The organism is Synechococcus sp. Tobar12-5m-g, from assembly GCF_024345415.1.
GTDB lineage: Bacteria > Cyanobacteriota > Cyanobacteriia > PCC-6307 > Cyanobiaceae > Regnicoccus.
On the sequence record NZ_JAGQBB010000016.1, the window covers coordinates 1 to 54,710 of the forward strand.

59 protein-coding genes and 2 pseudogenes (1 of these 61 running past the window's edge) are annotated in these 54,710 nt (G+C 65.6%); 27 read left to right on the forward strand and 34 right to left on the reverse strand.

What is annotated here, in order from left to right; translation table 11 throughout:
- Together KBY66_RS10595 and KBY66_RS10600 are read left to right on the forward strand one after the other, a co-directional pair.
- The coding region (locus KBY66_RS10595) for a glycogen debranching protein (RefSeq protein ID WP_255089400.1) at positions 1-1,577 on the forward strand (1,577 nt) is incomplete at its 5' end.
- An 85-nt stretch (positions 1,578-1,662) separates the two neighbouring features.
- Entirely contained in the window at positions 1,663-3,588 is a 1,926-nt protein-coding gene (locus tag KBY66_RS10600; protein WP_255089402.1) for a pyruvate kinase, read from the forward strand.
- Here KBY66_RS10600 and KBY66_RS10605 read toward each other — a convergent pair.
- Complete coding sequence (locus KBY66_RS10605) at positions 3,585-6,146, reverse strand: glycogen/starch/alpha-glucan phosphorylase (protein ID WP_255089404.1); 2,562 nt, start codon at positions 6,144-6,146, stop codon at positions 3,585-3,587. The genes KBY66_RS10600 and KBY66_RS10605 overlap by 4 nt on opposite strands.
- 755 nt (positions 6,147-6,901) lie before the next feature.
- Here KBY66_RS10605 and KBY66_RS10610 point away from each other — a divergent pair.
- Positions 6,902-7,585, forward strand: coding sequence for an HD domain-containing protein (locus tag KBY66_RS10610; protein WP_255089405.1), 684 nt, complete (start codon positions 6,902-6,904; stop codon positions 7,583-7,585).
- Between the two features lie 944 nt (positions 7,586-8,529).
- Here the strand turns inward: KBY66_RS10610 and KBY66_RS10615 are convergent.
- From KBY66_RS10615 to KBY66_RS10625, 3 genes are all read right to left on the reverse strand, one after another.
- The gene (locus KBY66_RS10615; protein WP_255089406.1) at positions 8,530-8,706 is read right to left on the reverse strand and encodes a type I restriction-modification system subunit M N-terminal domain-containing protein; all 177 of its coding nucleotides are present in this window, start codon (positions 8,704-8,706) and stop codon (positions 8,530-8,532) included.
- A 243-nt stretch (positions 8,707-8,949) separates the two neighbouring features.
- Positions 8,950-9,330: a hypothetical protein gene (locus tag KBY66_RS10620; RefSeq protein WP_255089408.1), complete on the reverse strand. Its 381-nt coding sequence runs from the start codon at positions 9,328-9,330 to the stop codon at positions 8,950-8,952.
- On the reverse strand, positions 9,327-9,785 hold the full coding sequence (locus KBY66_RS10625; protein WP_255089410.1) for a hypothetical protein: 459 nt from the start codon (positions 9,783-9,785) through the stop codon (positions 9,327-9,329). Before KBY66_RS10625 ends, KBY66_RS10620 begins: the two co-directional genes overlap by 4 nt.
- A gap of 50 nt (positions 9,786-9,835) precedes the next feature.
- On the opposite strand from KBY66_RS10625, the gene KBY66_RS10630 reads away from it, so the two are divergent.
- The 4 genes from KBY66_RS10630 to gap all read left to right on the forward strand — a co-directional run bounded on the left by KBY66_RS10630 (position 9,836) and on the right by gap (position 12,661).
- Positions 9,836-9,970, forward strand: a complete 135-nt coding sequence (locus tag KBY66_RS10630; RefSeq protein WP_255089411.1) for a hypothetical protein — start codon at positions 9,836-9,838, stop codon at positions 9,968-9,970.
- A gap of 49 nt (positions 9,971-10,019) precedes the next feature.
- Positions 10,020-10,169, forward strand: coding sequence for a hypothetical protein (locus tag KBY66_RS10635; RefSeq protein ID WP_255089413.1), 150 nt, complete (start codon positions 10,020-10,022; stop codon positions 10,167-10,169).
- Between the two features lie 238 nt (positions 10,170-10,407).
- Positions 10,408-11,601 carry a sodium/glutamate symporter gene (gene gltS, locus KBY66_RS10640; protein WP_255089414.1) on the forward strand — a complete coding sequence of 398 codons (1,194 nt, stop codon included), beginning with the start codon at positions 10,408-10,410 and terminating at the stop codon, positions 11,599-11,601.
- Positions 11,602-11,662: 61 nt separating this feature from the next.
- On the forward strand, positions 11,663-12,661 hold the full coding sequence (gap, locus tag KBY66_RS10645) for a type I glyceraldehyde-3-phosphate dehydrogenase (RefSeq protein WP_255089416.1): 999 nt from the start codon (positions 11,663-11,665) through the stop codon (positions 12,659-12,661).
- A gap of 17 nt (positions 12,662-12,678) precedes the next feature.
- On the opposite strand, the gene KBY66_RS10650 is transcribed toward gap, so the two are convergent.
- Positions 12,679-12,924, reverse strand: coding sequence for a hypothetical protein (locus tag KBY66_RS10650; protein ID WP_255089417.1), 246 nt, complete (start codon positions 12,922-12,924; stop codon positions 12,679-12,681).
- Positions 12,925-13,087: 163 nt separating this feature from the next.
- Here KBY66_RS10650 and KBY66_RS10655 point away from each other — a divergent pair, with 163 nt between their 5' ends.
- Positions 13,088-13,282 (forward strand): hypothetical protein, encoded by a 195-nt coding sequence (locus KBY66_RS10655; RefSeq protein WP_255089419.1) that lies wholly within the window; start codon positions 13,088-13,090, stop codon positions 13,280-13,282.
- A gap of 139 nt (positions 13,283-13,421) precedes the next feature.
- Here the strand turns inward: KBY66_RS10655 and KBY66_RS10660 are convergent, their stop codons facing one another.
- The 13 genes and pseudogenes from KBY66_RS10660 to lysA all read right to left on the reverse strand — a co-directional run bounded on the left by KBY66_RS10660 (position 13,422) and on the right by lysA (position 24,119).
- Positions 13,422-13,769, reverse strand: a complete 348-nt coding sequence (locus tag KBY66_RS10660; RefSeq protein WP_255089420.1) for an efflux RND transporter permease subunit — start codon at positions 13,767-13,769, stop codon at positions 13,422-13,424.
- A pseudogene (locus KBY66_RS10665) lies at positions 13,726-14,304 on the reverse strand (efflux RND transporter permease subunit); the annotation flags it as partial. The gene KBY66_RS10660 and the pseudogene KBY66_RS10665, both read right to left, overlap by 44 nt.
- Before the next feature lie 185 nt (positions 14,305-14,489).
- Complete coding sequence (locus KBY66_RS10670; RefSeq protein WP_255089422.1) at positions 14,490-14,687, reverse strand: hypothetical protein; 198 nt, start codon at positions 14,685-14,687, stop codon at positions 14,490-14,492.
- A 101-nt stretch (positions 14,688-14,788) separates the two neighbouring features.
- On the reverse strand, positions 14,789-15,310 hold the full coding sequence (locus KBY66_RS10675) for a hypothetical protein (protein ID WP_255089424.1): 522 nt from the start codon (positions 15,308-15,310) through the stop codon (positions 14,789-14,791).
- 11 nt (positions 15,311-15,321) lie between these two features.
- Positions 15,322-16,302, reverse strand: coding sequence for a DUF952 domain-containing protein (locus KBY66_RS10680; RefSeq protein ID WP_255089425.1), 981 nt, complete (start codon positions 16,300-16,302; stop codon positions 15,322-15,324).
- Positions 16,299-16,526: a hypothetical protein gene (locus KBY66_RS10685; RefSeq protein WP_255089427.1), complete on the reverse strand. Its 228-nt coding sequence runs from the start codon at positions 16,524-16,526 to the stop codon at positions 16,299-16,301. The genes KBY66_RS10680 and KBY66_RS10685 overlap by 4 nt, the downstream gene beginning before the upstream one ends.
- Positions 16,527-16,575: 49 nt before the next feature.
- Positions 16,576-18,204, reverse strand: coding sequence for a serine hydrolase (locus tag KBY66_RS10690; protein WP_255089429.1), 1,629 nt, complete (start codon positions 18,202-18,204; stop codon positions 16,576-16,578).
- 76 nt (positions 18,205-18,280) lie between these two features.
- Positions 18,281-19,048 carry a class I SAM-dependent methyltransferase gene (locus tag KBY66_RS10695; protein WP_255089431.1) on the reverse strand — a complete coding sequence of 256 codons (768 nt, stop codon included), beginning with the start codon at positions 19,046-19,048 and terminating at the stop codon, positions 18,281-18,283.
- On the reverse strand, positions 19,045-19,989 hold the full coding sequence (locus KBY66_RS10700) for a rhodanese-related sulfurtransferase (RefSeq protein WP_255089432.1): 945 nt from the start codon (positions 19,987-19,989) through the stop codon (positions 19,045-19,047). The genes KBY66_RS10695 and KBY66_RS10700 overlap by 4 nt, the downstream gene beginning before the upstream one ends.
- Positions 19,979-20,944 (reverse strand): biotin synthase BioB, encoded by a 966-nt coding sequence (gene bioB, locus KBY66_RS10705; protein ID WP_255089504.1) that lies wholly within the window; start codon positions 20,942-20,944, stop codon positions 19,979-19,981. Before bioB ends, KBY66_RS10700 begins: the two co-directional genes overlap by 11 nt.
- Before the next feature lie 78 nt (positions 20,945-21,022).
- Positions 21,023-21,817, reverse strand: coding sequence for an isoprenyl transferase (locus KBY66_RS10710; protein WP_255089433.1), 795 nt, complete (start codon positions 21,815-21,817; stop codon positions 21,023-21,025).
- A complete protein-coding gene (cdaA, locus tag KBY66_RS10715; RefSeq protein WP_255089434.1) occupies positions 21,814-22,677 on the reverse strand; it encodes a diadenylate cyclase CdaA in 864 nt (287 codons plus the stop codon). Before cdaA ends, KBY66_RS10710 begins: the two co-directional genes overlap by 4 nt.
- 26 nt (positions 22,678-22,703) lie before the next feature.
- Positions 22,704-24,119, reverse strand: a complete 1,416-nt coding sequence (gene lysA / locus KBY66_RS10720) for a diaminopimelate decarboxylase (protein ID WP_255089436.1) — start codon at positions 24,117-24,119, stop codon at positions 22,704-22,706.
- A 79-nt stretch (positions 24,120-24,198) separates the two neighbouring features.
- On the opposite strand from lysA, the gene KBY66_RS10725 reads away from it, so the two are divergent.
- The 7 genes from KBY66_RS10725 (at position 24,199) to rdgB (ending at position 30,899) form a co-directional block, all read left to right on the forward strand.
- A complete protein-coding gene (locus KBY66_RS10725) occupies positions 24,199-24,684 on the forward strand; it encodes a GNAT family N-acetyltransferase (protein WP_255089437.1) in 486 nt (161 codons plus the stop codon).
- Between the two features lie 212 nt (positions 24,685-24,896).
- Positions 24,897-27,452 (forward strand): ATP-dependent Clp protease ATP-binding subunit, encoded by a 2,556-nt coding sequence (locus KBY66_RS10730; RefSeq protein ID WP_255089438.1) that lies wholly within the window; start codon positions 24,897-24,899, stop codon positions 27,450-27,452.
- Positions 27,453-27,792: 340 nt separating this feature from the next.
- The gene (locus KBY66_RS10735; RefSeq protein WP_255089439.1) at positions 27,793-27,933 is read left to right on the forward strand and encodes a hypothetical protein; all 141 of its coding nucleotides are present in this window, start codon (positions 27,793-27,795) and stop codon (positions 27,931-27,933) included.
- A gap of 6 nt (positions 27,934-27,939) precedes the next feature.
- The gene (locus KBY66_RS15890) at positions 27,940-28,095 is read left to right on the forward strand and encodes a dienelactone hydrolase family protein (protein WP_399225290.1); all 156 of its coding nucleotides are present in this window, start codon (positions 27,940-27,942) and stop codon (positions 28,093-28,095) included.
- Between the two features lie 35 nt (positions 28,096-28,130).
- A complete protein-coding gene (locus KBY66_RS10740) occupies positions 28,131-29,834 on the forward strand; it encodes a mechanosensitive ion channel family protein (RefSeq protein WP_255089441.1) in 1,704 nt (567 codons plus the stop codon).
- 83 nt (positions 29,835-29,917) lie between these two features.
- Complete coding sequence (locus KBY66_RS10745; protein WP_255089442.1) at positions 29,918-30,295, forward strand: hypothetical protein; 378 nt, start codon at positions 29,918-29,920, stop codon at positions 30,293-30,295.
- 10 nt (positions 30,296-30,305) lie between these two features.
- A complete protein-coding gene (gene rdgB / locus KBY66_RS10750; protein ID WP_255089444.1) occupies positions 30,306-30,899 on the forward strand; it encodes an RdgB/HAM1 family non-canonical purine NTP pyrophosphatase in 594 nt (197 codons plus the stop codon).
- A 37-nt stretch (positions 30,900-30,936) separates the two neighbouring features.
- On the opposite strand, the gene KBY66_RS10755 is transcribed toward rdgB, so the two are convergent.
- Positions 30,937-31,674, reverse strand: a complete 738-nt coding sequence (locus tag KBY66_RS10755; protein WP_255089445.1) for a BMC domain-containing protein — start codon at positions 31,672-31,674, stop codon at positions 30,937-30,939.
- 191 nt (positions 31,675-31,865) lie between these two features.
- On the opposite strand from KBY66_RS10755, the gene KBY66_RS10760 reads away from it, so the two are divergent.
- The 3 genes from KBY66_RS10760 (at position 31,866) to KBY66_RS10770 (ending at position 33,467) form a co-directional block, all read left to right on the forward strand.
- A complete protein-coding gene (locus KBY66_RS10760; RefSeq protein WP_255089446.1) occupies positions 31,866-32,330 on the forward strand; it encodes a hypothetical protein in 465 nt (154 codons plus the stop codon).
- A gap of 214 nt (positions 32,331-32,544) precedes the next feature.
- Positions 32,545-32,997, forward strand: a complete 453-nt coding sequence (locus KBY66_RS10765) for a VOC family protein (protein WP_255089451.1) — start codon at positions 32,545-32,547, stop codon at positions 32,995-32,997.
- The gene (locus KBY66_RS10770) at positions 32,997-33,467 is read left to right on the forward strand and encodes a cupin domain-containing protein (protein ID WP_255089452.1); all 471 of its coding nucleotides are present in this window, start codon (positions 32,997-32,999) and stop codon (positions 33,465-33,467) included. Before KBY66_RS10765 ends, KBY66_RS10770 begins: the two co-directional genes overlap by 1 nt.
- Here KBY66_RS10770 and KBY66_RS10775 read toward each other — a convergent pair.
- The gene (locus tag KBY66_RS10775; protein ID WP_255089453.1) at positions 33,446-34,036 is read right to left on the reverse strand and encodes a DUF2808 domain-containing protein; all 591 of its coding nucleotides are present in this window, start codon (positions 34,034-34,036) and stop codon (positions 33,446-33,448) included. The genes KBY66_RS10770 and KBY66_RS10775 overlap by 22 nt on opposite strands.
- Positions 34,037-34,047: 11 nt before the next feature.
- A complete protein-coding gene (locus tag KBY66_RS10780; RefSeq protein ID WP_255089454.1) occupies positions 34,048-35,352 on the reverse strand; it encodes a glutathione S-transferase family protein in 1,305 nt (434 codons plus the stop codon).
- Positions 35,353-35,608: 256 nt separating this feature from the next.
- On the opposite strand from KBY66_RS10780, the gene KBY66_RS10785 reads away from it, so the two are divergent.
- The 3 genes from KBY66_RS10785 to KBY66_RS10795 all read left to right on the forward strand — a co-directional run bounded on the left by KBY66_RS10785 (position 35,609) and on the right by KBY66_RS10795 (position 38,469).
- Positions 35,609-36,481, forward strand: coding sequence for a hypothetical protein (locus KBY66_RS10785; protein WP_255089455.1), 873 nt, complete (start codon positions 35,609-35,611; stop codon positions 36,479-36,481).
- A gap of 43 nt (positions 36,482-36,524) precedes the next feature.
- On the forward strand, positions 36,525-37,913 hold the full coding sequence (gorA, locus tag KBY66_RS10790; protein WP_255089456.1) for a glutathione-disulfide reductase: 1,389 nt from the start codon (positions 36,525-36,527) through the stop codon (positions 37,911-37,913).
- A gap of 97 nt (positions 37,914-38,010) precedes the next feature.
- Positions 38,011-38,469, forward strand: coding sequence for a response regulator transcription factor (locus tag KBY66_RS10795; RefSeq protein ID WP_255089457.1), 459 nt, complete (start codon positions 38,011-38,013; stop codon positions 38,467-38,469).
- A gap of 72 nt (positions 38,470-38,541) precedes the next feature.
- On the opposite strand, the gene hemN is transcribed toward KBY66_RS10795, so the two are convergent.
- Both hemN and KBY66_RS10805 read right to left on the reverse strand, forming a co-directional pair.
- Positions 38,542-39,921: an oxygen-independent coproporphyrinogen III oxidase gene (gene hemN / locus KBY66_RS10800; RefSeq protein ID WP_255089458.1), complete on the reverse strand. Its 1,380-nt coding sequence runs from the start codon at positions 39,919-39,921 to the stop codon at positions 38,542-38,544.
- Positions 39,922-39,983: 62 nt separating this feature from the next.
- Positions 39,984-40,697: a biliverdin-producing heme oxygenase gene (locus tag KBY66_RS10805; RefSeq protein WP_255089460.1), complete on the reverse strand. Its 714-nt coding sequence runs from the start codon at positions 40,695-40,697 to the stop codon at positions 39,984-39,986.
- 113 nt (positions 40,698-40,810) lie between these two features.
- On the opposite strand from KBY66_RS10805, the gene KBY66_RS10810 reads away from it, so the two are divergent.
- Together KBY66_RS10810 and KBY66_RS10815 are read left to right on the forward strand one after the other, a co-directional pair.
- Complete coding sequence (locus KBY66_RS10810) at positions 40,811-41,164, forward strand: hypothetical protein (protein WP_255089462.1); 354 nt, start codon at positions 40,811-40,813, stop codon at positions 41,162-41,164.
- A 172-nt stretch (positions 41,165-41,336) separates the two neighbouring features.
- Positions 41,337-41,612: a Mo-dependent nitrogenase C-terminal domain-containing protein gene (locus KBY66_RS10815; protein ID WP_255089463.1), complete on the forward strand. Its 276-nt coding sequence runs from the start codon at positions 41,337-41,339 to the stop codon at positions 41,610-41,612.
- Here the strand turns inward: KBY66_RS10815 and KBY66_RS10820 are convergent.
- The 4 genes from KBY66_RS10820 to KBY66_RS10835 are packed head-to-tail and all read right to left on the reverse strand — an operon-like array spanning position 41,609 to position 44,307.
- The gene (locus tag KBY66_RS10820; protein WP_255089464.1) at positions 41,609-42,034 is read right to left on the reverse strand and encodes a long-chain fatty aldehyde decarbonylase; all 426 of its coding nucleotides are present in this window, start codon (positions 42,032-42,034) and stop codon (positions 41,609-41,611) included. The two genes, KBY66_RS10815 and KBY66_RS10820, sit on opposite strands and share 4 nt — an antisense overlap.
- A gap of 7 nt (positions 42,035-42,041) precedes the next feature.
- Positions 42,042-42,785: a hypothetical protein gene (locus KBY66_RS10825; RefSeq protein ID WP_255089465.1), complete on the reverse strand. Its 744-nt coding sequence runs from the start codon at positions 42,783-42,785 to the stop codon at positions 42,042-42,044.
- The gene (gene acsF / locus KBY66_RS10830) at positions 42,782-43,831 is read right to left on the reverse strand and encodes a magnesium-protoporphyrin IX monomethyl ester (oxidative) cyclase (RefSeq protein ID WP_255089466.1); all 1,050 of its coding nucleotides are present in this window, start codon (positions 43,829-43,831) and stop codon (positions 42,782-42,784) included. The genes KBY66_RS10825 and acsF overlap by 4 nt, the downstream gene beginning before the upstream one ends.
- Complete coding sequence (locus tag KBY66_RS10835; RefSeq protein ID WP_255089467.1) at positions 43,828-44,307, reverse strand: hypothetical protein; 480 nt, start codon at positions 44,305-44,307, stop codon at positions 43,828-43,830. Before KBY66_RS10835 ends, acsF begins: the two co-directional genes overlap by 4 nt.
- A 214-nt stretch (positions 44,308-44,521) precedes the next feature.
- On the opposite strand from KBY66_RS10835, the gene KBY66_RS10840 reads away from it, so the two are divergent.
- Together KBY66_RS10840 and KBY66_RS10845 are read left to right on the forward strand one after the other, a co-directional pair.
- Entirely contained in the window at positions 44,522-44,827 is a 306-nt protein-coding gene (locus KBY66_RS10840) for an ArsR/SmtB family transcription factor (protein ID WP_255089469.1), read from the forward strand.
- Positions 44,828-45,469 carry a pentapeptide repeat-containing protein gene (locus tag KBY66_RS10845; RefSeq protein ID WP_255089470.1) on the forward strand — a complete coding sequence of 214 codons (642 nt, stop codon included), beginning with the start codon at positions 44,828-44,830 and terminating at the stop codon, positions 45,467-45,469.
- On the opposite strand, the gene KBY66_RS10850 is transcribed toward KBY66_RS10845, so the two are convergent.
- Entirely contained in the window at positions 45,466-45,975 is a 510-nt protein-coding gene (locus tag KBY66_RS10850; RefSeq protein WP_255089471.1) for a DUF3122 domain-containing protein, read from the reverse strand. The two genes, KBY66_RS10845 and KBY66_RS10850, sit on opposite strands and share 4 nt — an antisense overlap.
- A 164-nt stretch (positions 45,976-46,139) precedes the next feature.
- Between KBY66_RS10850 and psbA the strand changes: the two genes are divergently transcribed.
- Both psbA and KBY66_RS10860 read left to right on the forward strand, forming a co-directional pair.
- Positions 46,140-47,219: a photosystem II q(b) protein gene (psbA, locus tag KBY66_RS10855; protein ID WP_255089472.1), complete on the forward strand. Its 1,080-nt coding sequence runs from the start codon at positions 46,140-46,142 to the stop codon at positions 47,217-47,219.
- A 190-nt stretch (positions 47,220-47,409) separates the two neighbouring features.
- Positions 47,410-47,840: pseudogene (locus KBY66_RS10860) on the forward strand (type I restriction enzyme endonuclease domain-containing protein).
- Here the strand turns inward: KBY66_RS10860 and KBY66_RS10865 are convergent.
- The 6 genes from KBY66_RS10865 to KBY66_RS10890 form a co-directional block, all read right to left on the reverse strand.
- Positions 47,798-48,484: a GAP family protein gene (locus KBY66_RS10865; RefSeq protein ID WP_255089474.1), complete on the reverse strand. Its 687-nt coding sequence runs from the start codon at positions 48,482-48,484 to the stop codon at positions 47,798-47,800. The pseudogene KBY66_RS10860 and the gene KBY66_RS10865 sit on opposite strands and share 43 nt — an antisense overlap.
- Complete coding sequence (locus KBY66_RS10870) at positions 48,484-49,149, reverse strand: histidine phosphatase family protein (protein ID WP_255089476.1); 666 nt, start codon at positions 49,147-49,149, stop codon at positions 48,484-48,486. Before KBY66_RS10870 ends, KBY66_RS10865 begins: the two co-directional genes overlap by 1 nt.
- 36 nt (positions 49,150-49,185) lie before the next feature.
- A complete protein-coding gene (locus tag KBY66_RS10875) occupies positions 49,186-50,625 on the reverse strand; it encodes a cobyrinate a,c-diamide synthase (protein ID WP_255089477.1) in 1,440 nt (479 codons plus the stop codon).
- 25 nt (positions 50,626-50,650) lie between these two features.
- Positions 50,651-51,952 carry a glucose-6-phosphate dehydrogenase assembly protein OpcA gene (locus KBY66_RS10880; protein WP_255089478.1) on the reverse strand — a complete coding sequence of 434 codons (1,302 nt, stop codon included), beginning with the start codon at positions 51,950-51,952 and terminating at the stop codon, positions 50,651-50,653.
- 61 nt (positions 51,953-52,013) lie between these two features.
- On the reverse strand, positions 52,014-53,537 hold the full coding sequence (zwf, locus tag KBY66_RS10885; RefSeq protein WP_255089480.1) for a glucose-6-phosphate dehydrogenase: 1,524 nt from the start codon (positions 53,535-53,537) through the stop codon (positions 52,014-52,016).
- Positions 53,538-53,653: 116 nt separating this feature from the next.
- Positions 53,654-54,710: the 3' portion of a phycobilisome linker polypeptide gene (locus KBY66_RS10890; RefSeq protein ID WP_255089481.1), read on the reverse strand. Its footprint extends 110 nt past the window's final position; only the last 1,057 of its 1,167 coding nucleotides appear in the window; its start codon lies off the right edge, out of view; its stop codon occupies positions 53,654-53,656.

The following is a 54,710-nucleotide window of genomic DNA, read 5'->3' on the forward strand; positions in this document are numbered from 1 at the left end:
GCTCCGGGGTGGCGCCGGAGCGCGCGGGTACCTACGCCGGCTTGATCGAGAAGATCCCCTACCTCCAGGACCTGGGCATCACGGCGGTGGAGCTGCTGCCGGTGTTCCAGTTCGATCGGCTCGATGCCCCCGTGGGTAGAACGAATTACTGGGGCTATTCACCGATCTCACTGTTTGCTCCTCACCGGGGCTACAGCTCCCGCACCGATCCTCTCGGCCCGCTTGACGAGTTCCGGGACCTGGTCAAAGCCCTGCACAAAGCCGGCATCGAGGTGATTCTCGATGTGGTGTTCAACCACACCGCCGAAGGCGACCACCGCGGGCCCAGTTTCTGCTTCCGCGGCCTGGCGAATGAAGCCTATTACCTCCTGGAACGCGACGATCGAAGCCGCTATGCCAACTACAGCGGCACAGGCAACACGTTCAACGCCAACCACCCGATGGTGCGGCGCCTGATCCGCCACAGCCTCCGCCACTGGGTGAAGCACATGCACGTGGATGGGTTCCGCTTCGATCTGGCCTCCGTGCTGGCCCGCGACGAGGAAGGCAAACCCATGCCCCTCCCCCCTGTGCTCTGGGACATTGAGACCGATCCCCTCCTCGCCGGCACCAAGCTGATCGCCGAGGCCTGGGATGCGGCTGGGCTGTATCAAGTGGGCAGCTTCATCGGCGACAGCTGGCAGGAATGGAACGGCCACTTCCGCGATGACATCCGCCGCTTCCTGAAGGGTGATGCGGGCCAGGTGCCAAGGGCAGCCCTGCGGTTGCTGGGCAGCCCGGACATCTACGGCCATGAGGAACGGGAGGCGGAGCAGAGCGTGAATTTCATCACCTGCCACGACGGCTTCACCCTGGCCGATCTGGTGGCCTACAACGGCAAGCACAACCTCGCCAACGGCGAGGACAACCGCGACGGTGCCGACGACAACGCCAGTTGGAACTGCGGCAGCGAAGGGCCGAGCAGCGACCCCCAGGTGCTGGCACTGCGCCAGCGGCAGATCCGCAACGCCCTGACCCTGCTGCTGCTGGCGGTCGGTACCCCGATGCTCTCCATGGGTGACGAGGTGTGCCGCAGCCAGCAGGGGAACAACAACCCCTACGGACAGGACAACGACATCAGCTGGTTCGACTGGACCCTGCTCGATCGCCACCTTGACATCCACCGCTTCGTGAAGGAGCTGATCGCCCACCGGATGCGGCGCGACATCGTGGTCAATCAGCGGCAGGTGAGCCTCAACGATCTGTTGCGGGAGAGCCAGATCGAATGGCATGGGGTGTCCCTCCACGAACCCGACTGGGGCGAATCCTCCCGGTCGCTGGCAGTAAGGATCACCAGTTACGACGGCAGCTTCCGACTGCACGTCATCGCCAATGCCTACTGGGAGGACCTGGATTTCGCCCTACCGGCAGCCGATGGGGGCAGCACCCCCTGGCGACGCTGGATCGACACTGCCCTGCCCACACCGGAGGACATCAGTGCCTGGAACATGGCGGCACCGGTCACCAGCACCCACTACCGGGTCGCGGCCCGCTCGGTGGTGGTGCTGTTCGTGCAGCTCGCCGGGACCTGGTTGTGAATGGCCCGAAAGGGGCTGTTGGATACAGACTGGTGCTGACCGAATGCAGCCTTCACGGGCCGATCTCACGGTGTAGGCCAGGCCCATGGTGAGCCCAGCAACACCCGATCCCACCCAGGCTCCCAGCGCTGGGGAGGAGGACGCCTGCCTCGAGAGAATCACGGGGCAGTTGATCGATCTCTGCCGATCGATGCAAAGCATGGAGATCAGCGATGGGCCTGTTCTTGAGGCCGTCGCAGCTGACTACAGGGTCAGCGCCCGTAACCTGCTGCACTACGTGGCCCTGCGGCAACACGACATCCGCCAGCTCCAGGACCAACTCGCAAGCCAGGGCTTGTCCTCCCTCGGGCGCTGCGAATCCAGCGTGATGGACAGCCTTCAGAAGGTGTTGGAGATCCTCAGGACCCGCAGCGGGCCAGAGGTGATTTCGCAACCCCTGCCAGCCGTTCCTCTCAACCATCGCTCCGGGAAGGAGCTGGTTGCGAACAATTGCGAGCGGCTGCTCGGCGCTCGCAGCTGCACAGCGGACTGCACGATCATGGTGACCTTGCCCATGGAAGCGGCAGACGACGACGAGCTGATCGAGCACCTGCTGAGGGCCGGGATGACCATCGCCCGCATCAACTGTGCCCACGATGGCCAGGCGGTCTGGCTTCGGATGATCCACCAGCTTCGGCGGGCCGTCGCCAGCACGGGCCGCCCCTGTCGGATCGCCATGGATCTGGCCGGACCGAAACTCCGTACCGGCCCGATTCAGCCGGGTCCGCAGGTGGTGCACTGCAAACCACGGCGCGACAGCCTGGGGAGGCTGCTCTCACCGGCTCGAATTCTGCTGTCCCCCCATCTGGAGCCCACGACCCCCATGCCTGGGGTGGATGCTGTTGTGCCGATCACAGGGGATGGCTGGAGCGTTCTCGAAGCCGGTGATCGCCTCGCGATGATCGATGCCTCTGGGCGGCACAGGCAGCTTCGTGTGGAGCGCCAATCAGCCGAGGGAATCTGGGCGAACACGACCCAGAACTGCCACTTCACGCCTGGGTTGAAATTGGTGATGTGCGCTCGCTCCGGAGGCGGCAGCGATCGACACGAGGCGAATCGGTGCACAGTCACCATCGGAAGGATCCCTGCTCTGGAGGGAAGCCTGCTGCTGCACAAGGGTGATCAACTCCGAGTCGTGGCGCTGCCGGAACTTGGCCGGCCTGCGGGCTACACTGGAGAGGGAAAGCAACATCGTCACGCCGTCATCAGTTGCACACTGGCGGAGGTCTTCGCTGATGTGAAATGCGGCGATCGAATCTTCTTCGATGATGGCAGGATCGGCGGCCTGGTTACCGGGACACAGCCCACTGAACTGCTGGTGGAAATCACTGCGGCCAAGCAACAGGGCTCGCGGTTGCGGGCCGACAAAGGCATCAACCTTCCCGACAGCCCACTGAGCATCCCTGCGCTGACGGCCAGGGACATCGCTGATCTGGAGTTCATCGTCCAACACGCCGACATTCTCAACTTTTCCTTCGTGCATAGCAGCACTGATCTTCAAGCCCTTCAGGACCAGCTCACCAGGCTGGGCCATGCCGATCTGGCCGTGATCCTCAAGATCGAAACAAGACAGGCCTTCGATGACCTGCCATCACTGTTGCTGGCCGCCATGCGCTCTCCAGCTCCACTGGGTGTGATGATCGCCCGCGGTGATCTGGCCATCGAGTGCGGCTGGGAGCGGCTGGCGGAGATTCAGGAAGAGATCCTGCGCCTCTGCGAAGCTGCCCATCTCCCCTGCATCTGGGCCACGCAGGTGCTGGAGGAACTGGCGCACGGTGGCATGCCGACCAGGGCAGAGATCTCCGATGCCGCGATGGGGGCAAGGGCGGAGGGCGTGATGCTGAACAAGGGGCCGAACATCACCGCCACGGTGCGGATGCTGCACGACATCGTGATGCGGATGCAGTCGCATCAGCACAAGAACAGTTCTACGTTTCGCCGCTTGGAACTGGCGGCCCATCATCACTCTTAGGCATCCTCTGATTGATCCTTCGTCGAGATCCCATGGGTCATGGCGATGCTCAATGGTTTCACCTCCCAGATCATGCCTGAATACTCATTGATTGAGCGGTCGGAGGAGAAGAAGCCGCTGCGGGCAGTGTTGAGCAGGGACTTGCGGTTCCAGATGGCTCTTTGAGACCAGGTACGGCTGACGATACCTTGTGTACCGAGATAATCATTGAAGTCGGCAAGCACAAAGTAGGGGTCTGCATTGATTAGGCTCTGCACGATTGGCATGAATAGTTCGCCATCACCGTTGCTGAAGTGGCCATTCTCGATCAAGTCAATGGCCTCCTGGAGCAGCGGCATGGTGGCCAGCAGTTCCCACGGGTGGTAGTTGTCATGCAGCTGGGCAATCTGACTGGCAGTCTTGCCGAAAAGAAAGAAGTTCTCGGCACCGACCTGATCACGAATCTCTACATTAGCTCCATCGAGCGTGCCAATCGTCAGAGCTCCATTCATCATGAACTTCATGTTGCCGGTGCCAGAAGCCTCAAGTCCGGCCGTGGAGATCTGCTCAGAGAGATCAGCGGCCGGGTAGACCTTCTCGCCCAACTTGACATTGTAGTCGGCGAGGAACACAACCTTCATCAGCCCCCGCACATCAGGATCTGTGTTGACCACCTTGGCAATACCGTTGATGAAGCGAATCATCAGCTTTGCCATCGAATATCCAGGCGCCGCCTTGCCCCCGAAAATAACAGTGCGAGGCACCATGCCATCGGTGGTGCCATTCTTGATGCGCAGGTACTGGGCGATCAGTTGGAAGGCATTGAGATGCTGACGCTTGTACTCGTGGATCCGCTTCACCTGGATGTCGAAGAGGCTGCTGGGATCAACGACAAGGTTTGACTGCTGTTCGATGATGGCAGCCAGCCTCCGTTTGTTGGTCAGCTTGCAGGCCCCCCAGCGCTCCAGGAAGCTTTGGTCATCCTGGAAGGCTTCCAGCTGTCTTAGGGAATCGGGTCGGGCTGGCCAGTCGGCACCAATTGCCTGAGAGAGCAGATTGTTCAGCGGCGGATTCGCCAGTGCGACCCAGCGGCGGGGGGTGACACCATTGGTAACGTTGGTGAACTTGGTCGGCCATAGCTTGGCGAAATCAGGGAATAAATCCTTCTTGACCAGATCGCTGTGCAGGGCTGCTACACCGTTAACGTGATGGGCAGCGATGACAGCCAGGTTTGCCATCCGAACAGCACGCGGCCTCTCCTCTTCGATGATCGACAGGCGGCGAAGGATCCCATTGTCACCTGGCCAGTGCAAGCGAACTTGTTGGAGGAAACGGCCGTTGATTTCATAGATCAGCTGCAGATGGCGTGGAAGCAGTGAGCCGAACAGATCCAGATCCCACCGCTCCAGCGCTTCAGGGAGCAGGGTGTGGTTGGTGAAGGCGATTGAGCGTGTGGTGATGTCCCAGGCCCCCTCCCAATCCAGATGGTGCTCGTCCACCAGCAGGCGCATCAGCTCTGCGACGGCGATGGCTGGATGGGTGTCGTTGAGCTGGATGGCCCAGTGGTCAGGAAAGTTCTGGAGTCCGATTCCACGATTGTCGATGTTGCGCAGCATGTCCTGCAGCGAACAGCTCACAAAGAAGACCTGCTGCTTTAGCCGTAGACGACGACCGGCATCGGTACCATCGTTAGGATAGAGGACTTTGGAGAGGGTCTCCGAGCTCACCTTCTGCTCCACGGCGCCGATATGGTCGCCGGAGTTGAAGGCATGGAAGTCGAAGGATTCCGAGGCCTCAGAGCGCCAAAGGCGCAGCCGGTCACAGGTATTCACCCGGTAACCGAGCACGGGGATGTCGTGGGGGATTCCGATGACAACCTCGCCTGGAAGCCAGCGCACCCGTTCGTGCCCATCATCGTCGTGATAAGTCTCGATGCAGCCGCCGAAACCCACCTTGCAGCTCTTGTCGGGATGCACCAGCTCCCAGGGCCAGCCGCCCTTGAGCCACTTGTCAGTGATCTCAACTTGCCAGCCGTCCTTGATCAGCTGATCGAAGATGCCGAACTCGTAGCGGATGCCATATCCGGTGGCTGGGATTTCAAGCGAGGCGAGTGATTCGAGGAAGCAGGCGGCCAGGCGGCCGAGGCCACCATTGCCGAGGCCTGGTTCCTCCTCCTCAGCCAGGATCTCTTCAATGTCGGAGACCCCAAAGTGCTGCAGGGCCTCGGCCGCCTGCTGCTGAATTCCGAGCATCAGCAGGTTGTTGCCAAGTTGGGGTCCGATCAGGAACTCGGCAGAGAGATAGGCCACCGCCTTCGGCTGATGGTTCCTCAAGGCATCCTTGTAGGCCAGGTGGCGGGTCATCAATCGATCACGCACCGCGTAGCTCAGCGCCATGTAGAGGTCATGGTGGCTTGCGCCGATGGCGCGCCTCCCCAGGGTGAAGAACAGGTGCTCGGTGATCCCGGCCAGCAGGTCACTCGCCGTCAGGCCAGTGCGCTCAGAATCTCCGTAGCTTGAGGGCTCTGACAAGTTCTCGGGCTCAACTTTCGAGGGTTGGGCCAAGGTGCTGCCAGTCATGTCTGTAGGGAGCAGTAGAGCATCAAAGCCAAGCTGGCAAGAATCTGAGCAGCCGAGGTTAAGGGCCGAGAAGCATTGCCTGAACTGCAGCATCTCTTAATACGAAGTATTTCAGGTCGTTGAGCGAAATGCCACATCGTGATCGCTCATTTCGCGCATCTATAGACAGATGCTTTGTGGTCTACCTGCAGATTATGAGCACATATCTAGCAAGTCGATGACACATTCTGTCCCTAAACAACGTGTCCAGCACGCGTTGAGAATGTTCTTGAGGATCTACCGGCGGATAGCGTCAACTATTGCGCCATGGCCCCGCAGAGGGGGATGTTGAACCTGGCGTGCAGCCCCGGTCGTCCATACCCGATGCCGTTTTCTCACCCCAGAGCGGGTCAGGTGTTGGGGGATCCTGAGTGTGGCACCGGACGGGATCAATGAGTGCGGTGATGAACCTGAGCGGCTGGGTCGCCTGACCGCATATTGGGAAGCCCAATAGATGGGCGCTCATTGATCCCGCTGTGCATGGCCAGACGCGCCGAAGCAAGGCCGTGCAGATCAATTGCTGCGGCCTGCTGTCTAACTCAAGGGTGTCAGCTGGATGATCGGAGGCTCATGTCATACTTGTGCGGAGATTGAGTCAAAGGGGGTCTGCCTACCTGCAATACGTCCATGCCCTGGCCTGTCAGTTGCTAACAGGATGTAGGTAAGACTTCCTAAAGAAGCAATCATTTACTCCTTATCCTGAGTATCAAGACCTGATGACTGCTGATCAATCCCTGCTTATCACAGCTCGCTACACTGATGCGCTGGGATGGGCTGCAGATTTACACCTTGATCAGCGACGGCAAGGCACGGACGTTCCGTACATCTCCCACGTGATCGCCGTCAGTTCGCTGGTGTGGGAGGACGGCGGCAGCGAGAATCAGGCTATTGCAGCTCTCCTGCATGATGCTATCGAGGATGCCGGCCAGAATCATGCCTCAATCTCACTGCGTTTCGGGGTCGAGGTCGCTGACATCGTTTTTGACTGCACCGATCCAGGGAAGAATCAGGGTCCGAATAACAGTAGTAGCTGGCTTGGTTGTAAGCAGGCTTTCATTACCACCTTGGAGCATAAGCCGGAGTCTTCACTGCTGGTGGTGGCTGCTGACAAAGCTCATAATGCACGGGATCACCTATTCGATGGCCGACGAGACCCGACCTTTTGGCTGCGAACCCCAGCAGGACTACTGGGCTGGGTCTGGTACTTTCAGAAGATTCATGAGTTGCTTGACAGTAGACTGCCTGGGAGTCGCTCAGTTGAACTGCTTGGCCTAGCAGTTCGAGACCTCATCTCCCTCCCGGAATTCGCGCTGCAGGTACCGGTTGGTATGGATCCAAGCGAGTGGGCATCGAAGGCTGAAGGGAACCTCGAAAAAGCCGTCGGACTGAGTCAGCATTGATCGAACCTAAAGAAATCTACTGCTTGTGTAAAATCTCCTTCTATTTTGCATCCATGAATTCAAGATAGGGGTGAATATCCCCCCAGTCGAATGATCGGGAAATCCGCGCTTCCTATACTTTTATTGCAGGTCGCCAAGCTGCCGGGCCAGCTGTTGCAGCGGTTCTTCAGGGGGGAGTACGCACTGTGGTTCCGCTGACCGCGGTCCCCTCCCATGTCCGGTGGTCAGAATCGGTGAACGCTCCGCTCAATTCTGGTCGCGGAGCCGTGGCGTCCGTGCCAAGCGGCAAAGCCATTATCCTGGCCGGGGAGATCACATTTTGACAGATCTGTGCAGATCAAGGTCTGAGCTTGGAGGTGGCCAAGAGTGCAGCATGACCCGAGAACGGATCCCCGAACCGCGCTACCGACCGAGGGCGGCAGATGCAAAAGCAGATGCAGATGCAGAGGCCCGGAGCCGATCACGAAGGTGGTTCTCGGAAGGTTTCTCTCAGGAACACCACCGATGGCTCCAGTTCACCACTGCAACTCCGCAAGGCCGCTGTGCCGCTGAGACGAAAGCTGCTTCCACTTTGCTGTGTTTGAGAGTCGCATTCATGAGAAGGGTGCGCGCAGCCATCCATTGAGCGAGCAAGCACAGGAACGGAACAAGGTGCGATCTGAAGTGCGGGCAGGGGATGAGCATGCCTTTGGTCTCATCACAACCTGCATGCGCGGCAAGCTGACAAGGCGGATCGGCCTGGCAAGAACGAGTGCTTGGTGGGGACTGCAAAATCTGACTTACAACTTTGGGTTACCTGCACTGCAACGCAATAGCAGCGCTGGTTGTCTGATCATTCGTCAGGGTCACGTCAGCCCCGTGATGAAGTCATGGAAGCCATTCACATGGCAGAACTGCACGTGCAGAGAAATTCCTAGTGGTTTCACAAGGCTGTCTCGGGAATGTCAATAATTCGAGGTGCCCTTCAGAACAATCAGGCCCAGCACCACGTGCTTGTACTCGGCCGCATCCATGTTGTTGCGCAGCTTGTCGGCCGTGAGCCAGAGCTTGGCCTCGAAGCCGAGGTTGCCGCTGCTGTTGCCAGCAGAGCTGGTTTTCGCCTTGCGGCCGGCCCGGGCCACGCACCACGATCCCCTTGGCCACCAGTTCCGCCTTCACGTCCTCGTAAACGGGCTGATCCCAGCCGAGCGCTTCCCGCAGGTCCGGGTTCCTGGCGGGGCTGCCGGCTGTTTCCAGGGCTTCGAGAAAATCGTTGAGCTGGTCCTGATCGGGCATCGATAGATCAGGTCAGGCGTCGCTGGAGGGAGTCTGCCTGGGGTGGGGACCGCTTGGGGTGTCTTGTCGCCACGCTGGGTGGCCAGCTACTACCCCTCCCCCATCAACTGCCTCACCAGAGCAATCAACTCCTTCTTCGTAAACCTCTCCAAGGGGGGCGGTGGCGGGTTTACGCCGTGCCGTTCAAGAACCTTGGCCAGAGCGTCCTTTTGCAACTTGGAGTACCCCTTGATCCCATGCTCCTTGCACAGCCGCTTGAGGCTGGCCACAGACTGTTGAAGGAAACTCCCCCTGCCGAGCAGGGGTTTCGGGTCGTGCCCCGCCGCCGGCTGCGCATCCTGGAGGTCATAGAGGGCAGCACCGGTGCGCTGCAGATGGTCTGCCATCCGGCGGTACACCCGGGCGTCGGTACCGGCGAGTTCCCGGTTGGTCTGCTCCAGAAGATCGGCGATTGAGGGGCCTGCGCTCATCGTTCCCCAGGGAGGCTGGATGGGCTGGAGGGGTCCGTCGTCGCTTCGGCCGCCAAGGCAGCAGCCTTGGCCTTCACCGTGCGCCAGCGGGTGGCCTGCTCGATCAACCGCCGGAACATCTCCACCAGCCAGAAGCCGCTCTGGCGCTCGCTTTCATCAATCAGGCCCACCATCGCATCGCCCGTTTCCTCCAGTTCGCGGATCACGGTGCCGAGCTTGGCGTTGAGGGCATGGAGCCGGGCCTTGGCCAGGGCCTCATCGGCCAGGTCGGCCTCCAACTCCACCAATTCCCGCCGCAGCTCAGCAATCACCACCCCCCGCTTGTCGCTCTGGGCCTTGAGCAGGCCCCTGGAACGGTTGGCCGACACCAGGGCCGCGCGGCAGCCCTGGTAGGTGTCCTGTAGCGCTTCAGGTTTTGGGGTCACCGGAAAATCGGTGGCCGAGCGGAGTGGCATCGGGAATCGAATGGCTGCCTACAGGATTACGGATCTTGGTCTGATCTGCCGTGGTTCAAGCCGGGGGGACGGTGGTGATGTCCGTCGACCCCTCCCAAAGCCTGAAGGAGACCATGCATCTGCTCCGCTCTCCTGCCGTTGCCCTGCTGGAGCATGGCCTGGTCGATGGGGCTTTCAGGCCCTGATCGGAGTGATCAGGTCGTAGGACACTGAACTCTCCATCCATGGCTGCCCGTGCCCAACCCCAGCGGATCCTTCAAATCGGCGATTGTCGGCCTGCTCGTGGTGATCGGTTCGATCGGAAGCCTGGCACTGCTGGGTTGGTTCACTGTGGTGCTGCTCGACCTCAAGCATCTGAACACGTCCGGTTTCACGCTGCCGTAGCCGCAACCCAGTGGAGAGCTGCGCTCACCCCAGGAAGCCTGATCATGGCGTCCGATTGATCTCTGGGCTGGTCACGCTGAACCGCCTTCGTCGTAGGTGCGCAGGTGGGCAACGTTGGTGCTCATGGGGGTGAGCCCGGTGCTGAGAGCACTGCTCCCTGAAATCCGAGCACACTTTGTTCGCAGGGCGTTGGGGGCGGGGCAGCAAGACCTAACCTGCCTGTTGCACACGATCCAGGATGCAGATCGAAAGCTTCACCACCTTCAACATCGCCATCGTGGTGCTGGCGATCGGACGGTGGCTCAATCAGCGTGTGGCGATCCTTCGGGACTTCAACATCCCCGAACCGGTGAGCAGCGGTCTGCTCGTCTGCCTGCTGCTGGCCGTGGTCCACAGCCTTACGGGGATCGAAATCGGCTTCAATCTGGCCACCCGGGATTTCCTGCTTCTTTACTTCTTTGCCGCCATCGGGCTGAACGCCGACCTCAAAACCTTGGTGGCGGGAGGCCGTCCCCTGCTCGTGCTGGTGGTGGTCACCGTCGGTTACATGGTGCTCCAGAACCTGACCGGGGTGGGGGTCGCCAGCCTGCTCGGCCTCAATCCGCTGATCGGTCTGTTGGGGGGCTCGGTGTCCCTGCTGGGCGGGCACGGCACAACGATTGCCTGGGCACCACGGTTCGCCGCCGACCATGGCGTTGAGAATGCCCTGGAAATCGGCATCGCCTGTGCCACCTTCGGATTGGTGCTGGCTTCGTTGATGGGAGGCCCGATTGCCCGCCTCCTGATTCGCGGCAACAAGCTCCAACCGGGTCGGGCAGCTAGGGAGACCGGTCAGGAGTCCACGGCACAGAAGGCCGAACCCATCAGCTATTTCAGCCTGCTTCGCACCCTGTTCTGGCTGAATGTCAGCCTGGCCCTTGGCGAAGGGCTCCATGAAGCGTTGCGGGCGGCGGGAAGGAATCTGCCGCTGTTCGTCTGTACTTTGTTTGCCGCCATCCTGCTCACCAACACGGTTCCTCGCCTGGGTCGCTTTCAATGGCCGGCCAGGAGCCGGTCGCTGGCGATCATCTCGGAGATTTCCCTGGGCATTTTCCTGACGATGTCGTTGATGAGCCTTCAGCTCTGGACGATCGCCGAACTTGCCGGCCCGATCATCACCATCCTGGCGGCGCAGTTCGTGGTGGCGTTCCTGTTCGCCGTGTTCGTGATCTTCCGTGTGATGGGTCGTGATTACGAAGCCGCCGTGATCTGCTCCGGTTTCGGCGGAATCTCGCTGGGTGCCACTCCCACAGCGATGGCCAACATGGCTGCCGTGGTCCAGACCTATGGCCCGGCCCACCGCGCCTTCATCATCGTGCCGCTTGTTTCGGGATTCTTCGTGGATATCAGCAATGCCCTGGTGATTCAACGCTTCCTGAACTGGCTGGGCTGAGCCGGGTTACTGCTAGATTGAAGAGTGACTGAACGGCCAAAGGTCTCAGGGAGCACATCACATGACCATCAGAATCGGCATCAATGGCTTCGGCCGCATCGGCAGGCTGGTGTTTCGGCGGGCATTCGAAACCCAGGGAATCGATGTTGTCGGCATCAATGACCTGATCGATGTGAAATACATCGCTTACATGCTTCGCTATGATTCAACCCATGGCCGATTCCATGGTGATGTCGCCGTCGTCGATGGGAATCTGATCGTCAACGGCAAAACCATCCGGGTCACCGCCGAGCGGGATCCCCTCCAGCTCCAGTGGGGTGCGATTGGAGCGGAGATCGTGCTGGAAGCCACCGGCTTCTTCCTCACCGATGCCACCGCCCGGGCTCACATCGAGGCGGGTGCCAAGAAGGTGGTGCTGTCGGCCCCTTCCAAAGACGACACGCCCATGTTCGTGATGGGGGTGAACCACGGCAGCTATGCCGGCCAGGACATCGTTTCCAACGCCTCCTGCACCACCAACTGCCTGGCGCCGATCGCCAAGGTGCTGCACGACAACTTCGGCATCAAGGACGGGCTGATGACCACCGTGCACGCCACCACCGCCACCCAGAAGACGGTGGATGGCCCTTCGATGAAGGACTGGCGAGGAGGCCGCGGCGCCGGCCAGAACATCATTCCCTCCTCCACCGGCGCCGCCAAGGCCGTGGGCAAGGTGATCCCCGCCCTCAACGGCAAGCTCACCGGCATGGCCTTCCGCGTTCCCACCCCCGATGTGTCGGTGGTGGATCTCACGGTGAACCTGGAGAAACCCGCCAGCTACGACGCGATCAAGGCCGCCATGAAGGCAGCGTCGCAAGGGCCGATGGCCGGCATCCTCGGCTACACCGAAGACGAGGTGGTGTCGAGCGATTTTCTCGGTGAATCCTGCACCTCGATTTTTGATGCCAGCGCCGGCATCGCCCTCACCGATACCTTCGTGAAAGTGGTGGCCTGGTACGACAACGAGTGGGGTTATTCCTGCAAATGCCTCGACCTGATCTGCCACATCGCCAGCCATTGAGCGTCGCGGCACCGCGTTCAATCCCAGTCGAACGTGAGCAGGCGTTGGCCGGGCAGAATCGCCTGAACCTCCTCCCGCAGGATCCTGATCACCTCAACGCTCGCATGCGGATGGCTTCGGATCCCGGCGACGATGTGGCGGATGTCGTCGGCCGTCAGGCCAGTTGTGCTGATTCGACGCTCATGCATGCGCGTGCGGAACTGCTCAAGCAGGGCCTGCTCCTCCTCCGTCAGGGGCTTGGCACCGGGATGGTCGATCTCCATGGGTGGGGGGCTGCAGCAACGTTCCACTCCAGCATGGGCCCAGGGAGCCCTTCTGCCCCCTATCAATCAAGGCATCCGGGGCGAAAGACTGGGAAGCGGCAACCAGCCCGTTGCAGGAAGGCCGCCCTGATCAACGAACGAAGCAACTTCGATGGAGTGCTCGATGACCACCCTTCCCGCCGACGACCGGCTCGCCAGCCTGGAGGCCGCCGTGGCCGCCCTCACCGGACGGCTCGGGAGCGTCGAAGCCCAGGTTCATGAGCAAGGGAAGACCTTTGGCCTGGTATCAGATGTGGCCGTCTATGGCCCCCTGAGGGATCTTCTGGCCGCTCCAAGACCAGCGCCGATCACCGGATAGCGGCTGTACAGGCTGCGGTGAAGGGCGCTTTCGTAGCGGGGCCTGCCGGTGTCGGGCTGGCCGATGGAAGCCATGGTCCAGCCGAACAGGCCGCCAAGCAGCGCGCTCATCAGGGCGGCATAACCATCGAGACGCAGATTCACGGTGGGGAACCGGGGGCAACGGTTGGCTCCGTTGGTTCCCTCTGCAGGTGAGCGCGCTCCAAGCCCTTGATCACGATGTACAGCACTGGCGCCACCACCAGACTGAGCACGGTGGCCACCAGATAGCCGCCGAAGCTCACCGTGCCGATCGACCAACGGCTGATGGCGCCTGCGCCGGAGGCCGTCATCAGCGAGATGTAGCCCACCAGGCCCGAGGCGGCGGTGATCACGATCGGCTGAAAACGGGCCTTGGCCGCGCCGATGGCCGCTTCGCTGAGGGACATGCCCAGCCGCAGGAATTCATTGGCCTGCTCCACGAACAGGATCGCATTCTTGGTTGCCATGCCGATCAGCATCAGCAAGCCCACCTGGGCAAAGATGTCGTTGATCGAGCACCTGCGGGGCGATCTCCTCCATCGCCAGCGACGCCTGGCCAGAGCTGTAACCGGGGGCGGGACCCCCCTGGATTTTGATCGCCTCGTAGACGTTGAAGTTGGTGATCGTGGGAGGCTCGAAGAAGGTCTCGATGTCCACCAGCTGCTGGAGGTTCACCAGGCTGCCGTTGCGGGATCGGACGAAGAAGGAGGAGATGTCCTCCGGCCTGGTACGAAACGGACCATCGGCCTGCACATAGACCCGAAACTGCTTCTTGTCGAACAGGAAGTCGTTCACATAGGTACCTCCCATGTAGGCCTGCAGAGTGCCGAAAACATCGTTGATGTTCACATCGAACGACTTCACCTGATCCCTATCGACCCAGATCGTGAACTGCTCCACTCCGGGCGTAAAAGTGGTGGTGACCCGCTGGAGCTCGGGCCGCTCCTGCGCGGCCGCCAGCACGGCATTGAGGTTCTTGAGCAGGGCTTCGGTGGGCAGCCCACCCCTGTTCTGCCGAGGAACTGACCGACGTTGAGCTGCAAACGCTCCAGTTGCTTGCGAAACCGGCCTGCAAGGTTCTCGCGCCCTTAGCGATCCGGATCACCCTGCCAGGCCAGGTACAACCACAAGGTGCTCAGCATCATCAAGACCAAGTCGTAGACGGTTTGCACCCAGTAGGGCAGCAGCTAGATCAGGGTGGTACCGAGGGGGTAGGGCGGCTGATCGATCAGACATCTTTCCTGCACCTCCACGCAGTCACCCGACAAGCGCAACGGGCTCCAGGGATGGACTGGCAAGGTGAGCGCCCACGACCAGGGGTCGTAGAACAACGAGGCGATGATCAACAACCAGCCGGTGGTCAGAATCCACCGAACCAGATGCATCCGGGACTCTGAAATCTGAACCGCCATCGGCCACCACAACCAGGAAGTCACCTTAACCGAGGGACTTACCTGACCCGGCTTGTGCTGGGCTCCGTTGATTCTCAGGCTTGAGCTCTCTGCCTGGGCCCCGGATCAAGGAGCGCTCCGCAGCGGCGCAGACCCTGCTGGCAATCGCCGGCCATCAGCAGGCCGGACCCCCCCCAGACCAGACGCAAGGCCAGATCGAGTGGCCCCGCCCCCACGGACCTCACCGGCTCGAATCCAAGCCGGTAGAAATAGCGCACCAGGCGCTGGTGTTGCCTCTCTTCATCGCGAATTGCCAGCAGCTGGGCATTGCGGCAGGGGGTTTCCTCCAGGCTCCAGGCGAAGGTGGCCGCCCAGATCAGCACACCAACCCGATGGGCCCCTTGCTGCACCCGCAGGGTGTCGAGGTGGAGGCCGGCGGGGGTGGGCAGGGCCCAGCCCTTCAGTTCCCCCAGCAGCTCCAGCGGCCGCCCCTTGGGGCAGCGGGCCACAGCCACCTTCAAGCCCCAGACGCCGAGCCGCCGCCGCCTCTGGATCCGCAGCTGCAATCCCCGTTGCGCGGCACGCTGCTCCAGCTCCGCCAGGCTCCACGACCCCATCCCAATCCCGTTCACGCCGGATAGGGCTCCACCCGAACCACCGCCTCCAGCGGCAAGGGTCCGTAGATGTGGGGGAATAGCTCGCCACTCTCCGGAGCCGGCTCCTGCTTCACGGTGGCCGTGAGCCGCTGCGGATCGATGGTGACCAGCCGCACGGGGCCGGCATCGGCATAGAAGCGCCGGTAGGTGGCGGCCACCTGGTGGGCACAGCTGGCGTGCACGAAGCCCACCTCCTCCAGGCTGCGGCCCCGGGTCGAGTGGCGGTATGCACCTGCGGCCAGGGCGGCCCGCCAGTCATCGGCCAAGGCGAGATGATACAGATAGCGGCTGGAGCGCCACCGCTCCTGGCGGGCCATCACCGCCGCCAGCTCCTCGCTGGCCAGGAAGCGGCCCAGCCAGCCCTGCAGGGCCCCCAGCACCGGTTCGGCGTCGAAGCCGGCCGAATCAGCCAGGCGGAACTGGCGCACGAACGGCAACAAGGCCAGATCGGCCAGGCACGGATGCGCCCCCAGCAGCCAGCCGCCCTGCCCGGTACGGGCCGCTGCTTCCAGCCGCCCGTTCCAGTCCTGAAGCACCGCCAGGGCAGCCTGCCGGTGCGCCGCTGCCTCGGCGCCTGGAAAGCGGCTGGCGTACTTGAAGCGATCGAGATGGACCTTGAAGCTGTCGTCGTTGGTGGCGATCAGGGCGTCGATCTGAGCCATCTGGCTGGGTTGTCCACGGCGCAACAGGTCCTGAGGGTCGCTCTGCTCCAGGGCCCAGCGCATCACCTCCAGGCTCTGCTCGATCACCCGGCCAGGCCCATCATCCGGATCAGGAAGCGCCAGCACTGGCACGGTGCCCTTCGGTGATGCCTCCAACAGCTCCTCCGGCTTGGCCTGGAGGCTCACCTCCCGCACTTCCACCGCCACCCCGGCGGTCCGCAGAGCCAGCCGCGCCCGGATCGCGTACGGACACCGCCGGAAGCTCCAGAGAATGGGTAAGCCCGGGCTCACTGCGCCGCCAGATGGCGCTGCAGGGACTCCTGCAGAACCTCCCGTTCGGCCGGATCCCCCACGACCGTGAGGGTGCCGCTCTCGGGCCACCAGTTGAGCCGCAGGTTCGTCTCCGCCCGGTCGCAGACGAACAGCTCGAACTGTCCCTTGTGCTCCCAGTGCCCGGAGCAGCCGAGGCTCTCGATCAGAACCTTGAGCTCGTCGAGGGTGCCCTGGAAGGTCATGCCGACAGGTAGCGAGGTCGGCCAACTGTAGGGAGGCTCTCCAAGACGGTCAGGGGGCGCCTGGTCCTGGCGCAGCCTCGCGGCTGAAGCGATACCCCAGGTAGTCGAAGGACACCACCCGACCGCTTCGATCGGCCTGGAACGGCACCTCCACCGGCGAGGAGATCACCCCGGGCCAGAGCAGGTGAAAGGTTTCGCCGTTCCAGGGCGTGAGCGCCGCCCTGTAGCGGGCCGGACCCGCCAGCACCTCCAGGGCGCCGCCCTGCTCAGCGATCGTCCAGCGGCCGAACAGGTCGTTGCTGAAGCTGCCGGCATAGGCCGCCAGGGGCCTGGCCGGTGGCTTGGGGTTGGCCGGGCGCGGAGCCACCGCCAGCAGCATCCCCTCCAGCTGCCGGGACCGGACCCGGATCTGCGGCTGCAGATCCGCCTCGCCAGGCCGGCCGAAGGCCTGCTGCAACAACGCCGCCCGCACCGCCTCCGGCAGGGCGGTGAGGTTGCGGTTGGCCAGGACCACCACGCCGAAGCGCTTCTGGGGCAACAGCAGCAACAGGGTGCGGACGCCATCGAGGGCACCACCCTTCTCCAGCACCTTGAGGCCGTTGTAGTGGTACACCCCCCAGCCGGGGGAGTAGTCGAAGCCAGAGTTGGCATCGATCGGGGGAAACTCGGCGAAACCCGGCTCCTCGGCGATCACCGGTTCAAACAGCTCCTTCACCGCCACCTCCGAGAGCACGCGCCGGCCATCGAGCTCGCCTCCCCGGGTCAGCAGGGCCACGAAGCGGCTGAGGTCGCTGGCGCTGGAGGCGAAGCCCCCGGCGGCGATGAACAGGGCACTGAGGTTGGGGGGCACCACCTGCAGGCGGCCGTTCACCACGGCGTGGGAACGGCTGACGTCCTCAAGGGCGCCAGGGCCGGCCCCGTCGCCGATCAGGGAGCGGGCGATACCCGTGCGGGTCATGGCCAGGGGCGTGAAAATCAGGCTGCGGGCCAGCTCCGCAAAGGGCAGGCCGCCAGCCTTCGCCGCCAGCTCGCCGGCCAGGAAGAAGCCGATGTTGGAGTAGGCGGGCCGGTCGCGGAAAGACGTGGCGGGCTGCACGTAGCGAATCCGACGCAGGACGTCGACGCGGTTGTAGCCGAGGTGGTCGAAGAGATCGCCGAAGAAGGCGGGGAAACCGGCACGGTGGGTGAGCAGGTCGCGGGCGTTCACCCACCGGCCGGCATAGGCATCGGCGAGGCGGAACGCCGGCAGCAGCGCCACCATCGGCTGCTCCCAGCCGAGCCGCTTGCGCTCCACCAGGGCCGCCACCGTGGCGGCGGTGAAGGTCTTCGACACGCTCGCCAGCTGGAAGACCGTGTCGGCTGTCGTGGGGGCGCCCGTGGATTGATCCCGCACCCCGAAGCCCTCGGCCAGCACCACGCGACCGTCCTGCACCAGGGCCACGGCTGCGCCGGGAACGCCGTACTCCGCCAGGGCCCAGCGGCTGATCCGGCGGGCGGCGGCCGCATCGACGCCACTGCCAGGGGCATAGCCGGGCAGGCCGCCCTTGGCCTCGGCTTCCACCTCGACCCCCCGCACGGTCTCAGCCGCGGCTGGCACCAAGGCCCCTGCGATGGCGACGGCAGCCAGCAGCAGGATGCCGACCGCCAGCCGGGCGGAACGGCCGGGGTGGCGAGCCAATGACCTTTCGGCAGCAATGTTGCAACAGTACGTGGAGAGAGCAGGGCGCCGTCCCCCAAGCCTGAACGGAAGCGCTTCAGCCCCGGGGCTTGAAGGCCCAAACCCGCAAACGCACGTAGTCGGCGATCCAGACTCCATCGGCTCGCTGCAGGGCAGGGCGCAGCACCTCGACCACCTCCTCGATCAGGGCCGGCCGCTGGTCGGCAGGCACGGCAAAGGTGTAGGTGTGGCCGAAGGTTTCGATCCAGGCCCCCACCGAGCCAGGCAGGGGGGTGGGCCGTGGAATCAGCTCGAGGCGCTCCACCGTGAAGCCAGCTGCCTCCAGCAGCGTGCGGTAGGTGTCGGGGCTCGGGAAATAGGTGTCGCTCTCCACCGCCAGGTCCCGCCTGGCAAGCGCAGCCTTGAGGGCACCATGGATGGCCGCCACATTGCCCTGCCCCCCGAGTTCGGCCACGAACCGCCCGCCCGGAACCAGGGCTCGGGCAACCCCCGCGATCACGGCTTCAGGCGGCAGCATCCAGTGCAGGGCGGCGTTGGAGAACACAGCCTCGAAGCACGCCTCAAACGGCAGGGCCTGTCCCTCGATCTGGCGGGCATCAAGCCCCAGGTCCCGGGCCGCCGCCACCATCGCCGCGCTGGCATCCACACCGATCACGGCACAGCCGTGCTCCTGGAGCCCCCGGGTGAGGGCCCCATCGCCGCAACCCAGATCGAGGATCCGCTCGCCGGGCTGGGGATCGAGCCACGCCAACACCACACCGGCCAGATCAGAAACGAAGCGGGCATTGGCCGCATAGCTCTGAGCATTCCAGCTCTGGCTGCCGGCCTTTGGCTTGAGGCTCATGGGGCCGTCACCCCACCCAGGTGGGTCCGGCCCCGCCCGCGGGCCAGGCCGATCTGGCGCTGACGCTCGCGGAAGCGCTGGCGATCGGCGTCGGTGTAGCGGCCGATGCAGTGGTGACAGCTCACCCCTTCCTCGTGGCTGGCCAGCTGGCGATCCGCCTTGGCAACCGGCAGCCCGCAGGCATGGCAGAGGCTGTGCTCGCCGGGCTCCAGCCGGTGGTTGAGAGCCACCCGCTGGTCGAAGACGAAACACTCCCCCTGCCAACGGCTGGTGGCGGCAGGGATCTCCTCCAAGTAGCGAAGAATGCCCCCCTCCAGCTGGTTCACACCTTCGAATCCCTGCTGCAGGAGATAGGCCGTGGCCTTTTCGCAACGGATGCCACCGGTGCAGAACAGGGCCAGGCGGCGGGGTTGGCGTTCGGCCACCAGGGGTCTGAGCTCCCGCTCAACCCAGGCTGGGAAATCACCGAAGCGCTCGGTGCCGGGATCGATGGCCCCCTCGAAGCTGCCCACCGCCACTTCGTAGCCATTGCGCGCATCGATCACCAGGGTGTCGGGATCGTCCACCAGGCCGTTCCATTCCACGGGCGGCACCCGGCGGCCGCCCCCATCAGCTGGGCGGACTGTGGGGCAGTCGAGCGTGACGATCTCCCGCTTCAGCCGCACCTTGAGGCGGTGGAAGCAGGGCTCTGAACTCCAGCTGGTCTTCACCGCCAGATCGGCCAGACCAGGCTGCCCCTGCAACCAGACCAGCAGATCCTCCACCCCCGCGGCCGGTCCGCAGACCGTGCCGTTGAGACCTTCCTCGGCCAGCAGCACGGTGCCGCTCAGCCCGCCGACCACCCCCCGGTCCCGGATCCCGCCCTGGAGGGCCTCGAGCCCGTCGAGGGCCACGAAGCGGTAGAAGGCCGCCACCCGAAAGGCTGCAGCCTCAGCGGCCATTCACCGGCTCCACCTGCACTCCGGCCGCCGCCAGCAGCTCCCGGTCGGCCTCCACGTTGGGGTTGCCGGTGGTGAGCAGGGTGTCGCCGTAGAAAATCGAATCGGCCCCCGCCTGCAGGCAGAGGATCTGGGCCTCCCGGCTGAGCTGCTGGCGGCCGGCACTCAGGCGCACCCGGCTGAACGGCATCAGGATGCGGGCGCTGGCCACCATCCGCACCAGCTCCAGCGGATCCAGCGGCGCCTGCTGCTCCAGCGGGGTGCCCTCCACCGCCACCAGGCCATTGATCGGCACGCTCTCGGGGTGGGGATCCAGGTTGGCAAGCACCTGCAACAACCCTGCCCGGTCGGCGAGGCTTTCGCCCAGGCCGATGATGCCGCCGCTGCAGACCGCCAGGCCGGCCCGGCGCACCCGCGCCAGGGTTTCGAGCCGCTCCTGGTAACTGCGGGTGCTGATGATCCGCCCGTAGTACTCGGGGCTGGTGTCCAGGTTGTGGTTATAGGCGGTCAGCCCCGCTGCGGCCAGCCGGTCGGCCTGGCCGTCGGTGAGCATGCCGGCGGTGACGCAGGCCTCCAGGCCCAGCTCCCGCACCCCCCGCACCATGGCGAGCATGGCCTCAAAGGGGGCGCCATCGCGGATGTCGCGCCAGGCCCAGCCCATGCAGAAGCGGTGGGCACCAGCCTCTTTGGCCGCCCGGGCCCGCTCCAGCACTAGAGCCACCACCAGCTCCGGCCGGCCCGCCACATCGGCGCTGTGGTGCATCGACTGGGGGCAGTAGGCGCAGTCCTCCTCGCAGCCGCCCGTTTTCACGCTCAGCAGCGAGGCAAGCTGCACCCGGTAGCCTGGGTTGGCAACGCGGTGCACCTGCTGGGCCCGCCAGAGCAGCTCCAGCAGGGGGAGCTCCAGCAGCTCTTGAATCTCATCCCTGCTCCAGTCATGGCGTGGGGAGACCGGCATGGCCGTGGCGCTGCTGGGGAGGGCGGAAGGGGCGATCACAACGGGAACGGGAAAAACACAGGGAACAAGGCGACCAGATCAAGCCTCGACGGGCTCGACGCCACCGAAGCGCCGCTGGCGGTTCTGATAATCCAGCAGGGCCCGCACCAGGGCCGCTTCGTCGAAATCCGGCCAGAGCACATCGGTGATGTGGATCTCTGCATAGGCCAGTTGCCACAGCAGAAAGTTGCTGATCCGGTATTCACCGCTGGTGCGGATCAACAGATCGGGATCCACCTCCCCCGCGGTCTGGAGCTGGGCGGCGAAGGCCGCTTCGTCGATCGCCTCCGGATCCAGGGTTCCTGTGGCCACCTGGGCGGCCAGCTGCCGCGCCGCCTGCACCAGCTCCCGCCGACCGCCGTAGTTGGTGCAGACGTTGAAGTGGATGCCGGTGTTGGCGGCGGTGCGGGCCGTTGCGGCTTCGATCAGCCGCTGCAGCCCGGCCGGCAGCTGCTCCAGATCGCCAAGAAAACGGATGCGCACCTGCTCGCGCTCCAGGGCCTCCAGCTCCCGCGCCAGCACCCGCTCGAACAGGGTCATCAGGAAGCTCACCTCCTCCCCGGGCCGGTTCCAGTTTTCGGTGGAGAAGGCATAGGTGGTGAGGGCGCCGATGCCCCAGTCGCTGCAGAGGCGCAGGGTGCGCTTCAACGCCTCCACCCCTTCCCGATGCCCCATCACCCGAGGCAGATTCCGCTGTTTGGCCCAGCGGCCGTTGCCGTCCATGATCACCGCCACGTGGGCGGGCAGGCGGGCGGGGTCCAGCAGCTCCGGCAGGGGGGCCAACGGTTGCCGAGACGCCTGGATCAGGTCGGTGGTCGCCAGGGAGCGACTCATGCGCGGGATTCGGGCGTGTCCTGGGTCACGTTACGCCCCGTGGGAAGCGACACCACAGAACCGTGGCCTGGCTTGGCGGGTGGTTTCGGCGTGGGCAGGGCGAGGGCCGCGCTGAGCAGCTCGCGCAGGCGGCTGCTGGTGATCGGCCTCTCCAGCCTCCCCTGACGGGCCAGCGAAAGGGTTCCGGTCTCCTCGGAGACCACGATGCAAAGGCAGCGGTCGAATCGCTCGGTGATCCCCATGGCGGCCAGGTGACGGGTGCCGTAGCGGGCGATGCCCTGGCGCGACAGGGGCAGGATCACGCCGGCCGAAAGGATCCGGTTGCCCTTCACCAACAGCGCCCCGTCGTGCAGGGGGGTGTCGGCCGCAAACAGATTGAGCAGCAGGTCCACGGAGAGCAGGGCGTCGAGCTCGATGCCGGGGTTGAGGAAGTCCTCCGGGCGAAGATCACTGCCAATGTCCAGCAGGATCAGCGCCCCTCGACGGCTTTTGGAGAGGAGCCCGGCAGCTTCGGTCAGCAACGCCACGGAACCGGAGAGCCCCTGATCCTCCTTCTGGCTACCCAGCAGGACATCGAGGCGGCCCGTGCCGAGCAGCTCCATCAGCCGGCGCAGTTCCCCCTGCCAGAGAATCGCCAAGGCGAGGCTGCAACCCAGAACCACGGCTTCGAGCAGACGGGTGGTGAGCGGCAAGTTGGCGAATCGCTGCACCACCCAAACCAGGGCGACCAGGAACAGCCACCCCCGCAACAGCCAAAGGGTGCGGGGCTCCCGGACCCGGGCCAGCAGCAACACGCCAAGAGCCGAAGCGAACAGCAGGTCCAGAACCAGGCGGATGTCCAGGAACCCAGGCCAGATCACAACAGCGCTTCAAGAGGTGGCTGGGTTCAGGGTACCGGCGTGAACCGTCCCGGTAAAAGGTCGTAGCGCAGCAGTTCCTCCGGCCGCTCCCGGCGCTGCACCAGTTCGGCCTCGCCGCCCTGGACCAGAACCGTTGCCGGCCGCGGGATGCGGTTGTAGTTGGATGCCATCGAGGCGTTGTAGGCGCCGGTGGCGAAGACGGCGATCACATCACCGCTGTGGCTGGCCGGCAAAGGCAGGTCATGGAGCAGCACATCGCCGGATTCGCAGTGCTTGCCGGCGATGGTCACCGTTTCGGTGGGAGCCGCGGTGGGCTGGTCCGCCAGCACCGCCGTGTACTGGGACTGATAGGTGATCGGCCGGGGGTTGTCGCTCATGCCGCCATCGACGGAGAGATAGGTGTGCAGGCCAGGGATCTGCTTGCGGCTGCCGATCGCGTAGAGGGTGAGGCCGGCGGTGGCCACCAGGGAGCGCCCCGGTTCACAAAGAAGCCTGGGCAGCGCCAGGCCCCGCTGCCGGCAGGAGGCCACCACCGCCTCAGCCACCCCCTGGACCCAGTCCTGAATGGAGGGGGGATCATCACTGACCACGTAACGGATGCCGAGGCCACCGCCCACATTGAGGTCGGTGCAGGGGTGGCCGAGCGAGCGGGCCAAGCCCAGGGCATCGGCCATCACGCCAGCGAGGTCGCGGTGGGGCTGGAGCTCGAAGACCTGGGAGCCGATGTGGGCGTGGAGGCCATCGAGCCTGGCCCAGGGGCAGCTGGCCAGCCTCCGCAGCGCCGGCTCCAGTTGGTCGGGACCGAAGCCGAACTTGCTGTCGAGGTGGCCGGTGCGGATGTACTCATGGGTGTGGCACTCGATGCCCGGGGTAAAGCGCAGCATCAGCCGCACCGGTGCTCCGCTGGCCGGAGCCACCTCAGCCAGCAGCTCCAGGTCGTGTTCGTTGTCCACCACCACGGTCACGCCCCGCTCCACCGCCAGGGCGAGCTCGTCGCGCGATTTGTTGTTGCCATGCAGGACGATTCGACCGGCGGGCATGCCGCCCTGCAGCGCTGTGAGCAGTTCGCCGGTGGACACAGCATCGAGACCCAGGCCCTCGGAGGCGACCAGGGCGCTCAGCATCAGACTGCTGTTGGCCTTGGAGGCGTAAAGCGCCAGGGCCGGGCCGGGGTAGTGGGCGGAGAGGGCCTCCCGGTAGGCCCGGCAGCTGGCCCGCAGGGTGTCCTCGTCGAGGACATACAACGGTGTGCCGTAGCTGCGGGCCAACTCGCTCAGCCCGCACCCTCCCACCTCCAGGCGCCCCAGGGGGTCGAGCCGGGTGGACAGGGGTGTCAGATTGCGGTTGGGGCTGTGCGGATCCTGGTTCGCCTCCAGCAAAGGGGCGAGGGCCGGATCGGCGCGGATCCCATCGGGGGCGCTGGCCACACGGAAGGTCGTCATTGTGTTGAACCGAAGCCCTGGGGAGCCAATCGTAAAGATGGGGGTGCATTCCGCTGCTGGGGCTGCGGATCGGGGCTGCATGGAGGCACTCGGGCCGCGGCGGCTGTCGATCGACGATCTGGCCTCCTGCTGTGACCTCGATCGGCTGGCCCTCGGTGGTCTCTGGACCCCGCTTCAGTGGAGGCGTGAGCTGGAGGACCCGGACCGCCTCTGCCTGGGCCTCAGTCAGGGCCCCCGTCAGGGCCCCCGTCAGGGCGAGGTCCTGGAGGCCCTGGCCACCGGCTCAGTGATCCACGACGAACTCCATGTGTCTGTCGTGGCGGTGCATCCCGAGCGGCAGCGCCTGGGCCTGGGCCGGCGGGTGCTGGAGGCCCTGGTTTGGCAAGCCCACCTCCTGGGCTGCAGGCGGGCCACCCTGGAAGTGGCCGAGGCCAACAGGGCAGCCCTCAGCCTCTACGCCTCCCTGGGCTTCCGCACCGCTGGGCGGCGTCGCAGTTACTACCGCAATGGCGACGATGCTCTGATCCAATGGGCACCGTTGGGCCCCGGGCTGGACGCCGGCTGATCGGATCCAGCAACCCGCCGAGGCCGGTGGATTCGGAAGGTTCGGATTGCCGCCCTATCTTGATACGGAAGGCCGCAAAGATCAGGCTCGACATGTATCAATAGGCACCCGCCAACCCCCTGTATTCGCAATGGATTTCCCCGTTGTGCCCGGGGATTCTCCATCACCCTCCCAGCCCTGATAAGTTGGGAGCACTTGCACAGGCACCGCCCATGTTCGAGCGGTTCACCGAGAAGGCCATCAAGGTCATCATGCTGGCCCAGGAAGAGGCCCGCCGGCTCGGCCACAATTTTGTTGGCACCGAGCAGATTCTGCTGGGCCTGATCGGCGAGGGCACCGGAGTCGCCGCCAAGGTGCTCAAGTCGATGGGGGTCAACCTCAAGGATGCCCGCGTCGAGGTGGAGAAGATCATCGGGCGCGGCTCCGGCTTCGTGGCGGTGGAAATTCCCTTCACTCCCCGCGCCAAGCGGGTGCTGGAGCTGTCCCTGGAGGAGGCCCGGCAACTCGGACACAACTACATCGGCACCGAGCATCTGCTGCTGGGCCTGATCCGTGAAGGCGAAGGTGTCGCCGCCCGGGTGCTCGAAAACCTCGGCGTCGACCTGGCCAAGGTGCGCACCCAGGTGATCCGCATGCTGGGCGAAACGGCCGAAGTGGCCGCCGGCAGCGGCAGCAAGGGTTCCACCAAGACCCCCACCCTCGACGAGTTCGGCAGCAACCTCACCCAGCTCGCCGCCGAGGGAAAACTCGACCCGGTGGTGGGCCGCCAGAACGAGATCGAACGGGTGGTGCAGATCCTGGGTCGCCGCACCAAGAACAACCCGGTGCTGATCGGCGAGCCCGGCGTCGGCAAAACCGCGATCGCCGAGGGCCTGGCCCAGCGCATCACCCAGGGGGAAATCCCCGACATTCTCGAGGACAAACGGGTCCTCACCCTCGACATCGGCCTGCTGGTGGCCGGCACCAAGTACCGAGGCGAATTCGAGGAACGCCTCAAGAAGATCATGGAGGAGATCCGCAGCGCCGGCAACGTGATCCTGGTGATCGACGAGGTGCACACCTTGATCGGAGCCGGAGCCGCCGAGGGTGCGATCGATGCCGCCAACATCCTCAAGCCTGCCCTGGCCCGCGGCGAGCTGCAATGCATCGGCGCCACCACCCTGGATGAGTACCGCAAGCACATCGAGCGGGATGCCGCCCTGGAGCGCCGCTTCCAGCCGGTGATGGTGGGCGAGCCCACTGTTCTCGACACGATCGAGATCCTGCGGGGACTGCGGGAACGCTATGAGCAGCACCACCGCCTGCGCATCAGCGACGAAGCCCTGGTGGCCGCCGCCACCCTCGGCGATCGCTACATCAGTGATCGCTTCCTGCCCGACAAGGCCATCGACCTGGTCGACGAGGCGGGCAGCCGGGTGCGGCTGATGAATTCCAAGCTGCCACCTGCCGCCAAGGAACTCGACAAGCAGCTCCGAGGTGTTCAGAAACAGAAGGAAGACTCCGTACGCCAGCAGGATTTCGGCAAGGCCGGTGAATTGCGCGACAAGGAGGTGGAGCTGCGGGAGCAGATTCGCCTGATTCTCCAGAACCGCCGCGAGGAGGAACCCTCCAACAACACGGCTGAGAGCACCGTGCCGGACAGTGCCGGAGCGCTTGAACTGCCCCTGGCCGGCGCCGGCAACGAACGCAGCCCCGTGGTCACCGAGGAAGACATCGCCCAGATCGTCGCCTCCTGGACCGGGGTGCCAGTGCAGAAGCTCACCGAGAGCGAATCGGTGAAGCTGCTGAACATGGAGGAAACCCTCCACCAACGCCTGATCGGCCAGGACGAGGCGGTCAAGGCCGTGTCCAAGGCGATTCGCCGGGCCAGGGTCGGCCTGCAGAATCCCAATCGACCGATTGCCAGTTTCATCTTCTCCGGCCCCACCGGCGTCGGCAAGACGGAACTCACTAAATCCCTCGCCGCCTATTTCTTCGGCAGCGAAGACGCCATGATCCGGCTCGACATGTCGGAGTTCATGGAGCGGCACACCGTCAGCAAACTGATCGGATCGCCTCCCGGCTATGTGGGCTTCAACGAAGGCGGCCAGCTCACCGAAGCCGTGCGTCGGCGCCCCTACACCGTGGTGCTGTTCGATGAAATCGAGAAGGCCCACCCGGACGTGTTCAACCTGCTGCTCCAGCTCCTCGAAGACGGTCGCCTGACCGACTCCAAGGGCCGCACGGTCGACTTCAAGAACACCCTGATCATCATGACCTCGAACATCGGTTCGAAGGTGATCGAGAAAGGGGGTGGAGGCCTTGGTTTTGAGTTCTCCGGTGCCGCCGCCGAAGAAACCCAGTACAACCGCATCCGTTCGTTGGTCAACGAGGAGTTGAAGCAGTACTTCCGCCCCGAGTTCCTCAACCGTCTCGATGAGATCATCGTCTTCCGGCAACTCAGCCGGGATGAGGTCAAGCAGATTGCCGAAATCATGCTGCGGGAGGTGTTCAGTCGCATCCGCGAGAAGGGCATCGAACTTTCGGTCACCGAAGCCTTCAAGGAACGGCTTGTCGAGGAGGGCTACAACCCCAGCTACGGGGCCCGCCCCCTGCGCCGTGCCGTGATGCGCCTGCTCGAAGACAGCTTGGCCGAAGAGTTCCTCTCCGGCCGAATCAAGGACGGCGATTCGGCCGTCGTCGATATCGACGAGGACAAGAAGGTGGTGATTCGCTCCAGCATCGAATCCATCACCCCCGAACCTGCCCTTGCCGGCGCCAGCGCCTGATCCCCCTCCCGCCCTTCCTTAACCCTCTTTCTTGGCGGCCACGTTTTTAGGCGGCCAGTTTTAGACGGCCACTCTTAGACGGCATGGAAAGGGCGGCTGTCACACGTTCAGGACATCTGCAACACGCTTCCATGGGTCGGGTTCCTTAGACTGACTTCATGGAACATAGCGATCAGAGCAAAACGGCGTCGAGTGATGGAGAAGGAGTCTTGATCGATCCGCCCACTCTTTCAATCCCCCCCATCGACGAGCCTTGGGCCTCCGGTCAACGAAAGCGTTATCTCGCTTCGCTGCCACGGCCCCAACGTTGAACCCATGCCCGTCGGTGGAGGTTTCACCCATGACGATCAATCGCCCGGAGGTGTTGTTGGGCAGCCTGGCTAACGGGCTCACCCTGGCGGCAGGTCCGCTCTCAGCCGCCACTCTGCCCATACCAGAGACGGATCTGACCGCAGGTTTCGTAACGATTCCGGTTGGGTAACGCCCGATTCCTGCCTATCGCCCCAGGCCCAGTTCGGGCCAGCGGTGGCCGGTGGTGTTGGTGGTGCAGGAGATCTTCGGGGTGCACACCCACATTCAGGATGTCTGCCGCCGGCTGGCCGTCCATCGGTTGCTGTTGCTGAAGCTGTGCGCCATAGGGTGAGCGGCTGATCCAAACCCTTGCGACCGGCTACCGGAATGGCTGCTCCTGAACGTCCGTCCCGCCCCATCTTTGGCGCCGTTCCTTCCCGAGGAGGATGGCGGCGCCAACTGATCGCCCTGCTGTTGGGGCTGGGGATTCTGGCGGCGATCGGAGCACCCTTCGTTGCGAACGAATCTGCAAGCGCTCAGGCCAAATTCGGCTGCAGCGCCAAGCCGGAATGGATCACGATCGGCGGTCGCCGCGTCGCCGAGGTGCGCGGCGGGCCCGGGGTCCAGAGCGCCGGAACGGTGGCGGAGCGGGCGACGGACAAGCTGGCCAAGCTCGCCAACGATTACAGCTTTCATCCGCAGGCCTTCGTTCTGCGCGAAGACCCGCCCTACACGATCATCGGCGTCGAGCATCAAGGGGTGTTCAGCCAGGGAATGGCGATCGATGATCGAACCGCCGCCTGTTTCGGCAAGAGCCGCCAGGCTCTGGCGGCCGATTACCGCGACAGCTTTCAGCGCGGCATCCTTCGCTTTCGGGACGAGAACTCCCTGGCCTCCTGGCTCCGGGGCACGGCCCTGGCCCTGCTCGTTCTCGGCATCTACATCCTCTGGTTGCGGTTTCAGCTGGGCCTGAACCGATCGATCAAGGGCTGGCTGATCAGCAGGACCAACGAGCGACGGCTCGGGCTGAGGCTTGGCGGAAGCAAGGTGCTCGATTCCACCCAGGTGGCGGCGGTGCTCCAGGTGGCGCGGCAGGTCCTGCAATGGGCCCTGCTCCTGCTGGTCAGCTACTTGCTGATCCCCCTGCTGCTGGGCTTCTTCCCGCCCACCCAGGCGATCGCCGCGGGTTTGCGGGGCCAGGTTCTGGGCCTGGTCGGGCGCCTGATCGGTGGCTTGATCGGCGCCATTCCCAACCTGTTGTCGATCGCGGTGATCCTGATGATCACCCTGCTGACGATCCGGGCCAGCCACGCCTGGTTCAAGGCCCTCGACCGGGGAAGCTTGCGGTTCCCGGGGTTCTACGCGGAGTGGGCCCTGCCCACCTCGAGGCTGGTTTCGATCTTCATCACCCTGATCGGCCTGGCGGTGGCCTTTCCCTACCTGCCTGGATCGGACAGCAAGGCGTTCCAGGGGGCGGGCCTGCTGCTGGGGCTTCTGGCCGCCCTGGGCTCCAGCGCCGTGGCCACCAACATCATCAGTGGCTTGATGCTGATCTACACCCGCGCCTACAAGGAAGGTGACCGGGTGGAGATCAACGGGATTGTGGGCGTGGTCCAGGACCGGGCCCTGCTCGTCACCCGGTTGCAAACCCCCCGCAACGAGTTGGTCAGCATCCCCAACGCCACGGTGATCGGCGCCTCCGTCGTGAACTACAGCTTCTCCAGGCGGGAGATCCAGCAGCCGGTGGCCCTGGCCACAACGATCACGATCGGCTACGAGGTTCCCTGGCGCCAGGTCCATGGCCTGATGCTTAAGGCAGCGAGCAGCATCGAGGGGGCATCCAATGAGCTCAGGCCCTATGTGCTGCAGACCTCCCTCAACGACTTTCACATCAGCTACGAGCTGACCGTGTTCATTCGTGACGCGGACAGCTACCGCCAGTGCCTCTCCGCCCTCCTGGCTGCCCTGCAGGACCAGTTCGCCGCCGCCGATGTGGAGATCCTCTCACCCGGCTATCACGCCATTCGCAATGGCAATCGCAGCACCGTGCCCAAGCCCGACCAGGAGGCAGGGTCTGCTGGAACGGGCTGAAGATCGACGACGGCGTCATGGCTGCCGTGGGGGCAGCCTCTGGGCGAGGATGGCCTACTCCGGCTGAAAGCATGGCGCGTTTGATGGTGGTCTTGAAGCCCAAGGGGACCACGTCCGGGGAGGAGCTGATTCCACGCCTGCTGCCGACCCTCGCCCTGCTCGACACCGAGATCGACCATCAGGGCAAACTTCACCTCAGCGGGCTGCTGCGGGTCCCCCCCCAGGGATTGGCCGTGCAGCTGTTTGCCGATGTGCAGCCCCAGGCCGATGGCCCGGAACTCGATGTGGTGCTGATGAGCGCGGAAGCGATGACCCGAGGAGCCCCCCAGACCCACCAGGCCCTTCTCAGCCTGATCGCGCTCCTGCCCGAGCACGCCGCTGATCTGGAACTCACCTTCCGCTCCGACCGAGACGGCCCGCTGCCGCGCAGGGAGCGGACGCCGCTGCAGGCCAGGAGTTGAGAGCAGGACCTTGGCACAGGGTCAGGAGCTGGTGATTGCCAGCGGCAATCCGCACAAGATCGAGGAGCTCACCACGATGCTCGACGCCGTGGAGCTCACGGTGCTGGCCCAGCCCGATGGGTTGGAGATTGAGGAAAGCGGCGCCAGCTTCGCCGAGAATGCCCGGTTGAAGGCCGAAACCGTGGCGAAGCTCACCGGTCGCTGGACCCTGGCCGACGACTCGGGGCTGGCCGTGGATGCCCTGGGAGGCGCCCCGGGGGTGTTCTCGGCCCGCTATGCCGCCACCGATGCCGAGCGGATCGCCAGGCTGCTGGCTGAACTGGGCGACCACCCCTACCGCAGCGCCGCCTTCCATTCCGCCCTGGCCCTGGCCGATCCCGGCGGCCACACCGTGCTGGAAGCGGAGGGGATCTGCCGTGGCGAGATCCTGAGAGAACCAGTGAAAGGCATCAGAAGCTATGGCTACAACACGCTCCTTCATGTGCGGGAGGCGGGTTGTACCGTCGCCGAGATGACCGACCACCAATGGGGGAAGTTCGGCAGCCGTGCCAAGGCCGCCCGGCAGCTCGCCCCGGGTCTGCGGGCCCTGCTGGGGGTGGGGTAGGGGCGCATTCCCCTGGATCGCAGCCTGCGGCCAACCCCTAACGACGGTTGATGATCTCGATCGCCCGCATCGCCGCCCCCGCCGCCTCGTCGATGTCCCCCTCGCGGCCGGCAAGGGTGAGGCGCCCGTAGGCCCCCACCGCCTTCACGTCCACCACGGTGATGTTCGACGATTTCTCCGCCTCGTTGGCGGCGATCAGCACGTAGCCGGCGGGTTCGGTTTCGAGGATGAACATGCTCATGCCGGCCTGGATCATCGAGCCGCGCCGGTTCTGGCGGTTGATCAGCACGGCATGGTCGGGGGTGATGGCGCGAATGATCTCCGACCAGGTGACCTCGCAGTGGCCGCGCCGCTCCACCGTGGTGCCCATCGCATCCATCACGGCCTGGCCGGAGAGCAGCACGCTGCTCTGGTCGCGGTGATAGAGCGCCAGCGATCCGAAGGCGCGCTCCACCACCTTCTGGCCGAGCCGCACCGTGCTGGCCTTGAGGGCGATATCGGTGAGGCGGTGCACCGCCATGCCCGGAGCCACCTCCAGCCAGAGGCAGGCATCGCCGGGGATCGGCAGGAAGCCCTGGGACACCGTGCCCATGTAGGCCGCCAGCTGGGGCTGGAGCGAATCGAGGAACACGTAGGCCCGCAGCTCGATGTCCGCTCCCAGCTGGATGGAGGAACTGTGGCTGCCGGTCAGGGGTGTGGGCCTGGATCGAGGATTGGCGTTCTGCGGACGGGGATCAACCGGAAATCGAGGATCAAACCGTGGCGAACGGGGCATCGTGCCAGACCTGCGGGACCGGGGAGCGTCTTGGCCTGCAAGCGCAGGACTGTTCCCCAGGGACTGGGATTTCGAGGAATTGAGCGGATCCTACCGTTCGACACTGACCGGCCATCAGCGTCGACGGGGTGCCCCTTGCGGCAGCGGGCTGAGCCGATACCTTTCGGCTCAGAAGCCCTGCCATTGCCGCCGTGGTCTCGAAACGCAGCAGCCCCGCCACCGCGGCCCAGGCCGTTCCCACCCAGGCGGGCGAACAATCTTTCTCCGACTGGATCGCCGGCGCCATCGACCAGGGCGTCAAACCGGAGCAGGCCCTGGCTGTGGTGGGGCTGGGTCTGATGAGGGGCATGGGGGGCTCCGACTACGGACTGCCGCTGTTCGATCCCGAATCGAGCCCCCAGGACGGGCCGCTTCTGGTTCAGGGGATCAAGGCACGGCTGGAAGCCATTGCCCTGGCGATCGAAACCGGCGCCCCGCTCAGCACCCAGGAGGTCAGTCTTCTGATCGGCGCCCGGCCGGGCAACGCCAAGGTGAGGAGGGCCGGGGTGGTGGCCGAGCGGATCGGCCGCAATGTCTGGCAGCTGCGGCGCTCCCGCGGCGAGGACCGGGAGGCCGCCAGCACGGGGTTCAGCGAAGGGTTCCGCCGGCGCCTCTGATCCCCGGACTGCCGCCCCGCTCTGACCGAGTGTTGCGATTGTGTGCCGCCTGGGGCGGCAGCCGCTCCAGCGGCGCTATCAAGGACCTACCGGCGCGCCCTCCACACCGTCGGCCCAGAGCACAGGCAGACAGCTTCGACCGGCGTCCCTGCGCTCCGGAAAAGCCCCCGTCAGCCGCACGGGGGCTTTTCTGTATCACTGCGACCCTGCCACCATGGCGTCCCCCGCACTGTTTCACCTGTCCTTTCCCGTCTCTGACCTGGAGGCCACGGAACGCTGGTACGTCGATGGGCTCGGCTGCCTGAGGGGGCGGCGCAGCCAAGAGGCGATGGTGCTCGGGCTCGGCGGCCATCAGTTGGTGGCCCATCTGGAGCGGGATCCGGGGCCAATCCAGCGGGGCCTCTATCCCCGCCACTTCGGCCTGGTGTTCACCGAGCCGGCGGATTTCGAGGCGATCGAGCAACGGGCGAAGCAGCAGGAGCTCCGCTTTGGCGTGGCCTGCCGGCTTCGCTATCCGGATTCCCCGCTGGAGCACCGCAGTTTCTTTCTGATCGATCCCTCCGCCAACTGGCTGGAGTTCAAGCACTACCGCCATCCCGAAGCGGTGCTCGGCCTTGGAGAGCTGACCCTGGTAGGGGAGCGCACCGATCCCTCCCTCCTGCCGTGATGCCAGATCTGATCGAGCGGCTCCAGCTCACACCGCACCCAGAGGGGGGGTTCTACCGGGAACGGCATCGCTCGACGCTGATCGTGCGGCGGGCCGATGGCCTGGAGCGCTCGGCCTTCACGTTGATCGACTTCCTGCTGCCCGCCGGAGTGATGAGCCGCTGGCACCGGCTGGGCGGGGCGGAGGAGAGCTGGCACCATGCCGCCGGTGCCCCCCTGGAGCTGTGGAGCCGGCACCCCGATGGTGGCGAGGCCCTGGCGATGCGGCTGGGTCCCCTGGATCCGGCCGTTCCGGAGCAGTATCCCGTCCAGGTGATCCCCCCCAACTGGTGGCAAGCGGCGCGCAGCCTGGGCGCCTGGACCCTGGTGAACTGTTGCGTGGCCCCCGGTTTCGACTTCGCCGACTTCACCTGCGAGGACGACCAGGGCGACGCTCAGAACGACGACGCTCAGAACAGGGTGTTGCTGTAGATCGAGAGCCGGGCGAAACCCACCTGCCCACCGACGGGGTTGGGGCCGGCTGGATAGGCCCGCACCGCAAACAGGGTGATCCCCGACTGGGCTGGGTTGTTGTAGGGCTTGAGCACCACTGTGACCGTCTGGCCAGGACCAGGCGGCGCCTCGAAGCGGATGCTGAACAGGCGGCGCTGCTGGTCGAAGCTGGTTTCGATCGGCAGGCTGGCTCCCTCCCGGCGAGGCTCGCCGAGGAAGGCGCGGGTGCGGCCCTCATCGAAGGGGAAGGTCCAGTCCACCCCGCTGGTCTGCTGAATCTCCACCCGCCCCAGATCCGCCCCGGCCTGCTCGGGCATCTCAATCGTGAAGTAGTACTCCGCACCGTTGTCCATCACGGTGGTGTAATAGTTGCGGAACGTGAGTTTCCAGGGGGGCGTCTGGAAGACGGTCATGCCGCGCAGCTCAAGGGCACGCAGCGGCTGCAGCGATTGCAACGCCGGCACCAGCAGAGCAAGGGCGGTGATCAGGCCCAGGCTCCGGAGGCCGGTGAACCGCCTGGTGCGGTGGGGGTTGGCGGACTGGCTCATCGGCTGGGGCATTACGGTGGATTTGTCTGGGGGCTCGACGATCCCACGGCCCGTTGAAACGGGCGGGGGTCTTGGTCGCGGCGATGGTGATTCGGCAGGGGAATCGGTTCCCCACCAGCCTGGCGCCCCATGGCCTGAACCTCCATAGCCTGACTTCCGGTTGCCTGATCCGCCGCCGTCTGGGTCAAGGCCTGGCGCAGGGCCCTGGCCGCCTGCAGCGACATGTCGCGCGGAACGCTGATGCGATCCCGCAGGTACAGGAGCCCAAGGGCGGAGCCTGGCGGCGGCTGGCAGGGCCAGCCCTCGATCAAACGGGTCAGGGCGCAACGCAGGGCCAGGCCGAAGCGCTCGGGCGGCACGGGATTCACGGCCTGAATCGCATCGCGGTGCCTGAGCACCCGCCGCAGGGCCTCCGCCGCGGCGCCCGCAACGGCGGGCTGGGAGGTTTCCGGATCCAGCGGTTCCTCCAGGGGCCACGGGCCCTGATCGACCCGCTGGCGGCAGGCCAGCTGGCGCGGCGAGCCACTCGCGAAGCAGCCCCCCATCTGGGGAGGAAGATCATGGGCGTGGGTGTGGAAGTCGCCCTGGGTTCCCAGGTAGGTGGATCGCCCCTCCATCGCCGTGAACCAGGCGGCGATGGAGGGATGGCGCTCCTTGAGCCCATAGCCCTTGTAGTAGTAGAGGCTGGCGTTCATTCGCTCGATGTACGGGGTGAAGACCAGATCGGCCGTGCTGAATTCCGCCAGGAAGAAGGGGCCGGGCGTGGCCTGCAGGGCCTGATCCACCATCGCCGCCACCCGGTCGAAGGCCCTCTCGGCGGCAGCTTCCTCCCGCTCCGAACGGCGGGGCACGCACAACCACTGGCACCAGGCCCGGAACAGGGTGCGCTCCAGCTGGCGCAACGGCAGCACCCGCGGATCCTCCATGGCCGCGCCGAGGGGCCCGAAGGCCGATTCGAGGGCCAACAGGATGTCGTCGCTCTCGGTGATCAGGCGGCCATCGAGGTCCAAGGCGGGCAGCATGCCGGAGGGCACCAGACGCTTGAACCAGGGCTCCTTCTCGCCGTAGCAGACCATCGTGACCTTGCGGATCCGGTAGGGGATTCGCTTTTCCTCCAGCCACAGCCACACCTTCTGGCAGTAGGGACACCAGGCATGGTGATCCCGGAACAGGGTGACCCGCAGGTCAGATTCGCCCTGGCCGAAGAGCCGTAGCGTGGCCTGGGCATTGGTGGGACCAGTGACCCGGTCGGGCTCGGGCGAAGCCAGTGCCTCCAGCCCCTGCCAGCTGAGCGGTTCGATGGGAGCTGTGGACACGTTGGCGGGGCCAAAAGAGCGCCTTTGAGGCTAGGGAACCTGCCTGCCGCCGCCGCTGGCGAGCCCGATCTTCAGCGATGCAATGGAAAAGGAAGATATCCTTAAGAAGTACAGCGCCTCTGCAGCTTTTGCCTGGCTCGCCATAAAGTATCAAAATTGATCGATATTGATCATACCGTGAGGAGAAGGCTCTGAACCGTAGAAATCTGAGATTAGATATTCCAATCGCTCCATGGCTCGAAGGAAAAAGCAAAGCATGGAGAAGCGCATCGACAGTCGGCTCGTGATGCGTTGGTTGCCACTGTACGAACTTTGCCTCTATTCAGGCAGCTGCAACCGAGCCGCCGGCTCCTGCGATTTTTCCCAGGCCACCTTGAACCGAGCCCACCGCGCCATTGTGGAGCTGCTTGAGGAGGCCGAGGACAAGAAGCTTCGCGATCTGCTGCCAACCCTTCGCCTCACCGCCCAGAAGCTGAGAACGGCTGAGGGCTTCTGCCGGATCGAGGTTGATCCTTTCCTACCTGTCACCACCAACGGCGGCGATCTGCGGATCGAGCGCTGGCTGCGCCACAAGGCCGATCTCTCCACCAGCCTGCAGCTGCTCGGTGAGCGAATATCCGATGTGTTCGTTGGATCACTCTACGAACTGGAGCTGGAGCGCAGCAGGAAGCTGCTCCATTTTCAGGGCAAGCCGCTGGTGGCTGAAGCCCTGATCCGCACCCCCCTCTGGCGTGTCGGGCCGAAGCCGAGGGGGGCAATCGGCCACCACCGGGAGCCGATCCTGACGCTGCATCAACGGCTTCAGCATCCAAGGTTGATCAGCCGGCTCAAGACTCTCGGCTATCGGATTGAAACCACGGCTCGGGAGCGCCGAGAGATCGATGGGCCCGAAACCGCAGAGGTGATCAGCCATCTGCAGCTGAATCATCAGCCGATCCCGGATCAGTTCAGCCTGCTGGATACCACCCCCATCGACCATGACGTGATCGGCATTGTCTACAGCGCCAGTTATGCGGAAGAGCAGCCCTATTTCAAGGGCTTGATGTCGCAACTGACCCGGCAGTTGCGACAGGGTCTTCAGGCGGAAACAGAGTTGGCCAACAGAACGGTGATGGCAAAAATGGTGTAATGGAGAGGGGATCGGCCATTCTGGATCCAGCCGTTGACCCCCCATGACCCCAACGCTCTCCGCCGCGGTGGAGGCCTTCGACCTGGTGGTGATCGGTGCTGGATCGGGGGGGCTGGCAGCCGCCAAACGCGCCGCCTCCCACGGCGCCCGGGTGGCCATCGTCGAAGGCGACCGGGTCGGCGGCACCTGCGTGATCCGCGGCTGTGTCCCCAAGAAACTGCTGGTCTACGGATCCACCTACCGGCACCTGCTCGAAGACGCCGCCAGCTACGGCTGGTCGATCGGCTCCCCCCACTGTGATCCGGCCCGCCTGCTGGCCCAGGTGCGCTCCGAGGTGGACCGGCTCAACCAACTGCATCTCGGTTTCCTCGACGCGGCGGGAGTGGAACTGGTGCGGGGCTGGGGGCGGTTCCTGGATCCCCATCACCTCCAGGTCACCACCACCGACCCGGCGCCGCCACGGGTCCTGCGGGGCGAGCGCCTGTTGATTGCCGTGGGCGGGCGGCCCCAGCGGCCCGATCTTCCCGGCGCCGAGCTGGCCTGGGTGAGCGACGACCTTTTCCTGCTCGAAACCCTGCCCGAGCGGGTGGTGATCGTGGGGGCGGGCTTCATCGCCTGCGAATTCGCCGGGATCCTCAACGGTCTCGGCGTGGGGGTCACCCAGCTGGTGCGCGGCGACCACCTGCTGCGGGGCTTCGACCGGGAGCTCTCCGAGACTGTCCGCGAAGCCATGGAAGCCGACGGAATCGAGATCCGCTTCTGCCACAGCCCAGCCGCGATCAGCGGCAAGGCCGGCGCACTGGTGCTGACCAGCCAAAGCGGCGATGCCCTGCCCTGCGGCGGTGTGCTGCTGGCAACGGGCCGCAAGCCCTGGCTCACCCCGCTCAACCTGGAGGCCGCCGGGGTGGCGATCGAGCAGGAGAGAATTCCGGTGGATGCCGATCAATGCACCAACATCCCCCACATCTACGCCGTGGGAGATGTCACCGATCGGATCAATCTCACCCCCGTCGCCGTGGATGAGGGGCGCGCCTTCGCCGATACGGTCTATGGCCAGCAGCCACGCCAGGTGGATCATGGCCTGATCGCCAGCGCCGTGTTCAGCCAGCCGGAGCTGGCCACGGTGGGGCTGAGCGAGGAGGCTGCGGTGGAACGGCTCGGCCGTGAAGCCATCCGCGTGCATCGCGCCCGCTTCCGGGCGATGAGCCAGGCCCTGCCGCAACGCGGTCCCCGTTGTCTGCTCAAGCTGGTGGTGGAGCAGGCCACCGGCAAGGTGCTGGGTTGTCACATGGTGGGGGACCATGCTGCCGAGATCATTCAGATGGCGGCGATCGCCATCGGCATGGGGGCCACCAAGGCCGATTTCGATCGCACCATGGCGCTGCACCCCACCGTGGCCGAGGAATTTGTGACCATGCCGGACAATCCTTGAGATCTCCTAAAGAGGGGAAAACCAAGAAAAAGCTGATCAAATGTTGACTAGGATTTGATGGTAAGGGCTCACATCCTGAGCCGGATCGGGATCTTCCTTGAAACCAGCGCTCCTCCTGATCGGCCTCGAAGCGGAGCCTCAATGCCAAATGCTTCCCTTTCTGGAGGCAGCTGGCTGGCTGGTTCATGGGCCCAGCGATGGGCTCCAGGCCCTGGACCTGGCCCGGGAGCGGCAGCCCTGCCTGATCCTGATTCAGTCGAGCCCAGCACCGATGCCCAACGGACTCGGAATCTGCCAGGACCTGCGGGCCGACCGACGGACCACCGCCATCCCCATCCTGATCGTCTCCACCCTCGGAGCCATGGCCGACCGCCTGGACGGCTTCCGGGCCGGGGCGGATGCCTACCTCCCCACCCCCTGCGATTTCGAGGAGCTCTTCGTACGACTCAAGGCCCTGCTGCCCGATCGCGGCGCGGGTCGCTCGATGCCCGGATCCACCGCCTGGGAAGGGACCTCGCTGGGGGAGTTGGCTGCCCGAAGCAAGAGCACCCGGTGACGAACGGAGCTCCGAGGCTCCTGCCCTTGCCGAGAAATTGGGCGCTCAGCAACGGTTCTACTGTGACGACGCTCAGACAAGCCTTGAGCCGCTCGCCTGAAGCCGCTGGTCAGGATCGAACACGGCGGCGATCGAACGGATCAACCAGCGGCCGGGTTCGGTCACCTCGAGCCGCTGGTCGGCCAGGCGCACCAGACCATCCCGCTCCATCGCCTCCAGGGCACGCCATTCGGGCTTGAACCTGATGCGGGCTGAAAGGGGAAGGCCCAGCTCGGGGTCAGCAAAGTCCACGGCGAAACGACACATCAACCGCTGGATGATGCGGCGGCGCAGCAGCACATCGGGATCGCGCACCACCAGCCCGCGCTCCACCGGCAGCTCGCCGGCTTCGAGGGCGGCCCCATAGGCCTTGAGGGTCCGCTGATTCTGGCTGAACAGGGCGGGGAACTGGCTGATCGCCGTGACGCCGATCGCCAGCAGATCCAGCTCACCACCGGTGGTGTAACCCTGGAAATTGCGGTGCAGCCGGCCTTCCCGGGCCGCCACCGCCAGGCTGTCTCCCGCCAGGGCGAAATGGTCCATGCCGATCGCGTCGTAGCCGTCGCCGGTGAAGGCGTTGTAGGCGGCCTGCAACATCTGCACCCGCTCCCGCTGGCTGGGCAGATCGTCGGCGGCGATCTTGCGCTGCAGGGGCAGCTGCTGGGGCAGGTAGGCGAAGCTGAACAGGGACACCCGATCGGGCCGCAGCTCCTCCACCAGGGCGATCGTGGTGGCAAAGCGCTCCGGGGTCTGCAGCGGCAGGCCGCAGATCAGATCCACGTTCACACTCTCGAAGCCCGCCTCCCGCATCCAGCCCATCGCCCGCTGCAGCTGGTCGGCCGGCACGATCCGGTTCACCGCCGCCTGCACCTCAGGGTCGGCGTCCTGGATGCCGAAGCTGATCCGGTTGAAGCCCAGCCGGCACAGCCCCAGCACCTCCTGGCGACTGAGAAACTCCGGGTTCACCTCGATCGAGGCTTCCAGATCGGGGGCCAGGTCGAAATGGCGCTCGATCAAGACCCAGAGCTCGGCCTGCTCCGCGATGCTCAGGTAGTTGGGGGTGCCGCCTCCCCAGTGCAGTTGGCCAAGGCGACGGCGCTGGCCGGAGGAGTGCCGGATCAGCTCCAGCTCCATGCCCAGGGCCCGAAGATAGGGTTCCACCACCTTCGATCCGGCCTGGGTGGTGATCCGGTTGCAGCCGCAGTACCAGCAGGCATGGCGGCAGAAGGGGAGGTGCACGTAGAGGGAGAGAGCCTCTGCGGAGGGCCGGGCCAGCTCGGCCGCCAGGTCGGCGGCACCCACAGCGGGGTGAAAACTGGCGGCGGTGGGGTAGCTGGTGTAGCGGGGGACGGGCTTGTCGTACTTGAGCAGCAGCTGCAGTGGATCAAGGCGCGCGGGTGCGGTGGCGGGCATGGAGACCGAAGATTGGGGGTGGACGAGCTGGGAGCTGGAGGGGATTCAGGGACTGGGGGATGTCAGGAGCCAGCCGGTGCGTCCAGTTCGCCCAGTTCTCCCAGCAGCCGCTGGGTATCGCCGAAGGCGAGCACGGCTTCATCGAGCAGCTCGGCCTCTTCCGCCTCACTTAGTTCAAGCTGCTCGAAGGCGTTGTGCAGGGCGGCCTTGAGCACGGGAATCGGCCGATCGAACGCCCAGAAGCGCACCGCCGGCAGTCCGTGGGCGGCCAGGATCGCGTTGGCCTGCTCCGCCAGCTGCTGGCCGCCGGAGAGGTCGCCGCCGTAGCGCACATAAACGTGGGCCAGGAAGCGATGCGGGGCCTGCTGGGCCAGGGTGCCGAGGTGCTCGAGCCAGATGGCCGCGGCGGCGGAGGGCGGCGTGGCCGGGGCCACCGCCAGGGCGGCCGTGTCGGCGGCCAGGCCAGCGCTGCGGGCCAGATCCGCCCAGGGGAGATCGGCGGCGCCGAGGGCGGCGGCCAGCTCGGGGCCCCGCTCTTCAATCAGGGCGTAGCCCGGCCCAAGGGCACGGATCAGGGCCGCCAGCTGCAGCGGGCTGGCCTGGCCATCGAGCAGGGAGCGCGAGAAGGCCATGCCTTCGGCGGCGTGGTGGGCGGCACCAATGCGGGCATGCAGGCGGCGCACCCGCGGGCCGAAACCCTTTCGGGCGTCCGTGTCGGCGGGGAGGGCATGGTCTGAGATCGGAGCGGGAAGGGGCGAGGGGAGCGTGGTGATCATGGCGAAGGCGACCGGAGGCGAAGGGACTCGAGTGGAATCAAGCATTTCAATGGTATCGCGCTACCGTTATTCCGTTGTTTCATCGTTGCGGTTTTGTTGCAACGTCCCTGCCCATGGCTTCCGCCCCCTTTGTCCCGTCCTCTGCGCCCCGCTGCCTGCATCTGCTGCTGGCAGCCTCGGGCCAGCTCAGCGCCGATGGCCAGCTGCGGGAACTGATCGCCGAGCGGCGTGATCGCCGCGGCACCGATGTGGAGCTCTGGTACTTGCCACCGGCGGCGCTCGCCCGGGTACTGCCGGATGGAGCACCGGGCCAGGAAGGGGTGGTGGCTGGAGATCCGGCGGTGATCACCTGGCTGCAGCTGCGTTTCGGGGGCATGGTGAGCATTGCCCTGCTGGATCCACAACGGCTCCATGCCCAGGCCGACGGCCTGCCCCCCCGGGCACCGCTGCCGGCGCTGGCGCTCTAAAGGCCGCCAGGCGGCGGGGGCGTCAGGGCCGCCGCACCGTTGTGTCCGGGACGACAGCCGGGACCCCTTGAGCCCTCGAAAGTTCTTTTCTCTGCTGGGATCAGCGAGCGGACCTCGTCGATCGCCACACCCCCCCTCTTTGCCCATCCCCTGAGCCCCAGAGCGTCACCCCATGACCATCAGCCCTCTCCTGGGCCCCCGCCATGGGGTTCTGATCAATCGGCTCCGCCGCTGTCTTGATGGCATCGGCCCGCGCCATGCCGCCGTGGCCCGCCTGCTGGTGCGGCTGATCCCCGCCCGCTGCCCCTTCGAGCGCGACGTGGTGATCGCCGGTCGCAAACTGCTGCACATCCCGCCGCTGTGCAGGATTAACCCTCTGTTCGACGAGCTGATGGCGCTCCGCTTCCGCGCCCTCTGCCGCCTGGAGGCCCGGCGGCCAATCTCCTAGCCCCGGTCGGCCTCATCGGCCAGCACCGTCGCCGTGATCGGCGCAGCATGGGCATCGGCCACCGGTAGATAGCAGCGGTAGGCGGCCACGGCGAAGCTTTCCACGATCAGGCACTGGATCACCAGCGCCCCAACCGGGTCTGCGGCGCTGAGCGCCTCATTGAAGAGCCCGTGCAGCGGCGCGAACAGCCGGCTCGCCAGGGGCAGATCGGGGCGAATGGCCAGCTGGCGGCCGCAGCCCACGAAATCCACGGCGTGGCCGCCTTCCATCGCCGCCAGGCGCCAAAGCTCGTCGCCATCTTCAGGCACCAATTTCGCCAGCTTTCGGAAGTGGCGGTCGGCCAGCCCCTCGCCCACGATCGCGAGGCCGTTGATCCGTGCGTAGGCGTCGCGGTAGGCGGGGGTGAGCTCAGGAACGGGCATGGGGACCTCAGGTGATGGAAACGGGAACAGGATTGGCAACAGCAGGAACCGGCTCCAGCCGCAACGGCTCGTTCATGGCGGCGCGGGCCGCCAGCCAGCGGTCTGAGGCGGGCATGGTCTGGCAGTCGTCGAACCAGGGGCCGCCGAGGGTGTAATGCAGGATCTTCGGGGCGGCCGGCAGCGGCTGCACCCCCACCAGCACGTTCCATTCCGGCGGCAGCGCGCCGATCTGCTCGTCCGCCAGCCAGTGGAACTGGTGCAGCTCCAGGCCCGAGGCGGTGTTGACGAACTCCGGCGTGAGCGCCGCGCAGCGCTCGCAGTTAAACAGCATCACCGACGACCAGTTCTTGCGGCCGTAGGGCGTCTGGGGCATGCCCTGGAACTTCAGACCCTCCTCGCAGGCGTGCTGGTGCTTGACCACCTGCACCGCAAAGCGGTCGTCGCGCAGGGCCCAGAGCTCGGCGAGATCCGCCAGGCACAGCATGTCGGCGTCGATGAACAGGGCCCAGCCCTCGTAGCCCGCCAACCAGGGCACCAGGAAGCGGCTGAAAGAGAAATCGGTGCTCTGGCGCGCATCGCGCTCCCGCTGGTACACGCCTGCCAGCTGATCGAGCCGCACCTGGCCGATCAGCAGCGGCAGGCTGGAGCGGGCCTGAAACGAATCGGCGAGCACGTTCACCGCCACCCGCTCCCGCGGGTCGTAGCCGACGAACACGCGTGGCATCTCAAGGCCATCGGGCGCGCTGCTCATCCGCCCTCCGCCGGCACCATGGGTTGGCAGAACTGGCGGAGCAGCAAAGCAGCGAAACGAAGCTTCAGCCCCAGCAGCCGCAGCAGCGAGGCTCCTTCCGCCTTGGCCGCCTGCCACTCCTGGAAGCAGGCCACCAGCCGGTCACGCAGCGCAAGGAAGTGGCTGTTCTCCAGGTTGAACACCCAGGGGAAGGCCCGGCGGGCGGTGCGGTTGGTGTTGCGCATCACTTCGGCGTCAAAGCGGTGGGGATCCATTCCCAGGATCCGGTAGAAATCCCCCCGCTCACACACGGTGAGGCTGTGGGTGAGAAACACCGACCAGAGGAAGAAGCGGCTGAGCAACTTGCCGCGCATACCCTGCTTCAGGGCGGGCCAGCAGCGAATCAGCAGATTGAAGATGTCGCCGTGGCGGTTCTCGTCCTGGCACCAGGGCTCGAAGAAATCGAACAGCGGCGCGAAGGCATTGTCGGGGTGGGCCTTGAGGTGCCGGTCGATGAGGATGTACCGCCAGTAGCCGATCTTCTCGGACAGAAACACCGAATACAGCACCCAGCTGAGCGGGAACCAGGTGATCGGCCGCTTCGTACTCAGTTTCGGCAGATCGAGCTCGATCCCTTCCGCCACCAGCGCCCGGTTGAGGAAACCTGCATGGCGGGCCTCATCACGGGCCATCAACTGGAACAGCCGACCCAGCTCCGTCCGGTCGGCCTGGAACAAACGGCGGGAGAGCTCCTTGAACAGCAGAAAACCGGAGAATTCCGACACACAGGAGCGCACCAGGTAACTCTCGTAGGCCGTCTTCTCCTCCAGGCTCAGGTCGCGGAGGCGATCGAGCGGGGCCTTGCGGTCGAAGTGGTCGCGGTTGTGGTCGGCCTCCATCTCGGCGAGCATCGCCTCGAAGGCCGGCCGTTGCGGCTCCAGATCGGTGCGGGCGGCCTTCTCGATTTCGGTGGTGTAAAAGCGGGGCGTCAGCAGGTCTTCCCGCAGGTGAGGCGCGGCGGTGGGAGCGGAGCCGGCATTGACGGCGGAGGTGGTGGTGACAGTCATCGGTGAACCTTCATGGAAGGGGTGGTGGCTGAAGCGGCACAGGCGTAGGCGATGGCATCGGCGCTGTGGCGGTGGTGATTGAACCAGGCCTGCAGGTCCATCAGCCACTGGAGCCGGGCTGTGTGGTGCTGGCCGTCCCGCTGCCAGTCCTCGGTGACGTCACGAGCCACCTGGCGATGGGAGGCCCCATGGCTGTCGCAGAGGCTTCCCCAGCGGGCCAGCCAGCGCTCCTCAAGCCGCAGATGCAGGATCAGCAGCCGCAGCAACCGGGCGCAGCTGGCCTGCTCAGTGGCGAATTCGGCGGGGCCGAGGTCCTTCTCGTGACGGCAATGGCATTCGATCGCCTGCGCCAGCAGGCCCTCAAGCCGGTCATGCTGCTGCTCCAGCAGGTTCCGTTGGTCGGGCCAACGCCGCGGCCAGGGAATGGCCGAGGCGCTTGGGTGCGGCGCAGGCGGCGTCAGGAGCAGGGCAGGCATGTCTCATCGACATAACGACAGTGTGATAGTACATGCATTGCATCACATGATCTCTTCTGGGCTTGGTCTTGTCAGCCTGGCCCCAGTCATGGCTTGAGGCTCGTGATCACCAAGCCACCGTGATACTGCGTTATCACGGTGGCTTGGTGCCAGGCTGGCGACGAAGGGGCTAAAGTCCGAACGTTGCTTCGTTGATTCCGTTCGCTCCGTGCCGATGGAGGCCCTCGCCGACTACTTCAAGGTCTTCTCCGAGCCCAACCGCTTGGCTGTTCTGGACGCCCTGCGCGGCGGCGCCCTCAACGTCACCGCCGTGGTGGAACGGACCGGCCTGAGCCAGGCGCTTGTCTCCAAGCACCTCAAGTTGCTCACGATCGCCGGGGTGGTGAGGCGGCGACCCGAGGGCAGCCTGGTGTTCTACGAGGTGATCGACAAGAACGTGTTCAGGCTGATCCAGCAGGCCGACAAGCTGCTGCTGGCTACCCGGCGCCAGCAGCTCGATGCCCTGGTTGCCATCCTCTGAGTGCCCCCGGTTTCTCTCGCCGAGCTGCGACAGGCCCTGGCGTCGGGAGAGCGTTCCTTTCCCGCGCTTTGGCTCCACGGGATCGATGGCGGTGATCTGGATCTGGCCGACTGCGACCTCAGCGGCAGCTCGTTCCAGGAATCCCGCTTCGGCCACGCCAACCTCAGCGGTGCCCTGCTGGCGGGCTGCCGCTTTCAGCGTTCCCTGATCTGGGGCGCGGATCTCTCCGGGGTGCGGGCCGCCGGTTCGTTCTGGCATGAGGCCGATCTCTCAGGCTGCCGGCTGCAGCAGGCCGACTTCCGTCGGGCGCTGCTGCACCGCTGCTGCCTGCGGGGCGTGGTGGCCGCCGGCAGCCACTGGCAGGAGGCCCGCCTGGTGGAAGCCGATTTCCGCTCCGGCCTCGACCAGCTCACTGACTTGGGCGGAGCCGATTTCAGCGGCGCCGATCTGAGCTTCGCCAGCCTCGGCGGCACCCAGATGCACGGGGCCCAGCTTCGCGGGGCCTGCCTCTACGGGGCCGACCTGCGCCAGGCCGATCTTCGCCAGGCCGACCTGCGTGGCTGCGACCTGCGCGACACCCAACTCGATGGGGCCGTGCTGGACGGGGCCTTGTTGGGAGGGGCCCGGCTCGATTCCGCTTAGCCCTCCCCTGCGGTGCTGATGGCGGCCACAATCTCCGGTGACAGCATCAGATCCCGATCCGGGGCGTCTTGTAGGGGGATGGAAATCCTCAGGGGAAGGGCGTTGCTGGGCCTGGGCACCAGGCCGGCAAGATCGAACTGAGCCGAGCCAGCGGGGATGGCCGCTTCCCCGGCGGGCACCTGCTCCTCGCTGCGATTGGCGAGTTGCCAGTGGGCTCCCGTGGTCCCTTGGACCTCCATCGGGCGTTGATGGTCCAGCCGCTGATCCAGGCCCAGGGCGTTGAGGCGCAGGCGCCAGCCTGGCTCAAAATCCGGGTCGGGCTGCTCGAACAGGCTGATTGCCCAGCGCTCACCGCTGGTGTCCGCCTGCGACCAGCGCTGGATTGGGGCTGCTGCCTGGGCCGGTGCCGGTGCCAACAGGGCAAGGCCGGAGAGGGTGAGCAGGGAGGCGAACAGGCCGGCCAGCACGCGGACCTGCCAACGACGATGGGCGGAGTCTTTTGCCATGGGATCGTGCAGCCAAAACTAAGGCAATACCACTCATAGCAACGCTCCGGCTTTATGCAGGTATTCCGGTATCGTTGTAGAGGGGAAGGAGGTAGTTCTGCCCCGGCTGAATGCTCCGCCGGGTCAACCCACCACCGAGCCCAACGTCCCATGCCCTCCTCACCATGACGACAACCACCGTCAGCCGTTCCCGGGGCAACCCATGGAACAGCTTCAAGGACTGGGTGACCAGCACCGACAACCGCCTCTACGTGGGCTGGTTCGGCGTGCTGATGATCCCCACCCTGCTGACCGCCACCGTCTGCTTCCTGATTGCCTTCGTGGGCGCTCCCCCCGTCGACATCGACGGCATCCGCGAGCCCGTCTCAGGCGGCCTGCTCTACGGCAACAACATCATCACCGCCGCGGTAGTGCCGAGCTCCAACGCCATCGGCCTGCACTTCTACCCGATCTGGGCTGCCTCCAGCCTCGATGAGTGGCTCTACAACGGCGGCCCCTACCAGCTGATCATCTTCCACTTCCTGATCGGCATCTTCTGCTGGATGGGCCGGGAGTGGGAACTGAGCTATCGCCTGGGGATGCGCCCCTGGATCGCCGTGGCCTATTCCGCTCCGGTGGCTGCCGCCACCGCCGTGCTGCTGGTCTATTCCGTGGGGCAGGGCTCCTTCTCCGACGGCATGCCGCTGGGGATCTCCGGCACCTTCAACTTCATGCTGGTGCTCCAGGCAGAGCACAACGTGCTGATGCACCCCTTCCACATGCTCGGGGTGGCCGGGGTGTTCGGTGGCGCCCTGTTCGCCGCCATGCACGGGTCGCTCGTCACCAGTTCGCTGGTGCGGGAGAGCACCGAAACCGAATCTCTCAACAGGGGCTACAAGTTCGGCCAAGAGGAAGAGACCTACAACATCGTGGCCGCCCACGGCTACTTCGGTCGTCTGATCTTCCAGTACGCCAGCTTCAACAACAGCCGCAGCCTTCACTTTCTGCTGGCCGCCTGGCCCGTGGTTGGTATCTGGTTCGCCTCCCTGGCGGTGGCCAGCTTCTCGTTCAACCTCAACGGACTGAATTTCAACCACTCGGTGATGGATCACCAGGGCCGGGTGATCAACACCTGGGCTGATGTGCTCAACCGCGGCGGCCTGGGCATCGAGGCGATGCACGAGCGCAACGTGCACAACTTCCCGCTCGATCTGGCGGCAGTTGAGCTGACTCCTGTGGCGCTCAGTGCGCCGGCGATCGGTTAGTGGGCCTTTGACTCCCATCCAGCCGCTTCAGCGTTGACGACGGCAACCCGCCGCCTGCCGCCCCAGGGGCCCGGAGTGATCCGGGCCCTTTCCCTTTCTTGAAGAACCAGGAACCTTCGCAAGCTTCATGACGTGCTCAGGCTGAGGCCCTCCAAGCGCCTGTTGCCGAAGGTGCCCTGAAGGCGGTTAGGTGCGCGGCCTCCAACACAAGAACCGGGCCGCTGAACTTCTGGAGAAACTGCTCAAAGATGAACGCAAGGTGTGCTCCAGGTGCAACCGCTCGCAGAGCCAGATCTTCAGCGAAACGCTCAGTCAAACTCTCAACGCATACCACAACCACGCCATCTTCACGATGCAGGTGATCGAGCTGATCAATCAGCCCAATGACCTCGATGCCGCAAGGAGAAGAAAAGCGTGACGATTGACCGGACTCTGCGCGAATGCGCCCGCGCCACTATCCCCACAATGGTGAAACGCATCCTCAGCACATCTGGCTCCCCGTCCGATCTGCAGAAAGAAGCTGTGAAAACCATTCTGGTCCAGGCGTCGATGTTCTTTGCAGAGTGGGTGGAGCTCCCTCAAGCCAGCCGCAACCCCTCGATTCCCTGCCAGGCCAGATAGGCCGCCAACGCCAGACTCAGACCACCCACCACAAGTTCGCCGTTGGCGTAAAGGGCATCCTTGCCCCGCTGCAGCAAGGGCAGAACCTGGCTGCGGCCCAGGGCCACCGCCAGGAAGGGCACCAACAACAGCAGGCTGGCCGCCAGGGTGAAGCCGCCTGCCAGCAGCAGCTCCTGGCTGCGGTTCAGGTCGGCGGCCAGCAGGGCGGAGGCCCCCTTGGCCAGCAGGAACAGGTCGTCGGGGCTGATCACCTCGATCGCCGAGCTGGCGCCGATCAGCAGGGGCAGGGGCAGGGCGCAGAACCGATCCAGCTGGCGGACCCAGCCGGCCGGTTCGCTGCGGGCCTCCTTGGTGGGCAGCAGATCCCGGATCCCCAGGGCCAGCAAGGCGCCAGCGCCCATCAGGTCCAGGCCGGTGCGGTGGCTGCTGCCCTGCTCCATGCTCAGCAGCAGACCATGGCCCACGGTCAGCAGCAGGGCCACCATCACGGCGATCGTCACCATCCAGCTCAGCACGAAGAGGCCGCCGCGCCGCAAGGGGTCGGGGCCGAGCAGGAGCAGCAGCAGCAGGCCGATGTGGATTGGGCTGAGGCTGATGCCGCTGCCGTAGGCGATCAGCTCGGTCCAGAGAATGGGGTCGCCCATCAGGCTGTCGCACCGGTCGGGGGCTTACCGGTCGGGGCCTGCCAGCTCGGGGCATTCCAGCGCAGGATGACGCGCCGCTCCCGCTCGTGGCCCAGCACGCTGACGGTGCCGGTGTTAAGGGCCAGCAGGCTGCCACTCCCGCCCCCCAGCCCCAGCCAGGTGGCGCCCAGGGCCCGCAGGATGTGGCCGTGGGCGAAAAGGGCCACCCGGTGCGGCCCCTCCGCCTCGCCAGAGATGGTCGCCGCGGACTGCAGCAGAGCCATCGCCTGCTCGATCACCCGCTGGCAGCGGTGCTCCACCTGCTGAACACTTTCGCCGCCCACACAACCATGGGTCCAGACGGTCCACCCCGGGACATCCTGGCGGATCTCCGGGGTGGTCAGGCCCTCATAGGCGCCGTAATCCCATTCCCGCAGGTCCTCGCAGAGGAGGGCGCCGGAAGCCAATCCCGCCAGTTCACAGGTGTGTCGAGCCCGTTGGAGCGGGCTGCAGAGTACCGCCGCGAAGGGGAGCGCCGTCAGCAGGGGCGCCAGGGCCCTCGCCTCCGCCTCCCCTTCCGGCAGGAGGGCCAGGTCGGTGTTGCCGGTGTGGCGGCCGTCGCGGGCCCAGGCGGTGGCGCCGTGGCGCAGCAACCAGAGTTCCGGGGCTGGATTCGTGGACGTCACGGTTCGAGGGGAGCGGTTACGGGTTGGATTGAACCATCAAACGGCGGCGGCGCCCGCCAGGGGGCGCGCCAAGGCGGCCGCATCGCGCAGGCGATGGCAGATCTGTGGACAGCCAGCCCAGTGCAGGTGCAGCCAGGTGGCATGCAGGGTCGGCCCGGCCCAGCCTTCCGGCCGGGTGGGCCAGCCCCAGCCTTCGAGCTGCCAGAGCGGTTCGCCGCACTCCAATCCGAACGGTTTCGGCTCCAGTGGTTCCAGTTCCCAGCGGTGAAACTCATGGCCGCAGAGGGCCTCCCCCCGGCGCACCACCAACCCGTCGGTCAGGGGCGAGGCCTGGCGGTAGCCCAGCTGTAGGGCACCCCGCCGCGCCGAGAAGGGCAGCAATCCCGCCATGGGATACGGCACCCCGCCGGGATCCACCAGCTGCTCTCCCAGCAGCAGCAGCCCGCCGCATTCGGCGTAGATCGGCAGGCCCGCGGCGGCGGCACGGCCCAGGTCCGCCAGGCTGCGGGCGCTGGCGGCCAGCCCGGCCGCATGCAATTCCGGGAAGCCCCCGGGCAGGATCACCCCCTGGCTGCCAGGAGGCAGCGGTTCATCGGCCAGGGGCTGCCAGGGCCGCACCACCACACCGAGACCCTCCAGCAACTCACTGGCCTCGGGGTAGCGGAAGTGGAAGGCCGCGTCGCTGGCGATCGCCAGGGTGACCGGCGCGGGCAGCCCCGCCGCTGCCCCCTGGACCGGCCTGGCCTGGCCCCGCTCCAGGCACCAACGGATCGGATCGGTGCTGCCGGCTGGCGGCGAAGCCGGTGGAGCCAGCAGCGGCAACAGCCGATCGAGGGCGAGATGGCGCTCGGCCAGGGCGGCCCACTCCCCCAGGCTGCGCTCAAGATCAGCGAGCTCGTGGGCAGGCAGTAGGCCCAGGTGCCGCGACGGCAGCTCCAGGCACGGGTGACGCGGCAGCATCCCCAGCAGCGGCATGGCGATGGCGGCCAAAGCTTCGCTGAGCAGGGCCTGATGCCGCTCGGTCCTCACCCCGTTCAAGACCACGCCGGCGAAGGCCAGGCCGGGTTGGTGATCCCGGAACCCCCGCACCAGGGCCGCCACCGAACCGGCCTGACGGCTGGCCTCCACCACCAGGACCACGGGCAGCTCGAGCAGCTGGGCCAGCTCGGCCGAGCTGCCCTCCAGGCCGGGCCCGCGGCCGTCAAACAGGCCCATCACCCCTTCCACCAGGCAGTGGTCGGCCCGCCCCCCCCACCATGGGAAGCTCCGCCCCACCCAGCCCTTTCCGCAGAGCAGGGTGTCCAGGTTGCGGCAGGGCTGGCCGCTGACCCGGCTCAGCAGCTGGGGGTCGAGGTAGTCCGGCCCCACCTTGAAGGTCTGGATCGTCTCGCCCCGCTGGCGCACCAGGGCCGCCAGGCAGAGGCTGAGCAGGGTCTTGCCGCTGCCGCTGCAGGGGGCCGCAATCAAACAGGCCATGGCGGCGCGCCCCTTGCGAACCCTTTCAGTGCGGCAGCAGCTTGGCCGCCACGGGGGCGGCGGCGGCAAGCAAGGGGTTGGTGGAATCGTGGCCGCCGCTGAGCAGGCGGGCCATCTCCATCTCCTCGCTCTCATTGGAGAGGCTCACCACTTCCTCGGCCAGCTCCATCGTGGCCACCCCCCCGGCCTCCAACCGCATGCAGCCGCCCGATTCGGAGCAGAGGATCACGCACAGGGGTTTCCGTCCTTCCGGGCAACAGATCAGCCGCAGCCCCACCAGGGCGCCGGGATGGCTCTTTGGAACTCCCACCGGCACCGACATCAGCCGGAACTGAACGATCTGGCCGTCATTGCGCTGGAACTCCGCGCCGATCCCGGCTTCGGTTCCGTTGGCCGGGATGCGGTAGCTGCTCAGCAGGTGCCAGCCGAGCCGGTCGGCGATCCAGGCCGCCAGCAGGAGTCCCTGCACCGGGTGATCACCTTCCACATCGATGTCCAGTTGAACCACATGGGTGAGGGCATCGCGCCGGCCGGGTGGATCGAACACCATCGCCAGGGATTCGGTCCAGGTGCGCTGGCGCAACCAGTTGAGGTCATTGACCGCCTGGCCGGCGGCGATCCGCTCCACCAGCACATCGAGGCAGCGGCGCGGATCGCCGATCGAGCTGTCCAGCACCAGCCGCCGCGACGGCAGGGCCAGGGCTTCAAGCAGGTTGGGGGACTCATCCAGGGAGCCGTTCCACCACACCCAGCAGGGCAGGTCGTCAGCCACCAGGGGGTTGACCATGCCGAGACCCTGCTCGATCGCGCCCTTGCCCCCCCGCAACACCACCACATCGCCGCAGGCCGGTGCACTGCCGCTGCGCTCCTCCGGCAGCGGGCAGTAGGCGGCCACCAGCGTTTCGAGGGGGTGGTCGTCGCGCAGGGTGGGGGCCAGGGTGATCAGCCGGCGCGGACGATGGGCGCTGATCGCCTGGTCCACGAACTGGCCGCGCAGATCCTCGGCGGTGTGGCTACCCGGTTGCTGCCCCAGGGCCCAGGCCAGCTCGGGGGCCATCGGGGACGTGCAGGGCGGCAGGCCGCAGTCGGCGGTGACCGCGCGGGCCACCTCGAAGAGCTGCTCATTGAGCAGGCCGCTGATCGGGCCGTCGATGTGGCCGGTGCGGATCAGCTGCTGCTGCAGCCAGGAAGGCTCCCACACCACCAGGGTGAAGGTGGAAGCACCGGTCGAAGCCTCCAGATCCTTCTCCCAGAGGCGATCCAGATAGCCGGACACCTCGTTGGGGGAGAGGGCGAGGGGAGCCTGAAGGGTGAGCTGGGGGGACATCGGGGCGGGCGCGGGATAGGTCGGCGGGCAGGGGTTCGAAGCGGAGCCGGGGAGCCGGGCCCTAGGGCCGGCGCCACATCAGGTCGTCGCTGGCCAGAAGGCTGTCGGAGGCGCCGGGCCCCCAGGTGCTGGCTTCATACGGATGGACCGGCAACTGCCAGGGGCTGTCCTCGATCAGCTCCAGCAACGGCGTGTACAGCCGCCAGGCGGCCTCCACCTCATCAGCCCGGGTGTAGAGGGTGGGGTCCCCCAGCATGGCGTCCGCCAGCAGGCGAACGTAGCCCTCATCCGACGGTTCCCCGAAGGATTCGTCGTAGGAGAAATGCATGTCCACGGGGCGGCTGCGCATGCCAGATCCCGGCGCCTTGACCTCGAACACAAAGCCCGCCCCCTCATCGGGCTGGATGCGCAGGATCAGCTGGTTGGCGGTGGGGCTGCCGCCGGCGGCATCGAAGAGGTGCACCGGCGCCTCACGAAAGGTGAGCACCACCTCGGAGAGCCGTTTGGGCAGCCGCTTGCCGGTGCGCAGGTAGAAGGGCACCCCCTGCCACCGCCAGTTGTCGATGAAAAGCTTCATCGCCACATAGGTTTCCGTGGTGCTGTTCGGGTTCACCCCTGGCTCCTCGCGGTAGCCCCGCAGGGGATCATTGGCGCTGCCGCCGGCCGCGTACTGGCCGCGCACGCAGCATTTCCACGGCTCGTCCTCATTGGCCAGCCGGGCCGCCTGCAGCACCTTGGCCTTCTCGTTGCGGATCGCTTCGGGATCGAAGCGGCCGGGCGCCTCCATCGTGGTGAGGGCCAGCATCTGGGTGAGGTGGTTCTGCACCATGTCCCGCAGGGCGCCGGAGCTCTCGTAGTAGCCGGCCCGCTCCTCCACCCCCACCGTTTCAGCGGCGGTGATCTGCACGCTGGAGATGAAGTTGCGGTTCCAGATCGGCTCGAAGATCGTGTTAGCGAAGCGCAGCACAAGAATGTTCTGGACCGTTTCCTTGCCCAGGTAGTGGTCGATCCGGAAGACCTGGTTCTCCTGGGCGCAGGCCTGGACGATCCGATTGAGCTGCTCGGCGCTGCCGTAATCGCGGCCGAAGGGCTTCTCGATCACCACCCGGCTGCGCTTTGGATCGCTCAGCAGGCCAGCGTCGGCCAGGGCGCGGCAGCCGCTGCCATAGAAATCCGGTGACACCGAGAGATAGAAGGTGCGGTTAGCCCGGGTGGCCCGCAACCGGTCGATGGCCTCCAGCCGATGGGCCAGCCGCACCAGGTGTTCGCTCTGCTGAAGATCGACCGGTTCGTAGAACAGCCCGCTGGCGAACTGCTCCCAGGCGGTGGGATGGTCGCGGATCACAGGCGCCAGGGCCGCCGCCATCTTGGCGCGGAACTCATCGTCGCTCCAGGGGCGGCGGGCGCAACCGAGGATCGCGAACTCGCTGGGCAGCCGCCGCTGGCGGAACAGCTCGAACAGGGCGGGGACCAGCTTCCGGTGGGTGAGATCCCCGCTGGCCCCGAAGATCACCAGGCACTGGGGCGAGATCACCCGTTCCTGGCGCAGCCCGACCCTCAGCGGATTCGTCAGGGTGGCGGTCATGGGACGAAGCAGCGATCGGGCTCAGCTAACCAGAGAAGCCGGGAACCCCCCGACTCCGGTGTGCGTGCTTCGGCTATGTGGTGGTTTCGGCAAAAAGTCGGCCCCGCCAATGGGGCTCAATAGGTTTCCACATGCCAGCGTTCCTCCTTCTTGAGCTGGGGACGCAGCACCGTCCAGTCCAGACCCTTCGCCGCGGCGGCCGTGGTCATCGCCTCGTCGATGCCGGGCTCCATCCCCCGCAGGCCACACATGTAGACGTGGGTCGCGGGATCTTCGATCAGGTTGAAGATCTCCTCACCGTGTTCGGCGACCCGGTCCTGGATGTACATCCGTCCGCCGCTTGGGTTTTTTTCTTCGCGGCTGATCGCCTTGGTGTAGCGGAAGTTGTCGGGGTACTCGGCGAGGTAGCTCTGGAAGTCGTCTTCGTAGAGCAGGTTGGCCGTGGTGGGCACTCCCATGATCAGCCAGGCCTTGCCCCGGAAGGCGTAGTCGGGGTTCTTGGCCCGCTCGCCCGGGTCGAACATGCGCCGCAGGTAGGCCCGCATCGGGGCGATGCCGGTGCCGGTGGCCAGCATGATCACGTTGGCCTCTTGATCGGTGGGCAGGAGCATCTCTTTGCCCACCGGTCCGGTGATCTTCACCTTGGCGCCGGGCTCGATGTCGCAGAGGAAGGTGGAGCACACGCCGAAGATGGTGTCGCCATCTTTCTCGTACTGAAGCTGGCGGACGCACAGGGAGACGGTCTTGTCCTCGAGATTGTCGCCGTGCCGGGTGCTGGCGATCGAATAGAGCCGCAGCTTGTTGGGCTTGCCGTTGGCATCGACCCCATCGGGAATGATGCCGATGCTCTGGCCTTCCACGTAGTGGAGGTTGCCTTCCGAAAGGTCGAAGGTGATGTGGTTCACCCGGCCGATCGCTCCGTCCGCCAGCAGGGAGTAGTTCCCCAGCACCGTGCCGACGTAGGGATCCTTTGGCTTGTAGAGGTTGACGGGCGGAGCCGCGTGGCTGGGGGCGCTGGTCATGGCAGGGGCTGGGTTGGCGGGGGGTGCCGGGGTGGGGTCCGCCGAAGCGGATGGCACCGCGGATCCGGAGTCATCGATCGGGGTGACGGAGATGATCCGGCCGCCCTGCTGGTTGATCATGCGCAGGGTGGCCTGCATCTGGGTAAGGGAG

Bases quoted from the DNA above. Each gene is read 5' to 3' on its own strand.
- KBY66_RS10600 (WP_255089402.1), top strand. From the start codon at position 1,663: ATGGTGAGCCCAGCAACACCCGATCCCACCCAGGCTCCCAGCGCTGGG.
- KBY66_RS10605 (WP_255089404.1), bottom strand. From the start codon at position 6,146: ATGACTGGCAGCACCTTGGCCCAACCCTCGAAAGTTGAGCCCGAGAAC.
- KBY66_RS10610 (WP_255089405.1), top strand. From the start codon at position 6,902: ATGACTGCTGATCAATCCCTGCTTATCACAGCTCGCTACACTGATGCG.
- KBY66_RS10620 (WP_255089408.1), bottom strand. From the start codon at position 9,330: ATGAGCGCAGGCCCCTCAATCGCCGATCTTCTGGAGCAGACCAACCGG.
- KBY66_RS10625 (WP_255089410.1), bottom strand. From the start codon at position 9,785: ATGCCACTCCGCTCGGCCACCGATTTTCCGGTGACCCCAAAACCTGAA.
- gltS (WP_255089414.1), top strand. From the start codon at position 10,408: ATGCAGATCGAAAGCTTCACCACCTTCAACATCGCCATCGTGGTGCTG.
- gap (WP_255089416.1), top strand. From the start codon at position 11,663: ATGACCATCAGAATCGGCATCAATGGCTTCGGCCGCATCGGCAGGCTG.
- KBY66_RS10650 (WP_255089417.1), bottom strand. From the start codon at position 12,924: ATGGAGATCGACCATCCCGGTGCCAAGCCCCTGACGGAGGAGGAGCAG.
- KBY66_RS10655 (WP_255089419.1), top strand. From the start codon at position 13,088: ATGACCACCCTTCCCGCCGACGACCGGCTCGCCAGCCTGGAGGCCGCC.
- KBY66_RS10660 (WP_255089420.1), bottom strand. From the start codon at position 13,769: ATGGCAACCAAGAATGCGATCCTGTTCGTGGAGCAGGCCAATGAATTC.
- KBY66_RS10670 (WP_255089422.1), bottom strand. From the start codon at position 14,687: ATGCATCTGGTTCGGTGGATTCTGACCACCGGCTGGTTGTTGATCATC.
- KBY66_RS10675 (WP_255089424.1), bottom strand. From the start codon at position 15,310: ATGGGGTCGTGGAGCCTGGCGGAGCTGGAGCAGCGTGCCGCGCAACGG.
- KBY66_RS10685 (WP_255089427.1), bottom strand. From the start codon at position 16,526: ATGACCTTCCAGGGCACCCTCGACGAGCTCAAGGTTCTGATCGAGAGC.
- KBY66_RS10695 (WP_255089431.1), bottom strand. From the start codon at position 19,048: ATGAGCCTCAAGCCAAAGGCCGGCAGCCAGAGCTGGAATGCTCAGAGC.
- KBY66_RS10700 (WP_255089432.1), bottom strand. From the start codon at position 19,989: ATGGCCGCTGAGGCTGCAGCCTTTCGGGTGGCGGCCTTCTACCGCTTC.
- bioB (WP_255089504.1), bottom strand. From the start codon at position 20,944: ATGCCGGTCTCCCCACGCCATGACTGGAGCAGGGATGAGATTCAAGAG.
- KBY66_RS10710 (WP_255089433.1), bottom strand. From the start codon at position 21,817: ATGAGTCGCTCCCTGGCGACCACCGACCTGATCCAGGCGTCTCGGCAA.
- lysA (WP_255089436.1), bottom strand. From the start codon at position 24,119: ATGACGACCTTCCGTGTGGCCAGCGCCCCCGATGGGATCCGCGCCGAT.
- KBY66_RS10725 (WP_255089437.1), top strand. From the start codon at position 24,199: ATGGAGGCACTCGGGCCGCGGCGGCTGTCGATCGACGATCTGGCCTCC.
- KBY66_RS10730 (WP_255089438.1), top strand. From the start codon at position 24,897: ATGTTCGAGCGGTTCACCGAGAAGGCCATCAAGGTCATCATGCTGGCC.
- KBY66_RS10735 (WP_255089439.1), top strand. From the start codon at position 27,793: ATGACGATCAATCGCCCGGAGGTGTTGTTGGGCAGCCTGGCTAACGGG.
- KBY66_RS10740 (WP_255089441.1), top strand. From the start codon at position 28,131: ATGGCTGCTCCTGAACGTCCGTCCCGCCCCATCTTTGGCGCCGTTCCT.
- KBY66_RS10745 (WP_255089442.1), top strand. From the start codon at position 29,918: ATGGTGGTCTTGAAGCCCAAGGGGACCACGTCCGGGGAGGAGCTGATT.
- KBY66_RS10755 (WP_255089445.1), bottom strand. From the start codon at position 31,674: ATGCCCCGTTCGCCACGGTTTGATCCTCGATTTCCGGTTGATCCCCGT.
- KBY66_RS10765 (WP_255089451.1), top strand. From the start codon at position 32,545: ATGGCGTCCCCCGCACTGTTTCACCTGTCCTTTCCCGTCTCTGACCTG.
- KBY66_RS10770 (WP_255089452.1), top strand. From the start codon at position 32,997: ATGCCAGATCTGATCGAGCGGCTCCAGCTCACACCGCACCCAGAGGGG.
- KBY66_RS10775 (WP_255089453.1), bottom strand. From the start codon at position 34,036: ATGAGCCAGTCCGCCAACCCCCACCGCACCAGGCGGTTCACCGGCCTC.
- KBY66_RS10785 (WP_255089455.1), top strand. From the start codon at position 35,609: ATGGAGAAGCGCATCGACAGTCGGCTCGTGATGCGTTGGTTGCCACTG.
- gorA (WP_255089456.1), top strand. From the start codon at position 36,525: ATGACCCCAACGCTCTCCGCCGCGGTGGAGGCCTTCGACCTGGTGGTG.
- hemN (WP_255089458.1), bottom strand. From the start codon at position 39,921: ATGCCCGCCACCGCACCCGCGCGCCTTGATCCACTGCAGCTGCTGCTC.
- KBY66_RS10805 (WP_255089460.1), bottom strand. From the start codon at position 40,697: ATGATCACCACGCTCCCCTCGCCCCTTCCCGCTCCGATCTCAGACCAT.
- KBY66_RS10810 (WP_255089462.1), top strand. From the start codon at position 40,811: ATGGCTTCCGCCCCCTTTGTCCCGTCCTCTGCGCCCCGCTGCCTGCAT.
- KBY66_RS10815 (WP_255089463.1), top strand. From the start codon at position 41,337: ATGACCATCAGCCCTCTCCTGGGCCCCCGCCATGGGGTTCTGATCAAT.
- KBY66_RS10820 (WP_255089464.1), bottom strand. From the start codon at position 42,034: ATGCCCGTTCCTGAGCTCACCCCCGCCTACCGCGACGCCTACGCACGG.
- KBY66_RS10825 (WP_255089465.1), bottom strand. From the start codon at position 42,785: ATGAGCAGCGCGCCCGATGGCCTTGAGATGCCACGCGTGTTCGTCGGC.
- acsF (WP_255089466.1), bottom strand. From the start codon at position 43,831: ATGACTGTCACCACCACCTCCGCCGTCAATGCCGGCTCCGCTCCCACC.
- KBY66_RS10835 (WP_255089467.1), bottom strand. From the start codon at position 44,307: ATGCCTGCCCTGCTCCTGACGCCGCCTGCGCCGCACCCAAGCGCCTCG.
- KBY66_RS10840 (WP_255089469.1), top strand. From the start codon at position 44,522: ATGGAGGCCCTCGCCGACTACTTCAAGGTCTTCTCCGAGCCCAACCGC.
- KBY66_RS10850 (WP_255089471.1), bottom strand. From the start codon at position 45,975: ATGGCAAAAGACTCCGCCCATCGTCGTTGGCAGGTCCGCGTGCTGGCC.
- psbA (WP_255089472.1), top strand. From the start codon at position 46,140: ATGACGACAACCACCGTCAGCCGTTCCCGGGGCAACCCATGGAACAGC.
- KBY66_RS10865 (WP_255089474.1), bottom strand. From the start codon at position 48,484: ATGGGCGACCCCATTCTCTGGACCGAGCTGATCGCCTACGGCAGCGGC.
- KBY66_RS10875 (WP_255089477.1), bottom strand. From the start codon at position 50,625: ATGGCCTGTTTGATTGCGGCCCCCTGCAGCGGCAGCGGCAAGACCCTG.
- KBY66_RS10880 (WP_255089478.1), bottom strand. From the start codon at position 51,952: ATGTCCCCCCAGCTCACCCTTCAGGCTCCCCTCGCCCTCTCCCCCAAC.
- zwf (WP_255089480.1), bottom strand. From the start codon at position 53,537: ATGACCGCCACCCTGACGAATCCGCTGAGGGTCGGGCTGCGCCAGGAA.